General features: G+C 44.4%; 51 protein-coding genes and 1 tRNA gene (1 of these 52 running past the window's edge). 22 read left to right on the top strand and 30 right to left on the bottom strand.

Annotation, left to right across the window (positions count from 1 at the left end; translation table 11 throughout):
* The 7 genes from PseudUWO310_RS22845 to PseudUWO310_RS09665 form a co-directional block, all read left to right on the top strand.
* Positions 1-542: the 3' portion of a general stress protein gene (locus PseudUWO310_RS22845; protein WP_190315968.1), read on the top strand. Its footprint begins 91 nt before the window's first position; 542 of the gene's 633 nt are visible here — the last part of the coding sequence; its start codon lies beyond the left edge, outside the window; it ends in the stop codon at positions 540-542.
* Positions 543-649: 107 nt separating this feature from the next.
* The gene (locus tag PseudUWO310_RS09690; protein WP_142600517.1) at positions 650-1,999 is read left to right on the top strand and encodes a formylglycine-generating enzyme family protein; all 1,350 of its coding nucleotides are present in this window, start codon (positions 650-652) and stop codon (positions 1,997-1,999) included.
* A 52-nt stretch (positions 2,000-2,051) separates the two neighbouring features.
* A complete protein-coding gene (locus PseudUWO310_RS09685) occupies positions 2,052-2,834 on the top strand; it encodes an ABC transporter ATP-binding protein (protein WP_142600514.1) in 783 nt (260 codons plus the stop codon).
* A gap of 164 nt (positions 2,835-2,998) precedes the next feature.
* Positions 2,999-4,516 carry a peptidoglycan-binding domain-containing protein gene (locus PseudUWO310_RS09680; RefSeq protein ID WP_142600512.1) on the top strand — a complete coding sequence of 506 codons (1,518 nt, stop codon included), beginning with the start codon at positions 2,999-3,001 and terminating at the stop codon, positions 4,514-4,516.
* Between the two features lie 54 nt (positions 4,517-4,570).
* On the top strand, positions 4,571-5,344 hold the full coding sequence (locus PseudUWO310_RS09675; RefSeq protein ID WP_142600510.1) for a hypothetical protein: 774 nt from the start codon (positions 4,571-4,573) through the stop codon (positions 5,342-5,344).
* A gap of 249 nt (positions 5,345-5,593) precedes the next feature.
* Positions 5,594-6,532, top strand: a complete 939-nt coding sequence (locus PseudUWO310_RS09670; protein WP_142600508.1) for an alpha/beta fold hydrolase — start codon at positions 5,594-5,596, stop codon at positions 6,530-6,532.
* A gap of 4 nt (positions 6,533-6,536) precedes the next feature.
* Positions 6,537-7,133: a molybdenum cofactor guanylyltransferase gene (locus PseudUWO310_RS09665; RefSeq protein WP_142600505.1), complete on the top strand. Its 597-nt coding sequence runs from the start codon at positions 6,537-6,539 to the stop codon at positions 7,131-7,133.
* Between the two features lie 45 nt (positions 7,134-7,178).
* Here PseudUWO310_RS09665 and PseudUWO310_RS09660 read toward each other — a convergent pair whose 3' ends face one another.
* A complete protein-coding gene (locus PseudUWO310_RS09660) occupies positions 7,179-8,813 on the bottom strand; it encodes an alpha-D-glucose phosphate-specific phosphoglucomutase (protein ID WP_142600503.1) in 1,635 nt (544 codons plus the stop codon).
* A 112-nt stretch (positions 8,814-8,925) separates the two neighbouring features.
* Complete coding sequence (locus PseudUWO310_RS09655) at positions 8,926-10,143, bottom strand: DUF4336 domain-containing protein (protein WP_142600500.1); 1,218 nt, start codon at positions 10,141-10,143, stop codon at positions 8,926-8,928.
* A 481-nt stretch (positions 10,144-10,624) separates the two neighbouring features.
* Here PseudUWO310_RS09655 and PseudUWO310_RS09650 point away from each other — a divergent pair, with 481 nt between their 5' ends.
* The gene (locus PseudUWO310_RS09650; RefSeq protein WP_190315967.1) at positions 10,625-11,437 is read left to right on the top strand and encodes an SIMPL domain-containing protein; all 813 of its coding nucleotides are present in this window, start codon (positions 10,625-10,627) and stop codon (positions 11,435-11,437) included.
* Positions 11,438-11,855: 418 nt separating this feature from the next.
* Here the strand turns inward: PseudUWO310_RS09650 and PseudUWO310_RS22840 are convergent, their stop codons facing one another.
* The 3 genes from PseudUWO310_RS22840 to PseudUWO310_RS09635 all read right to left on the bottom strand — a co-directional run bounded on the left by PseudUWO310_RS22840 (position 11,856) and on the right by PseudUWO310_RS09635 (position 13,269).
* Entirely contained in the window at positions 11,856-12,245 is a 390-nt protein-coding gene (locus tag PseudUWO310_RS22840) for an alr0857 family protein (protein ID WP_055077805.1), read from the bottom strand.
* A 101-nt stretch (positions 12,246-12,346) separates the two neighbouring features.
* Entirely contained in the window at positions 12,347-12,880 is a 534-nt protein-coding gene (locus PseudUWO310_RS09640; protein ID WP_142600494.1) for an HNH endonuclease, read from the bottom strand.
* A gap of 80 nt (positions 12,881-12,960) precedes the next feature.
* Positions 12,961-13,269: a hypothetical protein gene (locus tag PseudUWO310_RS09635; protein WP_142600492.1), complete on the bottom strand. Its 309-nt coding sequence runs from the start codon at positions 13,267-13,269 to the stop codon at positions 12,961-12,963.
* A 92-nt stretch (positions 13,270-13,361) separates the two neighbouring features.
* Here PseudUWO310_RS09635 and PseudUWO310_RS09630 point away from each other — a divergent pair, with 92 nt between their 5' ends.
* Positions 13,362-13,697, top strand: coding sequence for a hypothetical protein (locus PseudUWO310_RS09630; RefSeq protein WP_142600490.1), 336 nt, complete (start codon positions 13,362-13,364; stop codon positions 13,695-13,697).
* Between the two features lie 30 nt (positions 13,698-13,727).
* Here the strand turns inward: PseudUWO310_RS09630 and PseudUWO310_RS09625 are convergent, their stop codons facing one another.
* From PseudUWO310_RS09625 to apcB, 4 genes are all read right to left on the bottom strand, one after another.
* Entirely contained in the window at positions 13,728-14,174 is a 447-nt protein-coding gene (locus PseudUWO310_RS09625; RefSeq protein WP_142600488.1) for an HD domain-containing protein, read from the bottom strand.
* The gene (locus tag PseudUWO310_RS09620; RefSeq protein WP_142600485.1) at positions 14,161-15,072 is read right to left on the bottom strand and encodes a response regulator; all 912 of its coding nucleotides are present in this window, start codon (positions 15,070-15,072) and stop codon (positions 14,161-14,163) included. Before PseudUWO310_RS09620 ends, PseudUWO310_RS09625 begins: the two co-directional genes overlap by 14 nt.
* 267 nt (positions 15,073-15,339) lie before the next feature.
* Positions 15,340-16,419 (bottom strand): class II fructose-bisphosphate aldolase, encoded by a 1,080-nt coding sequence (gene fba / locus PseudUWO310_RS09615; RefSeq protein ID WP_009626945.1) that lies wholly within the window; start codon positions 16,417-16,419, stop codon positions 15,340-15,342.
* 404 nt (positions 16,420-16,823) lie between these two features.
* On the bottom strand, positions 16,824-17,321 hold the full coding sequence (apcB, locus tag PseudUWO310_RS09610) for an allophycocyanin subunit beta (RefSeq protein ID WP_009629500.1): 498 nt from the start codon (positions 17,319-17,321) through the stop codon (positions 16,824-16,826).
* A gap of 683 nt (positions 17,322-18,004) precedes the next feature.
* Here apcB and PseudUWO310_RS09605 point away from each other — a divergent pair.
* The gene (locus tag PseudUWO310_RS09605; RefSeq protein WP_009629501.1) at positions 18,005-19,216 is read left to right on the top strand and encodes an FIST N-terminal domain-containing protein; all 1,212 of its coding nucleotides are present in this window, start codon (positions 18,005-18,007) and stop codon (positions 19,214-19,216) included.
* A gap of 245 nt (positions 19,217-19,461) precedes the next feature.
* Here the strand turns inward: PseudUWO310_RS09605 and PseudUWO310_RS09600 are convergent, their stop codons facing one another.
* From PseudUWO310_RS09600 to rpmB, 9 genes are all read right to left on the bottom strand, one after another.
* Positions 19,462-20,103: a class I SAM-dependent methyltransferase gene (locus tag PseudUWO310_RS09600; protein ID WP_142600483.1), complete on the bottom strand. Its 642-nt coding sequence runs from the start codon at positions 20,101-20,103 to the stop codon at positions 19,462-19,464.
* Between the two features lie 541 nt (positions 20,104-20,644).
* Complete coding sequence (locus tag PseudUWO310_RS09595; protein WP_142600480.1) at positions 20,645-21,772, bottom strand: glycosyltransferase family 4 protein; 1,128 nt, start codon at positions 21,770-21,772, stop codon at positions 20,645-20,647.
* 206 nt (positions 21,773-21,978) lie between these two features.
* Positions 21,979-22,704, bottom strand: coding sequence for a hypothetical protein (locus PseudUWO310_RS09590; RefSeq protein ID WP_142600478.1), 726 nt, complete (start codon positions 22,702-22,704; stop codon positions 21,979-21,981).
* Between the two features lie 11 nt (positions 22,705-22,715).
* Entirely contained in the window at positions 22,716-23,321 is a 606-nt protein-coding gene (locus PseudUWO310_RS09585; RefSeq protein WP_142600476.1) for a class I SAM-dependent methyltransferase, read from the bottom strand.
* The gene (locus PseudUWO310_RS09580) at positions 23,318-24,310 is read right to left on the bottom strand and encodes a hypothetical protein (RefSeq protein ID WP_142600474.1); all 993 of its coding nucleotides are present in this window, start codon (positions 24,308-24,310) and stop codon (positions 23,318-23,320) included. Before PseudUWO310_RS09580 ends, PseudUWO310_RS09585 begins: the two co-directional genes overlap by 4 nt.
* 44 nt (positions 24,311-24,354) lie before the next feature.
* On the bottom strand, positions 24,355-25,062 hold the full coding sequence (locus tag PseudUWO310_RS09575) for a PIG-L deacetylase family protein (protein ID WP_223805596.1): 708 nt from the start codon (positions 25,060-25,062) through the stop codon (positions 24,355-24,357).
* A gap of 103 nt (positions 25,063-25,165) precedes the next feature.
* Positions 25,166-26,137, bottom strand: a complete 972-nt coding sequence (locus PseudUWO310_RS09570) for a glycosyltransferase (protein WP_142600470.1) — start codon at positions 26,135-26,137, stop codon at positions 25,166-25,168.
* Positions 26,138-26,411: 274 nt separating this feature from the next.
* Positions 26,412-27,281 (bottom strand): prephenate/arogenate dehydrogenase, encoded by an 870-nt coding sequence (locus tag PseudUWO310_RS09565; protein ID WP_142600468.1) that lies wholly within the window; start codon positions 27,279-27,281, stop codon positions 26,412-26,414.
* 53 nt (positions 27,282-27,334) lie between these two features.
* On the bottom strand, positions 27,335-27,571 hold the full coding sequence (gene rpmB, locus PseudUWO310_RS09560; RefSeq protein ID WP_009629683.1) for a 50S ribosomal protein L28: 237 nt from the start codon (positions 27,569-27,571) through the stop codon (positions 27,335-27,337).
* 559 nt (positions 27,572-28,130) lie between these two features.
* On the opposite strand from rpmB, the gene dapB reads away from it, so the two are divergent.
* Positions 28,131-28,952 (top strand): 4-hydroxy-tetrahydrodipicolinate reductase, encoded by an 822-nt coding sequence (dapB, locus tag PseudUWO310_RS09555; RefSeq protein WP_055077156.1) that lies wholly within the window; start codon positions 28,131-28,133, stop codon positions 28,950-28,952.
* Positions 28,953-29,206: 254 nt separating this feature from the next.
* Here the strand turns inward: dapB and PseudUWO310_RS09550 are convergent.
* The 3 genes from PseudUWO310_RS09550 to PseudUWO310_RS23590 form a co-directional block, all read right to left on the bottom strand.
* Positions 29,207-29,279, bottom strand: a tRNA-Glu gene (locus PseudUWO310_RS09550).
* 124 nt (positions 29,280-29,403) lie between these two features.
* Positions 29,404-29,841: an NUDIX domain-containing protein gene (locus tag PseudUWO310_RS09545; RefSeq protein WP_142600465.1), complete on the bottom strand. Its 438-nt coding sequence runs from the start codon at positions 29,839-29,841 to the stop codon at positions 29,404-29,406.
* 59 nt (positions 29,842-29,900) lie between these two features.
* Complete coding sequence (locus PseudUWO310_RS23590) at positions 29,901-30,029, bottom strand: hypothetical protein (RefSeq protein ID WP_263363412.1); 129 nt, start codon at positions 30,027-30,029, stop codon at positions 29,901-29,903.
* A 305-nt stretch (positions 30,030-30,334) separates the two neighbouring features.
* Here PseudUWO310_RS23590 and PseudUWO310_RS09540 point away from each other — a divergent pair, with 305 nt between their 5' ends.
* From PseudUWO310_RS09540 to pdhA, 6 genes are all read left to right on the top strand, one after another.
* Positions 30,335-31,168: a response regulator transcription factor gene (locus PseudUWO310_RS09540; protein ID WP_009626843.1), complete on the top strand. Its 834-nt coding sequence runs from the start codon at positions 30,335-30,337 to the stop codon at positions 31,166-31,168.
* 317 nt (positions 31,169-31,485) lie between these two features.
* The gene (locus PseudUWO310_RS09535; protein ID WP_009626842.1) at positions 31,486-31,857 is read left to right on the top strand and encodes a PleD family two-component system response regulator; all 372 of its coding nucleotides are present in this window, start codon (positions 31,486-31,488) and stop codon (positions 31,855-31,857) included.
* A 148-nt stretch (positions 31,858-32,005) separates the two neighbouring features.
* The gene (locus PseudUWO310_RS09530; protein WP_142600463.1) at positions 32,006-32,890 is read left to right on the top strand and encodes a DUF72 domain-containing protein; all 885 of its coding nucleotides are present in this window, start codon (positions 32,006-32,008) and stop codon (positions 32,888-32,890) included.
* A 1-nt stretch (position 32,891) separates the two neighbouring features.
* Complete coding sequence (locus PseudUWO310_RS09525) at positions 32,892-33,299, top strand: DoxX family protein (RefSeq protein ID WP_142600461.1); 408 nt, start codon at positions 32,892-32,894, stop codon at positions 33,297-33,299.
* Between the two features lie 42 nt (positions 33,300-33,341).
* On the top strand, positions 33,342-34,919 hold the full coding sequence (locus PseudUWO310_RS09520) for a mercuric reductase (RefSeq protein ID WP_142600459.1): 1,578 nt from the start codon (positions 33,342-33,344) through the stop codon (positions 34,917-34,919).
* Between the two features lie 476 nt (positions 34,920-35,395).
* Complete coding sequence (gene pdhA / locus PseudUWO310_RS09515; RefSeq protein ID WP_142600456.1) at positions 35,396-36,424, top strand: pyruvate dehydrogenase (acetyl-transferring) E1 component subunit alpha; 1,029 nt, start codon at positions 35,396-35,398, stop codon at positions 36,422-36,424.
* Between the two features lie 197 nt (positions 36,425-36,621).
* Here the strand turns inward: pdhA and PseudUWO310_RS09510 are convergent, their stop codons facing one another.
* The 3 genes from PseudUWO310_RS09510 to PseudUWO310_RS09500 form a co-directional block, all read right to left on the bottom strand.
* Positions 36,622-37,380, bottom strand: coding sequence for a pentapeptide repeat-containing protein (locus tag PseudUWO310_RS09510; RefSeq protein ID WP_142600454.1), 759 nt, complete (start codon positions 37,378-37,380; stop codon positions 36,622-36,624).
* Positions 37,381-37,439: 59 nt separating this feature from the next.
* Positions 37,440-38,357: an NAD(+) kinase gene (locus tag PseudUWO310_RS09505; protein WP_142600537.1), complete on the bottom strand. Its 918-nt coding sequence runs from the start codon at positions 38,355-38,357 to the stop codon at positions 37,440-37,442.
* Between the two features lie 151 nt (positions 38,358-38,508).
* Positions 38,509-40,413 carry an SPFH domain-containing protein gene (locus tag PseudUWO310_RS09500; RefSeq protein ID WP_142600535.1) on the bottom strand — a complete coding sequence of 635 codons (1,905 nt, stop codon included), beginning with the start codon at positions 40,411-40,413 and terminating at the stop codon, positions 38,509-38,511.
* Between the two features lie 1,437 nt (positions 40,414-41,850).
* Between PseudUWO310_RS09500 and PseudUWO310_RS09490 the strand changes: the two genes are divergently transcribed.
* Positions 41,851-43,407 (top strand): radical SAM protein, encoded by a 1,557-nt coding sequence (locus PseudUWO310_RS09490; RefSeq protein ID WP_142600451.1) that lies wholly within the window; start codon positions 41,851-41,853, stop codon positions 43,405-43,407.
* A 286-nt stretch (positions 43,408-43,693) separates the two neighbouring features.
* On the opposite strand, the gene PseudUWO310_RS09485 is transcribed toward PseudUWO310_RS09490, so the two are convergent.
* Positions 43,694-44,977 (bottom strand): ABC transporter substrate-binding protein, encoded by a 1,284-nt coding sequence (locus tag PseudUWO310_RS09485; RefSeq protein ID WP_142600449.1) that lies wholly within the window; start codon positions 44,975-44,977, stop codon positions 43,694-43,696.
* 128 nt (positions 44,978-45,105) lie between these two features.
* Positions 45,106-46,203, bottom strand: coding sequence for a metallophosphoesterase family protein (locus tag PseudUWO310_RS09480; protein WP_142600447.1), 1,098 nt, complete (start codon positions 46,201-46,203; stop codon positions 45,106-45,108).
* A gap of 275 nt (positions 46,204-46,478) precedes the next feature.
* Between PseudUWO310_RS09480 and mutS the strand changes: the two genes are divergently transcribed.
* On the top strand, positions 46,479-49,175 hold the full coding sequence (gene mutS / locus PseudUWO310_RS09475; protein WP_142600444.1) for a DNA mismatch repair protein MutS: 2,697 nt from the start codon (positions 46,479-46,481) through the stop codon (positions 49,173-49,175).
* A gap of 338 nt (positions 49,176-49,513) precedes the next feature.
* Positions 49,514-50,404 carry a bestrophin family protein gene (locus tag PseudUWO310_RS09470; protein WP_142600442.1) on the top strand — a complete coding sequence of 297 codons (891 nt, stop codon included), beginning with the start codon at positions 49,514-49,516 and terminating at the stop codon, positions 50,402-50,404.
* A 172-nt stretch (positions 50,405-50,576) separates the two neighbouring features.
* Here PseudUWO310_RS09470 and PseudUWO310_RS09465 read toward each other — a convergent pair whose 3' ends face one another.
* A complete protein-coding gene (locus PseudUWO310_RS09465; RefSeq protein ID WP_055076761.1) occupies positions 50,577-51,464 on the bottom strand; it encodes a phytoene synthase in 888 nt (295 codons plus the stop codon).
* A 4-nt stretch (positions 51,465-51,468) separates the two neighbouring features.
* Positions 51,469-52,932 (bottom strand): 15-cis-phytoene desaturase, encoded by a 1,464-nt coding sequence (gene pds / locus PseudUWO310_RS09460; protein ID WP_142600439.1) that lies wholly within the window; start codon positions 52,930-52,932, stop codon positions 51,469-51,471.
* A gap of 179 nt (positions 52,933-53,111) precedes the next feature.
* On the opposite strand from pds, the gene menA reads away from it, so the two are divergent.
* Positions 53,112-54,026 carry a 2-carboxy-1,4-naphthoquinone phytyltransferase gene (gene menA / locus PseudUWO310_RS09455; protein WP_142600437.1) on the top strand — a complete coding sequence of 305 codons (915 nt, stop codon included), beginning with the start codon at positions 53,112-53,114 and terminating at the stop codon, positions 54,024-54,026.
* A gap of 354 nt (positions 54,027-54,380) precedes the next feature.
* Positions 54,381-55,643 carry a voltage-gated chloride channel family protein gene (locus PseudUWO310_RS09450; protein ID WP_142600434.1) on the top strand — a complete coding sequence of 421 codons (1,263 nt, stop codon included), beginning with the start codon at positions 54,381-54,383 and terminating at the stop codon, positions 55,641-55,643.
* 85 nt (positions 55,644-55,728) lie between these two features.
* On the opposite strand, the gene pgeF is transcribed toward PseudUWO310_RS09450, so the two are convergent.
* Positions 55,729-56,526 (bottom strand): peptidoglycan editing factor PgeF, encoded by a 798-nt coding sequence (gene pgeF, locus PseudUWO310_RS09445; protein WP_142600432.1) that lies wholly within the window; start codon positions 56,524-56,526, stop codon positions 55,729-55,731.
* Positions 56,527-56,712: 186 nt separating this feature from the next.
* Entirely contained in the window at positions 56,713-57,477 is a 765-nt protein-coding gene (locus tag PseudUWO310_RS09440) for a carbonic anhydrase (protein ID WP_142600429.1), read from the bottom strand.
* Between the last annotated feature and the right edge of the window lie 194 nt (positions 57,478-57,671).

The following is a 57,671-nucleotide window of genomic DNA, read 5'->3' as shown; positions in this document are numbered from 1 at the left end:
CCAGAGCGAGGAAAGAGAGAGAAGGTGCGAACTATAAACATACCCCCCATAATTCCGAAGAGGCTGACAGTCTTCACACCGCTGATGGCTACACAGTTGATACGGAAGGTTTGATTAATAACTACGCGGTCGAACCCCCAATGTATGTTGATAAACTGGGGGATATGGCTCAGGATCTGCCTGTAATTGAGAAGTTCACGATAGTAGACATTTTCACCACCCATACGGAAGCAGAAAGTGCGGTAAAGGAAATTCACGATGCTGGCATCAGCAGGGACAAAATCTCAGTACTGGGAAAAAATTATCACGATGCCGATCATGGTTACGGATCGTTAAACTGGCAAGATATTGAAACGGATGGTGGATTGCCACAGGTTTTAACTTCTTTGGGAATTGCGGAGACGGAAGCGCGTAAATATGAGACAGCGATCGCTACAGGAAAATTTTTGGTAGTGGTTATTGGTGATGATCGAGATGTAAGTACCACTAAAGAACTTCTGATCCATATTGGGCATCGTCTGAGCAAGGAACAGGGCATTTGAGCAAATCAAAATAATTGGCGGCGCACCGCGCCGCCAATTATTTTGATTTGCGCTGTAAATTGGGGAGAAAAATGTAACCATCTTGGGGGGTGCTATACAATTTCCCTATGGATTTAGATAGCATTCTCAGTAATCGTTACCGTATTAGGCAAGTTCTGGATCGCGAGCAAATTGATGCGATCGCTTTGTCATTGTATCTTGCCGAAAATTTAGAAATGCCGATCGTTCCCAAGCCTCTATGTGCGATCTATTGCTGGCAAGTTTTACAAGAGGATATGGAAGAGGATAGTTGTGCGCCCGCAGCGATCGCTAAAAGGCTCTATGAAATAGGGCAAAACTATACCCTAGCGCCCAAAGTGCAGGCTTTTTTTGATGAGGATGGCTACTACTGTTTGGTACGGGAATATTTAGAGGGCTATGCCTACATTGCCGAATTTCGCACCGAGTATCTAGATATTCGAGATCGGGCTAATGATGATGAGCGCAGGGAAAAGCCTCAAACAGATTCCGAAGTTTCTACGCTGAAAGTGTTACTGATTGCCCAATCTTTGGCACAATCCCTAACGCGAGTACCGCTCAATCGGCGGCAATTATTGGTCAATGCTAGTGCAGCGATCGCAGGATTTAGTTTGGCGCAATTTCTAGAGAACCTCAAACCCAAACCCAAGCCGATCGTCACCGTGATATCGGCTCCGATTATCGAACCTCCCATCGATCCGATTAAGAGAGGTGATAAAGCATTTCGTGATGATTTGGGAAATGGAATTTATATGGAAATGGTACGCATTCCCGCAGGCAAATTCACCATTGGTTCGCCCACCAATGAAAAAGATCGCCGCGAGAATGAATCGCCGCTGATCGAAGTTAAGGTTCCTTCCTTTTATATGGCAAAATTTGCGGTTACCCAAGAACAATGGCTAGAGATTATGGGCAACAATATCGCTACGTTTCGCGACAATTTACAAGCACCAATGGAAAGCATTTCATGGTTGGATGCTCAGGAGTTTTGCCGCAGATTGGCAACAAAAACCCAGCATCTCTATCGCCTGCCCAGCGAATCAGAATGGGAATATGCCTGTCGGGCTGGCACAAATACGGCTTACCACTTTGGTGATGATTCCACTCAACTTTCAGATTATGCTTGGTTTGCCGCTAATGCTGACAAGCGATCGCATCCAATCGGACAGAAAGTACCTAATCCTTGGGGGCTATACGAAATGCATGGGGGTGTATGGGAATGGTGTGAAGATACTTGGCACGATACTTGGCACGATAATTTTTATGGCGCACCAGCGGATGGCAAGGCTTGGATAGAAGGCAATGTTGGACGCAGGGTACGCAAGGGGGGATCGTGGAGCAACGAGGCAAAATTATGCCGCTCCGCAAGCCGTGAGTGGCATTGGCAAGGCGATCGCTACAACGACATTGGCTTTCGCGTAGTTATTTCCGCAATGTAGATTAAGCTTAATGTAGCCTAAAATTAAGCTTAGAGCCTATTCCATCCCCCCTATGAATCCCAGTCAATCTACCGAACCCATCGATCGCCAAATTTCAGGAAAACCCATACTCGAAGCCAGAAATATTGTGGCGGGATATGTGGATGGCGTAGATATTTTGCAAGGGGCGAATTTATCGGTCTATACAGGTGAACTCGTGACCGTGATCGGCTCCAATGGGGCAGGGAAATCGACCTTAGCCAAAACCATATTTGGTCTAGTGCCAGTGCGATCGGGGGAAATATTATTTGGCGATCGCTCGTTGATTGGGCTTAAACCCGAACAAATCGTGCGCTACGGGATTAGCTATGTTCCCCAAATTGCCAATGTGTTTCCATCCTTGAGCATCTCCGACAATTTGGATATGGGGGCTTACACGCGCAATGGCAATATTAAGGAGTTAAAAGATAAAATTTACGAGACTTTTCCCGTACTAGCGAAACGCCGCACCCAGAGGGCTGGAACCCTTTCGGGTGGAGAACGACAAATGCTCGCGATGGGGAGAGCCCTGATGCTAGAGCCCAAATTATTGATCCTAGATGAACCTTCAGCGGCTCTATCACCGATTTTGGTACAGGATATTTTTAATTTAATTCAAACTATTAATCAGTCGGGAACATCGATTATTTTAGTGGAACAAAATGCTCGCAAGGCTCTAGCGATCGCCGATCGCGGCTATGTCATGCATTTGGGTAAGGATGAATTTACAGGCAAAGGGACGGATTTATTGAGCGATCCTGAAGTTGCTGAGTTGTATTTAGGTATGGGCAATTTTGGCAAACTACCGCCCAGCTAAGGCTCAAATAAAGATGAGTGGCGGTGCTTCGCGCCGCCACTCATCTTTGGCATTAAGCAAAACTTACGCTGCTATACATAGCGATCGCCATGCTTGTCGATAGAATATTGGTAGTTCTTATTTCATAGTGCTTAAATTCAAGGCTTTTTATTTAGAGGGATTCAATGGCAGGGACTGAGGTAAAGCTTTCATTTGAGGAATTGACCAAAGCACAGACATATTTGCAGCAATTGGGTCTATACGATGGTGAAATTGATGGCATCTATGGCAAGTTGTCCGAGGCAGCCTTTGTGCAGTTTGCCAATGCCCTGAGCATCGATACGATTTTGGATGCCAATTCGCAAGCGATTACCAATAACCTCCTCCAGATGCCTGCGGTGGTCAGATATTTACTCGAAATCATGGGTAATGGCGATCGCCTCTGGCAAAAGTTTATCAACTCCCAAAATATTTGTGTCAACATGGGGCAGGTAGACTCAAATTTATTAGGATTTCTCGATCGGGGGGTGAACGGTTGTGTAGCTGGCTCGAAAAGAAGCCTGCCAAATCGCAGCTTTGCCCCATCGCCGCTACTCAAAGATATTGCGCTTTATCCTGATCGCCTTGCCAGTTTACCCGATGGCGTAAACGTGGTTTCCTATGGTGAAGTCGCTATGCTGGCAAAGTCGCAGGTGCGCGTTCGGTTTCGCCCCTATCCCGCGCTCGATCAAGTTCCCAACATTGAAAATATTGGTTTAGAGTTTCTCCATAGCAGCATTCAGCAAGCCTGCATTTGTATCGGTAGTATCGTTAACGGACAAATGTTAACGCGCTGGATCGGACTAAATCCCCTAGCGAATGTTCAGTTTTGGAGTTCCACCAAAATCTTGCCTTTGCTCTATACCCTTTGTGCAGCCAATCAAGCCCAACCCAATCAAGCGATCGCCAACTGTGCGATCGCTGATGTACAGGGGAAAATCACCCCACGTACCTACGCAGAACTAGCCCAGCGCATTTGTAATTACGATGAGTCCAATGGCATTACCTCCAATGCCTTAGCGGCTATGTTTAAGCAGTTTACGAATCCGATCACCTTACAAAATTGGCTGATCCAAATTACTGGCAACAAAAAACTCTCCTTTCAAGGACGTTATGGCGAAGTCCCCTATATCGATCAACCCACGCTGCGTGATACTTCAGGGCAGGTGGTACTGAGTGGAGTCAAAGATCCCCATCGTGGAGACAACTTAATATCTGCCTATGACTTGACCCGTATCGTTTCTCAGATCGCGTGGCATCGGCATATTCCGCCAACCAATCGATTACCTGCGGCGCAATGGCATAGCTTAAGTACCCTGATTAATGCCATGGGGCAGGACACGGCAAGATATGTCGATGCGGCGATCGCCGCCCTAGGATTGACCTATTTCATCGGCGAACCAGTAGTGTTCTCGAAAATGGGATTTGGCTATAGCGATCAACGCAGGCAAACGGAGCTTACCTATACCGCCAGTATCCAGTTTGTCGATCGGCTTGCTCAGTCCCACGATCTACCTTTGCCAAAACTCCGTTCGGTAAACATGACTTTACGGGCTGTCCTCAATCTTCAAGATCCCGTGCGCGAGTCGTTAGAAATTGATGCGAGAATGGCTACTACAGTGGCGGAGATTTTACGTAGGATCGTCACTGAAGAGCTAATCTAGAAAATTATTAGGCGATCGCGCTCTTCGAGTTCGAGCGATTTATTCAAACACACAATGCAAACACAACGCGCTTTATCTGCTGTAGGTCTATGGTGGCGGTGGGTACTTACTACCTTAGTAGGTACTCTCATGGGCAGTATGTTTGGAATCGCTGCTTGTTTGGCGGGCGTGCATTTTTTAAGCGTTCATCTCATCCAGAGGGGTATTTGTCATACGGGTTTTGGTAGTCTCAACTGTTCTGTAGCCACGGGTATCGTATGTGGTGCAATTGCTGAAAGTACCTTTGTAGGATTAATGCAATATGTTGTTTTGCGGCGGTTCCTCAAGTCTCCCGCTTGGTGGATTTTGGCGAGTACCTTTAGTTGGACTTGGATTGCTTTCGCCGCCACGAGCTTAGCCTATACAGCCCAATTTGGGTTTGCGATCAATGCTGATGGAGGCTTTGTCGAAAGTAATATCTTTGATCGCATTCCGATATTGGCGGCTAATTCTCTGTGGGTGGTATTAGCAGGAATTATTCTCGGAATATTGCAATGGCTTGTACTGTGGAACGGTCGGTTTCGTAGCCCATCTCACGTTCAGTTTCTAAAGAGTCGATCATTACTATGGATCGTGGTGAACTTTGTGTTGATTGCATTTCTCCCGATCGCGATTATCCCAATTTTTCGGGGTCAAGGCACTTTGTATGGGATTTTGTTATTCTTTCTTGGCTTCTCTCCTCTCTATGCCACGATTACCGCAGCCACCCTTGTAAAAATGCAACTCCATAAATTAAATAAGCTAGATGTAAGTCTTCCCCTATCAACAAGTAATGAAATAAGTAGCTAGGCGCAATTAAATATAAAGCCCCAAGGCCTGTAGCTCACGCTGCGCGTTAGCTACAGGCTTTGATTCTGGGTTTAGTTTTTAATTCACAAATGTTAGGAAAAACATAAGCCCAATAGAGAGTTGCGGCGCGAAGCGCCGCAACTCTCTATTGGGCTTATGTCCTGACTTAAGTTGCTATAGCTATAGAATAGATGGAATAGATGGAATTAGACCAATCCATAATGATGAAGCTTTCTAATTAGAGAATTAATGTCAAATTTACCACCTGAAATTAGTAACCTGCGATCGCGACTTACCGAAACTGCTTCGATATCTCTGGTCGATAAAATCCAGTTTTGCTTAGTATCAAGCTCATTTACCAGTGAAATAATTTTAACTAGTTATGTTTGTGCGGATCGAGTCAAAAATGCTCACAGTCCCGATCAAGAGCCGCCAATTTTACTGTTGCATGGGTTTGATAGCTCCCTCCTTGAATTTCGCAGACTGCTCCCCAAGCTTGCCCATAGTCATCAAACTTGGGCGATGGATTTATTTGGGTTTGGGCTAACAGAACGTCTTGCCGATACTCAAGTTAGCCCTGAAGCGATCAAAGATCATCTCTATTATTTTTGGAAAACCATGATCGCGAAACCGATCATTCTCGTGGGGGCATCGATGGGAGGAGCGGCGGCAATTGACTTCACCCTGACCTATCCTGAAGTTGTGAAGAAATTGATTCTCATTGGTAGTGCGGGAATGCGTAAAGGTTCGCTGGCAGGTAAATTTCTAGTGCCACCATTGGATCGGATGGCAACGGATTTTCTACGCAGTCCCAAAGTTCGCCGTGAAGTAAGCCTCAAAGCCTATGTCGATCCTAGTTTGGTCACCACCGATGCGGAAGTTTGTGCATCCTTACACCTCGCCATGCCTCGATGGAGCGAATCGCTGATCTCCTTTACCAAAAGTGGTGGCTATGGTTCCTTTGCTGAGCAGTTACGGTTCTTAAAACAGGAGACTCTCATTCTCTGGGGCGATCGCGATCGCATTCTTGGCACAAAAGATGCCGCAAAATTCCAATCAATCCTTCCCCACAATAAACTCGTTTGGATCGATCGCAGCGGACATGTTCCCCATCTCGAACGTCCTGAAATTACGGCCCAAGAAATTCTTCAGTTTATCGCATCTGACTCCATGAATTATCCACATTAACTCTATGAATATCGTGGCGATCGTCCTCGCGGGTGGGAAAAGTTTGAGGATGGGGAGGGATAAAGCTCTATTAGAAGTTGATGGCGAAACTCTCTTGTTCAGAACCTGTCGCATCGCTTTACAGGTAGCCCACTCAGGTTATGTCGTGGCAAGGAGTCGGGAGCAATACCAAAAAGCGATCGCCACAGATTTGCCCCAATTATCAGTGGTACTAGATCGCCAATTGGACGGAGCCCTAGTTGGCTTTTGGCAAGGGACAGAAGCGATCGCCGTTCCTGTAGATTGGTATTTATTGCTTGCCTGCGATCTGCCGCGACTTCAGGGGGATATTCTCCAGATCTGGGCGAATCAATTAGAACATTTGCCCCCCAATGCGATCGCCTATCTACCTCGCTATGCCGATGAGAATGGTCGCAAACAATGGGAACCCCTATGTGGCTTCTATCGGCGGGAAAGCCAAGATTCGCTCCGACAGTTTATCGCCGCAGGTGGGCGATCGTTTCAACAATGGTTGAGAGATCAAGAAGTAATCGAGATTGCCAGTCCACCCGTATCGATGTTATTTAACTGCAATAGTCCCAAGGATTTTCGCTCCCTATAGCAGCAATATCGATAAGTGGCGGCGCAAAGCGCCGCCACTTATCTTTTAGGTAATGACCGTGGGGCGATCGCGTCCAGTTAAGTTCTTGATCTGGGCAATTTGATCAGCGATCTCAATCAACTCCTTCAGCGCTTCTTGGGTATCGAGGGAATGTTTAGCAATATTTGGTTCGTAGCTCTCGACATAGAGGCGAAGGGTTGCGCCTTGAGTCCCCGTCCCCGACAGACGAAATACAATGCGAGAACCATCGGTAAATCCGATCCGAATTCCCTGCTTACTGCTGATACTGCCATCGACGGGATCGGTATAGCTGAAGTCATCGCAGAAAGCGACTTCATAATTACCAAATTTTTGGCTGGGTAAATCGGTAAACTGGTGGCGGAGATTGTCAATCAGGGTATTAGCGCGATCGCTATCGACCCCCTCATAATCATGACGAGAATAGAAGTTCCGTCCATAGAGTTGCCAATGTTCCTTAACGATCGCTTCTACAGATTGCTGGCGGGCTGCCAACACATTTAACCAAAAGAGCACGGCCCAAAGTCCGTCCTTTTCGCGTACGTGATTGGAACCCGTGCCGAAGCTTTCCTCGCCGCAAAGGGTTGCTTTACCCGCATCTAGTAAGTTCCCAAAAAATTTCCAGCCTGTGGGTGTTTCGTAGCATTCGATGCCTAAACGTGCGGCAACCCGATCGGGCGCTTGACTGGTGGGCATCGAACGGGCAAGGCCGGCCAAACCGCCTTTATACGCGGGAACATGATGGGCATTGGCGGCGAGGATCGCCAAGCTATCGCTAGGAGTGACAAAGAATTTACGTCCGAGGATCATATTGCGATCGCCATCGCCATCGGAAGCCGCACCAAAATCAGGAGCATCTTCGCCATAGAGAACTTCGACTAAATCATGGGCATAGACGAGATTGGGATCGGGATGTCCATCACCAAAGTCTTCAAGGGGAATGCAACTTTGTAGAGAACTGGCGGGTGCACCTAAGCGATTGACGAGAATTTCTTGCGCGTAGGGACCAGTGACCGCGTGCATTCCATCAAAGCACATGCGGAATGTGGGGGAGGCGAGTAATAACTTAATGCGATCGAAATCAAATAGCTCGCCCATGAGTTCGGCATAATCGGCAACGGAATCGATAACGGCGATCGTGGTGCTACCGAGTTGGGTTTCACCAATGCGATCCAGATCGAGATCGTCAGCTTCTAAAATTTTGTACTCAGCAATGGTTTTGCTGATGTTGTAAATGGCATCGGTGATTTTCTCAGGAGCGGGTCCCCCGTTGCTAGTGTTGTACTTAATGCCAAAATCACCATCTTTACCTGCGGGATTATGGCTTGCGGAGAGAATGATGCCACCAAAAGCACTGTACTTACGGATCACACAGGAGGCCGCAGGTGTCGATAAAATACCACCACGTCCGACGAGAATCTTGCCAAAACCATTAGCTGCTGCCATTTTAAGGATTACTTGGATCGCATGGCGGTTGTAATAGCGTCCATCGCCGCCAACTACAAGAGTTTGTCCTTGAAATCCTTCAAGGCTATCAAATATTGATTGAACGAAATTTTCGAGATAATTAGCTGTTTGAAAAACGGTAACTTTTTTTCGGAGTCCAGAAGTACCGGGCTTCTGATCGGAAAATGGAGAGGTGGAAACGACTTTTATGCTCATTAAACTTACAAGCTACAAATTATCTAAAAATTATCTGAAAACACTGAAAATGCCCATACCTTTAGGCTTGCTTTAATTTTACGGGGCATTGGTTAGCATTGATGTTAGTTTTTTAGATCTTATCCTTGGCTCCGATAATAATGCGATTGCCCTGCAAGATATTATTGATTTGCTGTAGAACCGCAAAATCCTCTTCAGGCAAGCTCGCAGAAACTGCATATTGGGGATTCTTTTCCAAAAAACTAAAGGCTTGGCGAAACTCGTGTGGCGTAGCGGCGATCGCATTATCAAAATGACAGGGAACAATCCTGACAAAATTCCAGCTAGCCACCTTATCGGCCCAGTCAATTACGGCTTGGGGATCGCGATTGAGAATGAGGGTTTGCAAAATTGGGGCAACAAAAATACGTCCATTCCCGCGCAGCTTCTCAAAAGCTTGCCGCCAATTTTCTCGCCATCGAAAAGGAAACAGTCCAAACAAAGCTTGTCGCGATCGCTCTGGCGCTTTGGTAATATCCAGCAATGATTGCCAAAAGGATACCGTTTCTAACACCTGCGGACGAAAGTAGAATAGGAATAGAGCCGTACGTTGCCACCCCCGCATCCGATTGATGGGTGTATCGGTGATGGATTCAGCTGCATTATCACGCGCATGGAATAGCAATGGATAGGGATCGAGTTGGAGGATTTCGGGAGGTTGTTCGGGAATCGATACAATTGTGTCGGTGAGCATTAAAGTCTGCGATCGCTTATCAAACAAAGCAACCTCCGCAAATTTCCCTAATCCCAAGTTAATCGAACCGAGGACTGCATAATCAAATTGCTTGGCAAAGGGACTCTGCGTAATATCTTCTGGCAAAATTGAGGTGCGGTTTCTCGGTAACCCCAGCCAACTTAGGGGCAGGTTTAGCGGAAAACTCCATTGATGCGGTGATACGTAAACCTGAGCCTGAGGAAAATAGCGGGCAAAGGGACCAACAAAAACCTTATGCTCGATTCCTGAAACCGTTGGCAAAATGATGTATTTGACATCGCCATGATTGGTTACCAGTTCGTTAACGAGGCGAATGCATTCGGGTGTGGGAGCAACGGGTGCATATACTAATAATCCTCCCGTTTCTAGCTTTACCACCGTCATACGAATCGGCACGACTACATAAAAAATCCCCTGTATCTGATCGAAGGTCCAGATCGAATCTTTGACTATTTCTTGGCGAAGAGTACGCCTTCTTCCGTAGGGATACAGCGGCACGACCTGCCAAAATTTCCACGACCAGTCCTTACTGTTGGGAATATTCTCAGATTCGCTATGTATTTCTTTGGCAGTCATCAAACTCTTGCTCAGTCATAACTTCTAACGTAAATATCATAATGCGATCGCCAGCACCAATCAAATTTTCGTTAAATTATTGCGCTTCTCCGATATCAAGATTGATGCTTTTCGTTGATGTTTTTCTGTAGCAATGCAAGTGCTGCTTAAGACATAAAATCCAAGATATGAATAGCGGCGCTATTCATATCTTGGATTTTTAGTAGCAAATATCTATCGTTCTTTTTCCATACTAAGTAGCTAGGCATAAGTAAACTTAAAACCCAGAAGAGCATACCGCCCGCGCAGCGGGCGGTATGCTCTCTGGTTTTGGTTTTTAATTATGCCTAGCTACTTAGTAGAAAAGCAATGGAGATATAGCAATCCTAAATGAATTGTAAGAGGCTTCGACTTTTCGCAAACAACTTAAGTCTCAACAAAGTGAGACAATAAAAATAGCAAGTAATTTTAGACAGTGGCTAAAAGCTCTAGGAAATTAACTGTGATTAGACAATCCAAACTAAAACTTCTGGTTGCAATTGGAGTAATTTCAATTGGAGCGATCCTCCCTTCTCAGTCTATCGCTGCACCAAGCACCGTTTCTAATAAAAGTTCAACCGTCGCACAGCTATTCTATCCACCAGCCAACGATCAACAAATAATTGCAGTTGTGGGACAGGGTCATGCTTCAGTTCCAGCAGACTTAGCGCGTATTGCTGTAGCCTTGTCCAATTACACAAAGGAAAATTACGAGCGAGATCCCCAAAAACCGCATAAAGAAGAGCCAGAGCCAGAGCCAATTACGGAATCTGCTCTGAACGATATCCTCAAAAGCCTTAAAGCTACTGGTATTCCCAATGACAAAATTAAAGTGACTATCGAGCCCCTCAAAGGACGCAATGCAATGATCGAGATCGAAATTGCAAAGCCTACTAAAGAGCAAGTAGCTCGGATTGTCAAATCAGTAAACAGTGCAGTTCCACAAAAGACTGAGCGCAATAAGATCCAACTTGAAAATGTATATGTGCAATATACAGTAAATAATTGTGAAACCGTGGAAACAGCAGCATATCTAGCAGCCGTGAAAGATGCTAAATTGCGAGCTAATGCGCTGGCGAAATCAATGGGAGTAAATCTTGCTGATGTGCCATCGATCGCCGAACTACCATTCTTAGGTCGTTTCTGGACTGCCTGTAGCCAAGACCCAGATATCACTGCCTCAATTTTTCCCCGTCGCGCTCTACCCTACAATCCTGACGCTTTGTCTGAAGTTGAGCTATACCGCGAAATTGCTGTGACTTATCGTATTCGCTAATTTCCGCAGTTTCTAATCCAACTACTTCCTTCTCAAGAAATAACGTGAGCTCAGGATAATTGGCAACGAACTTTGAGAAAGGGTTTGCGTAGCAAACCCTTTCTCAAAGCCCAAACGTAAAAGCCTTGCTTAGCAAGGCTTTTACGTTTGGGCTTTGAGAATTTTTCAGCTTAACCCGAACTGACTTTAAATAATAAGCGTACCGCCTGCTTCGCAGGCGGTACGCTCTTCTAGGTTTTAAGTTTACTTATGCTTAGCTACTTAATACCAATTTACGAAAGTGCGACAACACTTTTGTGAATTAAAAACCAAACCCAGTAAGGGTTTTCAAAGCACAAAATGGCGTAGCCATTTTGTGCTTTGGTATAAATTATTTATTAGTCTGTTGATTAGAAAGGAAGCGCTTTGCGCTTCCTTTCTAGAAGTTAGCGAACGTTAGCGAAGACTCGCTGAGTTTCCAGAGCTTATGTAAGTAGAACTCCACGCGATCGCCTAAGGCTGTCACTAGAGTTCCTTCTTCCGCCGAGAGATCGCTAGAAATCCAAGTGCCGCTAAAGCAGACTTCAACATAGCGATCGTCAACTCTATCTACGCTAATCTTGCTAGCAAGGTGATCTGCCATCACCGATTTTAAGAATAGAAGGTCAACGACATCGGCGGTAAGAAGAAAGGCCGCCCGACTGGACTCGATATGGATGGACAAGCCCGATCGCAGACTGAGCAATGTTCGATTTGTGACAAACGTCTCTAAAGAGACATCCAATCTCTCTAAATGCAATCCAGCTTCAGTGTAAGTGAGTTTCAACATTGGGATTGACTCTCCAGAATATACCGCTCTAAATAGGAGGCAATTTTCAAGTTGACATGGACAACTTGAAAATTGCTATTTGAAAATTGCTATGGGGATCGCTATCCACTGTTGTTTTCTTGTTGCGATCGCCAGAATTTTTCTGCAAAAGCGACGGTGGGATGCATGGGCGCTTTGGGCTTAATACGCAGAGGCATATTGGCTTCTTGAGGAGTGCGGTTTCCCTTGCGATGATTGCAACTTTCGCAGGCAATAACCACGTTTTCCCAAGTATTCAGTCCACCCTTGGCGCGAGGGATTACATGATCGATCGTCAGTTTTTTGTTGCTGCCGCAGTATTGGCAAGTGTGGTTGTCACGGCGCAAAACCTCTCTACGAGCCACGGGTGGGACTCGCCAAAATCTTTCCGATTTAGTCAAGGTCAGGCGAATATGTTCTGGCACTTGGAGAACCAATTGCGGTGAAATGATTTGCCAAGTTTGTTGGCTGAGCATGTCAAGGGGTTCGGCACGACCAGTGATTAACAAAGCGATCGCCCGCTTGATATCGATCTGACCGACTGGCAGGTAGTTCTGCGAAAATACAACTACCGATTGCCTTAATACTTCTGGTTCGTATTGGCTGATGGGCTTCATTGGCTTCTCCTCACAGGTAAAAAAATGCCCCCGCTTTCCTAGGGGTGAAAGCGGGGGCGAAAGACTTGAGCATCTACTCGTTATGTTGGTACAGCAATATTTCTGTACCTCCCGCTTGGGTATGTCTCTGGATGAATTGCATTAATGACTCGGCTGGAGCTGGTAAATCTGCTGGAGCTGGCGAGAAATTCTCTCAGTGAGCTGCCTTGTTTTGCCGAACGTTCGCAAGGTTCTAAATTGTCGTGATCGCCAAAAATATCGTCGCCGATTTCCATCCTATCCTCACCCAAAATGGTCGTGGCAAATCCAGATATGACCAAAGCATTGGCGCAATGCCCAACTTGGGGATATCCGATCTGATGCTGACTGATGGGCGAATAGGGCTTCATGGAAATGTACTTTGAATTATTGAGAAAGTCATACTACACTTGTAGTATAAACATGGATTCCCCACTTTGTAAACTAACTAGGAGAAAAAAATATGCAGACACTACACCAAATGCCTGCGACCACAGACATGGAAGTTACTAGCATTCGCCTAGAGCGAGAGCTAAAGGAAAAGCTCAAAGAGCTGGCGGGAGGACAAGGTTATCAGGCTCTCATCCGAGGCGTTCTTTGGGATTATATTGATAATAAACAAATTGCACCCATGCAGAAAAGGATCTCACCTGAACAGATCCGCGCCAGCGTTACGGCTACAGCTCAGAGAAATGAGTCCTGCGCTCTTACTGGCAAAACTATTAGATCGCAAGAGTCGATGTTTTTAGGATTGACGACCAGTGGTGATTGGGTTCCCCTGAGTGTGGGCAGTCTTTAAAAACTAAGAAGGGACGCAAAGCGTCCCTTCTTAGTTGCTCGTTAATTCTTGGAGAACTTTTTTATATTTTTCTAAACGTTGGAAATCTTTTTCTGTGGGGTGAGGAATCCGACTAATGTCCATATTATGGGTGAGATCGGCGATCTTTACTTTGCGGGCGATCGCATTAGATTTCACGCGGACAACATAATCGTCATAACTCTCGCCATCCAGCTTAGTAATAGCGGCAATCGCATCGGTAATAAATTCAGGGAAGCCCTGCTGCACTAGATCGGCAATGGTCAGCGCTGAGTCCTCGACGGCATCATGCAAAACTGCCACAATTTTACTTTCAATCCTGTCCATCTGCGACATCAAGGTTAGCGGATGCGAAATGTAAGGCTTGCCAGCTTTATCAAGTTGTCCAGCATGAGCCTGATTGGCGATCGCGATCGCCAGAGCTAAAAGCTTTTCAAAGTCTGGTTCAAAGTTTGGCATAGAAACGAATACAGGTTAATGCGATCGCCACTTCATCAGCACATTGCTGAATCGCCGCAATATCTCCCAAGCTTACCGCATTGGCATCTTGCCAGCCCAAGGCTAAAATCCCTAACACCTCATCACGAAAAGTAATCGCGATCACCACGCTGGTTTTGCAAGGTTGGGCGGCATTAGTTTTGCCATCAGCATCTAGGGAGATCTGGGATTTTCCCGTAGATATCGCTTGCTGGACTACAGGATCGCTGGCTAAATCCCAAATGTAATGACCACATTTAGCATGGGTACTGCTCAAAGCCCCCTGTTCGACCAACTGCATAATCACGCCATCGGCTCCGAAATTCTGGCAGAAGGCATCAGCTAGGGGCATTACGCAGCTATCGAGCCGATCGGACTGCTGAGCAATTTGGACAATGACTGACAATAGGGCATTCTGAGCCTGCGATCGAATTAGTTCCTCGGAGCGCTGCTTAAGCACATCGTAGGTTTGCGTGGCTTCCGAGACAACTAATTTAAGTTGGTCTGGTTCCCAAGGCTTAGTAATATATTTATGAACTTGACCCGAATTAATCGCATCGATCAGGTCAGTAATATCGGTATATCCCGTCAAGACAATTCGCATTGTGTCAGGGAAATCAGAGACAGTGCGGCTGAGAAACTCAGTCCCGTTCATCTCAGGCATCCGTTGGTCAGAGATGATCGCTGCCATCTCACCTTCTTTTGCCAGAATTTCCAGCGCTTTAATGCCCCCATCGGCGCGGAACACGGTAAACTCTCTACGGAACGTACGATATAGCAAATCTAGGTTATCTTGCTCATCATCAACCACCAAGAGCTTGGGCTTTTTGGCTGGATTTACTTTATTTGACTCGACTGTGGAAAATAAAGAAGAGGTCATGAGCAGAATTTATTTGAATCAGTGACTGCAACTATAGCAATGCTAGCTAAATAAAAACATACAAAATATGTAGTAATTTTAAATCCTTTAAAAGATTTTAGATAGTTGCGTGAGTAAAAGCGAAGTTAGCACTCCCTCGTAACTATATTAACTAATAGCTGCAATCAATAGTTGCGATATTATGCTTGCAATATTAAGAGGCGCAAAGCGCCCCTTAATATATTAATTAAAAAAGCTTCACTTGTGATGATTATCGCTTTTTAATATTTAAGCTTTAACCGCTTGACGGCTAACTTGGGTCAATTCACCTTTAGCATACTTAGCCGCAAATTCATCAAGCCCAATTTGCTTGATCTTGCTAGCTTGCCCAGCAGCTTCAAATTGAATATAGCGATCGGCACATACTTTTTGCATGTATTTGATCGAAGGCTTCAAGAAGTGACGGGGATCGAACTCCTTAGGAGCCTTTGCCAAAGCTTCACGTACTGCCGCAGTAATGGCAAGACGACAGTCAGTGTCGATATTAACTTTGCGAACGCCACATTTGATTCCCTTTTGAATTTCTTCAACAGGTACACCATAAGTTTCAGGAATTGCGCCACCATACTCGTTGATTAGGGCAAGAAGATCTTCAGGAACTGAAGAAGAGCCATGCATAACGAGGTGGGTATTAGGTAGGCGGTTATGAATTTCTTCGATGCGGCTGATGGCAAGAATTTCACCAGTAGGCTTGCGAGTAAACTTGTAAGCACCGTGGCTGGTACCGATCGCTACAGCAAGCGCGTCAACTTGGGTACGCTCAACAAAGTCCGCAGCTTCATCGGGATCGGTCAATAGTTGCGAGTGATCTAATGCACCTTCAAATCCATGACCATCTTCGGCTTCACCCTTACCTGTTTCGAGGGAGCCTAGACATCCGAGTTCACCTTCAACGCTAGCACCAATTGCGTGAGCAACCTTAACAACTTCAGCTGTAACAGCTACGTTGTAATCATAGCTAGCAGGGGTTTTTGCATCAGATTCTAGCGAGCCGTCCATCATAACGCTAGTAAAGCCATTTTTGATGGCTGAGTAGCAAGTTGCGGGGGCATTACCGTGATCTTGGTGCATCACGATGGGGAGATGGGGATAGGTTTCGGCAGCAGCCAAAATTAAGTGACGCAAGAAATTTTCGCCAGCATAGGAGCGAGCACCACGAGAAGCTTGAAGGATCACAGGGCTGTTGGTCTCATCAGCAGCTCTCATGATCGACTGGATCTGCTCCATGTTGTTTACGTTAAATGCAGGGATGCCATATCCGTTTTCAGCCGCATGATCGAGCAGCAGGCGCATTGGTACTAAAGCCATATTTAAAATCTCTCTTAGATTAGATCGAGCTTATTCGATTATGAACAATCTTAAATCATTTTGAAGACTTAAATAAATCAAAAAAATATGGATGCTAGCCTGCGATCGCAAAATTTATCGCTATAGCCAAGTAAGTGCAGGTATCACCGCAACTCTATTGCCGCTCTACAAAATGGGGATGACTAGGGTTGGAGTTTTTCTTCTATAGCGATCGCCAAATGTACTAGGACATAAAACCCAAAGATGAGTGGCGGCGCTCTGCGCCGCCACTCATCTTTGGGTTTTCTTACGTTGCTATAACATCCCTGACTACCGCACCAATGCAATCAGATACCAAGAAGAAAGGTGGTACTTTGTACCACCTTTCTTTACCGCTTTTCTTTTTTGATGTCAGAAATCAAACTTTAAATATTTTTCTCGCTCAATTCGCGGGTCATGTAGTCAAAGGGAGCAGCTAACCAGTCAGCATTTTCGCCCACTAAATCAAAAACAAGTTGCTTGAGGATTTGAATACCTTGGACGGTTGGGCCAATGGGTACACCTAGAGAGCTGTAGGTATCTCGTAAACCTTGCAGTACTCTTTCGTCTAAAACATCATTGTTGCCTGCAACTAAGGCATAGGAAGCGTAGCGCAAATAATAATCTAGATCGCGTAAGCAAGCTGCAAAACGGCGTGTTGTGTAAGCATTGCCACCTGGACGGATGAGATCGGGAACCTCTTCAAATAACTGAGAACCAGCTTTACGTACCAATGATGCTGCATTAGCTGTTATCGCCGAAGACGCAGCTAAACGAGCGCTGCCTGTGGCAAAGTAGGATTTGAGGGTATCCAAGGCATCGCGATCAAAATATTTACCAGTTGCATCATAGGCACCGATCAGGCTGGTAATGGCATCCTGCATGTTGTTTTCTCCGTTGACTTAATTAGATTTAATAAATGTATCGGTAACGTATTTGTAAAGTTTGTAAAGTATATATAACTTAAACTTGATAGCCTTGATTTGATGAGGTTATCGAAATAATTCTACTGTGCTTTCAGCGTCTTACCAAGTCTTGCTCTATATATTTGCGAGATATTTGCGGGAAGGGCTCAACAACAAAGCGGCAAATTTTAGACCGTTGGTGATTGGTGATTGGTGATTGGTGATTGGCTATTGGTGATTGCTCACTGGTGATTGGAGTCATAGCTACAGTCACTTGAATTAGGAAAAATCAAACCCCAAGAATTAATTGGCGGTGCTTCGCGCCGCCAGTCAATTCTTGGGTTTTATGTCCTAGTACACTTGGCGACAGCTATAACCTTCGGTAAATCGCTGGGCATAATTAAAAATGGAGTCAATGGTGGGAGTGCGCTATAGGTTCTGATGCTGGGTTTTAATTATGACAAGCTACTTATAGGAGAATTGCTGACATATTTATAGACAATGTCGGAAATAGGTCGCTGCAAGGTAAGCTTAGATACTATGCTTAGATATTAAGCAAAAAAAGCTTAAATATAGAGATCGAATATTTGGGTTTGTCAGAAGCCCTTGTCAGCAATTTATAAAGAAATGTCTGGAAGTGAAATCAGTGTAGGGCTAGGTATATGAAGTGGGTTACTAGTCTTTCGACAAAAATATCTTTAGAGGCTGCGGTGCAGGATCTGTCGCAACAGATACTGGCGCTACTCGGCGATCGATCGCTAGATTTAGGTTTTTTGTTTGTTTCTACTGCCTTTGCCAGTGACTATCCTCGCTTGTTACCTTTGCTTGCCGAAAAGTTACCCATCAAAAAATTAATTGGTTGTTCTGGGGGTGGGATTGTTGGAAACGGTCGTGAATTTGAGGATAAACCTGCGATCGCTTTATTGGTCGGACATTTGCCCGATGCTGCGTGCAAGGTATTTCATCTGGATGATAACCAGTTGCCCGATCTCGACAGTCCTCCCGATCGCTGGGAAAACTTAACCAATGTCGATCCAGCCGTTTCTCCCAGCTTTGTATTAGTTGGCGATCCCTTTTCATTCCCGATTAATGACTTAATTCAAGGTTTAGATTTTGCCTATCCCAATGCTGTTAAAGTTGGTGGATTAGCGAGTAGTGGCGGTATGGGAGCAAACGCTTTGTTTTGTTTCCATGAAGAAGACAAATATAAACTTTATCGGACAGGACTGCTTGGCGTAGCTCTCTGGGGGAATATCACGATCGATCCAGTGGTTGCTCAGGGTTGCCGACCCATTGGCAAGATTTTGCAGGTATCTGAATGCGAACGAAATTTGATTTTAGGCTTAGAGGGCAAACCCCCTCTCAGTTTATTACAGGATACGGTGGGGGATTTAAATCAAAGCGATCGCGAACTAGCGCAGCATTCACTATTCATTGGTGTGGTGATGAACGAATTTAAAGCAAATCCATCCCAAGGCGATTTTTTGATTCGGAATATCATCGGAGTCGATCCGCGATCGGGTGCGATCGCAGTAGGCGATCGGATGCGTCCAGGGCAAAGAATTCAACTACATTTACGGGATAGTAAAGCCTCGGCGGAAGATTTGGAAGAAGCTTTGATTAATTACACCAATCAGTTGAGCTTAGCCGCTCCCAATGTATCTCCCACGGCAGCATTGATGTTTTCTTGTATGGGACGAGGTGAAAGACTATATGGTAAGCCCAACTTTGATTCGGAAATGTTACAAAAACATCTTGGCTTAATTCCGTTCGGGGGCTTTTTCTGTTCGGGAGAAATTGGTCCCGTTGGCGGTACAACGTTTCTCCATGGCTATACCTCTGTTTTTGGTATTGTGAGAACCAAAAATCCTTAGCAAATACTAAAGAATACCAAAGCTCAAAATGGCTACGCCATTTTGAGCTTTGAAAATCCTTACTGGATTTGGTTTGTAATTCACAAAAGTGTGACAACACTTTCGTGAATTGGTAATATAGCTGTCGCCAACTGTATCAGGACATAAAAACCCAAAGAGAGTTGCCGCGCTCCGCGCGGCAACTCTCTTTGGGTTTTTGGTTTTGTCCTAACAAAACTGGCGGCAGCCATCTCTTATAGCTGCTATTAGCCTTTTTTACAATGAATACCGAGTTCCATTGTCCAACGGTTGGGGTCTTCAACATCTCTAAAAGCTTCAATATTGGAATCGCCAAACCTAGCCCTACGTATGTTTTGAAAACCTGCTTTAGCCAATTCCATTGATAGCGAATTATAGTCATACATCCATAAATGATTGTTTCCCGCCAACCAGTCTTTAACAAAACTAAGTAAATTTCTTCGACGTTGTTCTTTACCAAGCAAAGTTATTCTCATAAATTCATGGGCAGCTTCAGGCTCTGTTGACTGAATATACAATTTAACCATTGCTTCTAAATCTGGAACTACCAATCGAAAAATTCCTCCTACTTTAAGATGCCTGTAACAATTTCTCAAAGCACAACGCAACTCTTCCAGACTCATATGTTCCAGTACGTGAGAACAATATAATAACTCTACACTTCCATCAGGAATAGGTAGAGATTTTACAATATCACCATATATCACATTAGCTGGATATCTCCCAAAAGCACCAGAGGGGATTAGCTTGCCAATAATTGGTAAGCTTTGCAACCGCATCGCTGGACTAACATCAAAATTCAACCATCGAGAAGGAGCGCAAAGTCCACAACCAAATTGAGTAAAGCGAGCTTCATCTGTTGACAACATAATCTTTCTTACTTAATTTAATGCAGACGATTGTTATACCAAGTTAAGAAATGGCTACGCCATTTCTTAACTTGAAAACCCTTAGTAGGTTTAGTTTTTAATTCACGAAAGTGTGACAACACTTTTGTGAATTGGTATAACTCCCCTATGCAAGCAAGCCTCTCTATCTACATGTCAGTCTGTAGATCCCCCATCAATCCCTTTTAAACAAGGAAGATTTTCTTCTTCCCCTTTTTTAAGGGGAATTGATGGGGGATTATTAGCAACTAACGATAGAGCTGATAACTTGTGTGTCATTGTAGCTCCCATTAAGATTTGGGCTTGCCAACTTCCACGTAACACCAGTATATAAGTAAACTTAAGTAGCTACTCCCTTCCCAGTGAAAAATTAGACGTTGCAACGCGAAGCGCCGCAACGCTAATTCTTGGTTTTGTATGTCTATTTCTTTGGTGGGAAGGGAGTAAGAAACTAGAAGAGCGTATCGCTCGCTTAGCGGGCGATATGCTCTTCTAGTTTTGTTTTTTAATTATGCTGAACTACTTAAATATATTCATAAAAGGCTTTCCGAACAACGTCAACACAGCGAGCCCAAGTGTAATATTGTGAATGTTGATATCCTCGGCGAATGTAGTCTTCGCGCAGATGCGAATTTTCTTGAAGTTGGATAAGGATATCGACAACGGATTTTATTTGTTCTGGTTCGACGATGATTCCTGCCGTACCCACGATTTCAGGTAATGAAGCCCGATTACTAACGATCGCAGGAGTACCAACTGCCATCGCCTCGATCGCAGGAATGCCAAAGCCTTCGTAGTGGGAAAGAAATAGGAAGGAAGATGCGCATCGCAATAGTCTTGGTAAATCCTGATCTGGGACAATTCCAAGTAGCTTTAAATTTGGCAACTCTTGCTCAATACCAAGATATTTTGACTCAGAATCGCCAGCAACCAAAATCTGTAAATCGCTCTTATGTAATTTTAACTCTCTTGCCACAGACAAGACATAATCTGCTCCTTTTTTGAATTTTAGCCCTCCTATAACCAAAATATAGGGCTCAGCAATAGGTCGGATTAAGGTATTCGGATCGACGGTAGAAATATCAAAAAATTGCGGTTCGACTCCATTACCAACCACAATAATTTTTTGAGGATCGACATTTAGAAGTTCTACGATCCGATGTTTAGAGAATTCTGAAACCGTAAAAATAATTCGGCTATCAGATAACGCCCGATTGACCCATCCTGACCACTTAAAACGGAAGAGTTTATGTTGCCATGTATGCGACCAAGGTAAGTCAGTCTCAAAGGCTTGGATGTCGTGGAGAGTAATGGCAACAGGGCATTTAGAAATAGGGATATAGGTTTGCATGGGTGCATAGAGCCAATCCGTATCCTTTGAAACGTAACGATCCATTTGTGGAAATCCCAATAATTTCCATGTTCTCTCTGTAGCATTTTCAGTAGAGGGAAAAGTAGTAAAAGGAATTGAAGATAATGGAGAACGCTCGTCCAGTTTGTGGTGAGCAGATAGCCACTGCGCTGAAAACAGTAATTGTAAGCTTATCTCTTGACAGGCTTCTAGTCCCAATAGCATTTGATTAATATGTCTCCCAATTCCTGTACATGGAAGATACGTACTTTTAGGATGGATATAGGAAACTATTTTCATTAGTCATTGAAACCTATAGTTGTGTTTAATACCAATTCCCAAAATTTTACACCAAGTTAAGAAATGGCTTAGCCATTTCTTAACTTGGTGTAAAACCCTAAAACCTGCGGTGCACGCTGCGCGTGCGCCGCAGGTTTTAGATCTGAATTTTAAAATCTAGGTGGCGGCGTAAAGCGCTGCCACCTAGATTTTTGGGTTTGAGCTACTTAAAATTGATATTCCAGCTCATAAAAACGCAACAGTTTTTTAAGTAAGAAGTAGCGCGAGCCTTGCGTAAGTCTGGATAATAATGCTTGAGTGAAAGTCATGGTTTTACCTTGAGATCGGGGCTTATCTAACCACATCCCCCTACCATGTAAGATATATTCTTTCTCGTTTTCTTCCAGCAAAGTATTGTAGTTGTAATTCCACTTGGGACTTATGATTTGTACGATGGACGATCTCTTGGCAAGGTTAATTACATGACCATTCTCATACAGGTTTCTTTCAGATCTGGGCAACATAAAGTTAGGAATATCAGCCCTTAATAAAAGACTTGCAAAAAAACTTTGCGATCGCTGATCGTTGGCAATAAAAATAACTCCTGAATTAAAATTTCCAGAGGATTCAATACTCATATAAATAAATTTATGTGGAGTGAGAACCGATTCAATGGATGGAGCAAAATCGTGAATTAAGGCATCGGCATCAACAAAAAAAACATTGCGATATCCTTTTTTTAAAGCTCTCAGAATAATTGCCACTTTTAACCATGCAGAATTAGTCCCAGAGATACCATCGACTGGAGATTTAGTAAAAGCTATATATTTATATCCATGTTTCAAAGCATAGTTTTGGTGACTATCAAGACAATGCTTAAAAATCATGTCGTAGCCATTGGTGGCAATACTAAACATAAATGTTTGTTCGTGAAATTCGGATGATTGAGTCATGGTTGATCTAGTTAGTTTCTTTGAATTATCGTTAGAGTATCTATTGATTCAATAAATGTAAATCTCCGATCTTTTAAAATAACTTCTTGAGTAAATATCTCCGATCCAATACGAGGCTCTTTGCCATTAAAACTATCATGCAAAGCAACAATCCCTCCAGATTCAATTAGATCGCTCCAAGCTTCCCAATCTCCCTTGATGCCTTCATAGGAGTGATCGCCATCAATAAACAGAAAGTCCACAGGTAGATGGGACATAATGCGCTCTTCCTTTGGCGCTAATTTACCCAAATTCTCCACCCAAATAACCTTGCCTCTGTTGACTTTCCCAACTTCTGTATGGGCAATTCGTCTAATCCAAGCAAACCCAAGTAGATTGAAGAAGCTTCTGGGATAAGGATCTACAGCTATGATTGTTCCTTCGGCATTCATTACACTTCTAAACTGTCTGGTATTCACTCCTTCAAAAACACCAATTTCAACTAGTGTTTTTTTGCCCGTAGCATACTTTTGTAAACATTTGCGCTCGGATTCAGACGTTTGGGTATAGGCGGGAGCGAGTCCTATTTTGTACTTCACATAATGGCGGAAATTGACTGGATAATATCTCAAATTCATTGCTTAATACGATCCTTTATATTGTGATAGGCAAAATTTATATGTTGCTGCGAGATCAGTTTTTTAAGTAATAGATGAGGAGTTTTTACAATCAATCTCCCAATATATTCGAGCCAATATAACATCTTGCTATTTCCCATAAATGAAATTAATATCCAATTGTGGGGAAGGAAATCATCCCATTTATATCCAGCCCAGTGGACTAACACGACTTGCTTTTTGTGATCTAATCCACCGTAATCCCATCGATAATATTTATTGTTTTCTCGATAGATATGCCCCGATTGTCTTGCCCATGCATTTTGGCAAATTCCACCTAAAACTTCGGCAAAGTGTCCATAGATAACAGGTTTCATATCACAGCAGTAGTTAATAAATGCCTGATCGGTATTGCGTGGATTTAAGCGATCGCGAATTTCTAATGCTTGAGCTGCTAGTTCTTCAAATTCTTTGAGGGAAAAAAGTCCTTTTTTGGATGCCCACAATCCCGATAGAAACCCCCTTGCCTTCGATTTTAATAATAAATTTTGACGGAACTTTCCTGCTTGATATACCTGATCGATCGCACAATCGTAATGCAAAAAATCAAACTCAAATTCATCTAGGGCGGTAATTAAGGGCATGAGATCGGCTAAAACCACCTGTCGCGCATCTAAATATAGGAAGCGGTCTAATTTACCCCAAAAAGCAGCATAGCGCCGAAACCAATAACGACCTGTCGGGGTATGTCCTAGTTCGAGGGCTTGACCGATCGCTTCTAACTGTGAGAATGAAGGATCGATATACAATTCAAAATTATATTGAGTTTGCAATGCGAATAGGCGATCGCAGGTTTCGTTAAAGGGAATTAAAACCAATCGCAAATCAGGGTTGAAAGTTCTAAAACTATTCAGAAAAGCGATCGCCCAATCATAAACATGATCGTTGGCTGAAAAATATACGCCAATATTCGGTTTTAGTAGTAAAGGCTCCATTGTGTTTTGCGACATGGCTGAATCGGTTACACTCCAAACCAATCTTTCCCTTCGATGATCTAATTACGAAAGAATATCTCGCAGTCAGCGGAAAAACGGAATAAAAACTCAGGATTTGCAGAGATAATTTGGGATTGATAGCAAGCGATCGCTTGCTGCTTTTTCTGGTGGACGGACTTGATCGAAATATGATAGCAGTTGAGCAGGCTTTGTAAGTTAATTTGAGGATTTAAGGGATTTTGCCATAGCATCCACACTGGATATTGCCACAAATCCACTTTTAATCCCGATAGAGCGATCGCTTGAACGACCAGTTGATAAGAAGCCTCATGATCGGGATGGCAGTCGTGGCGATGGGGCACGTATATTTCTTCTGCATTAAAAGAGGCTATAAAGCCTACTAATTGATTCACTAACTGTTGCTGTTGTTGTGGACATAATTCCTGAAGAGAGCCATCCTTTTGATTGATGAAATAAATATCTGATGGTGCAATCCCCAATATATTCAATGCTTCTAAAGCTTCTTTTTTGCGTATATTAACTACATCTTTTACTTCCATATTACCGCTACCACTCAACTGTCCATCAGTTATAAAAATAACTTTGACAGGGATTCTCCTTTCTCGTTTCAGCGCAATTAAACCACCACAGCCTAAGGTTTCATCATCTTGATGCGGGGCAAAGATTATTACAGGTTTTTGGCTAATGGCGAGAGTTTTGCTACTAATTTGTAAACCTAGCTGGAGGATACAAGATAACATTTGCATGATCTTATAACCTATCAATCGGCGAATTTTCTTAACACGAAGATCTTGCATCACAGGCCAATAAATCGGTAGTATGAGATTTGCCTTTGAAGATTGTGAAAATTTATCCTGTTGCTATTAGTTTTAATAGGGATTTAAATTTAGTAATTAATATTTCTGTCCGATAAAACCCCAAAACTTTTACTAATAGTATGTAGATCGTATTTCCCGCCATAAAATTTTTGGAATCAAGGCTCTGCGCAGCATCAAAATAAGCCCTCGCTTCATTTATATAGCCCTCTCGTAGAATACTACGTCCAAATATCCAAAAACGTCTAGCCAGAATTGCGCGGACTTGCGGCTGCAATGGTTTATTCGTTTGCGTTTCGATCAGTTGCCAATGCCTTTGCAGAGTTTGAAACTGAAACATCGCTCCTTTAATACTGTAGGGCTTTTGACTGATCCGCCGATCGCTTATATATTCGCGATATTTGTAAACTGGATGCGGGTCGTATCGAAATTCCACTCCCGACAATACCAAACGGAGATGGAGATCATATTCTTGTCCTCGCGGTAGGGATGGATCGAAACCACTAATTGCTAAAAGATATTGACGTTTGTGCAGTGGGCAAGAAGTGAGAGGGCTATGGGCAAGGATATGGGCGATCGCATCTTCATCTTCTTGGCGCGGACGTAGTGGAAAACTGGGGATAGTTTGACCATGAAGATCCACCCAAATTGCCTCCCCATAGGTAATTGCCTTACTTGCGGCATCAATTTGTTCAGCAAGTGCTACCTGTCTCGATAGACAGGCGGGTAATAACACATCATCGGCATCTAAAAATTTGATATATTCACCTCGAGCAAGTTCAATTCCTCTATTTCTTGCCTTTGGTGCGCCAAGGTTTTCGCCTGTCTCCCAATAGATGCGATCGCCAAAGCCCTTGATAATCTCTATACTGCGATCGCTTGAACCATCGTCAATTACGATGATTTCTATGGGGTTATAGTCTTGTGCGATCACGCTAGCGATCGCCTCTCCTACAAAAGACTCATTGTTATAGCAAGGAATAATAATTGATACTAATGGTGGCATAGGGAAACAACCATAACTCTATTTCTAATTCCTTGACGGGATATATAGTATTGCGGTTTTTTGCCTTAGGCAAAATGAAAACTCAAAATCCTTATTAGGATTGTTTTTTGTTTTCAAATGAGTACGCACTCATTTGAAAACCGTAATAATACCAAATTAAGAAATGGCTACGCCATTTCTTAATTTAGTATTATTACGGTTTGTTTTTTAATTCATTGAAGTGTTGGCTCACTTCAATGGGAAGGGAGTATATCAAAAATTAGATTATCAACAATTAATTCATGTAAAGTTCCCGATCGCGTTGAGTGGTCGCTAAAAAATTTTCGAGTTCTTGCCATTGCTCGGTTTCAATCAAAGCGATTACCTGTTGCAAAGATTTCTGATAGGCTTGCAGCGATCCCAGCAAAGCCTTTTGATTGTACTCAGCCATCAATCGCCCAAGTTCGGGATTGCCACCCCCAACACGACTGGTATCGCGAAATCCCGAACTAGCCAAATTTTGAGCTAATTGTAAAACTTGGCGATCGCTCTGTTGACCACAAGCGGCAATCAAACTCGCAGAGATCATTACGGGGGCATGGCTAATCATGGCTACGGCTCGATCGTGCTCCTCAGGACTGCATTCGTAGATATTCATGCCCACCGATTGCCAGAGCGATCGCACCTTTGCCACCGCCACAGGATCGGCATCAGGTACGACTACACAGGGGCGATTTTGAAATAGATTGCGTTCGGCAGCAAGTATTCCCTGAAAAGCAGTACCAGCCATGGGGTGGCTACCGATAAATATCTGCCCAAACTGCTGACAGATTTCTGAAGCTGGTTTGACGATCGCGGATTTGACCGAACCCACATCGGTAAAAATAACGTTAGGAGGCAGTTTTGGCGCGAGTGATCTAATCGTGGGCACAATCGTGGCGATCGGCGTGCAAACAACGACGATATCTGTCTGCTTGATCGCCTGATCGGGGATTTCGGCAATATCGGTACTGGCAATATTTACTGCGGCGATCGCTTCAGCTTGTTTGCAGGTATTGGCATTACGACTGATCCCCCAGACATAGTTACGATCTGGCGATGAAGCGAGCAGATCTAACCCTAGGGAACCACCGATTAATCCTAAACCTACAATCCCAATATTCATAAAAATCTCCAAAATACCAAAATCATAAAGGGGTGCATTGCACCCCTTTATGATTAGAACTTGCGAAGGTCAAGACCTGCTTCCTTTGCAAATGCAGCGAGTCCTTTCTTTTGCAAGGTCTTGATGGCTTTTGTAGAAATTTGTAATTTTACAAATCGCTTTCCTTCTTCCCACCAAATTCTTTTGTCTTGTAAGTTTACTTGTTGTAAGTGCTTATGACGTTTGTGAGAGAAAGAAATCGATACAGCATTATTGGCTTTTTTGCCTGTTAGTTGGCATACGCGACTCATGGTACTAGTCTCCTATTTTTTCAGTCCAGCTAACCATATTACAACCTATAACCATCCTTAAGCAATCAATAAGTAATTAATTTTTCAAATTTTTCTAAGTAATACCAAAACACAAAATGGCGTAGCCATTTTGTGTTTTTAAAACCCTTACTGGGTTTGGTTTTCAATTCCCAAAAGTGCAGCCACACTTTTGGGAATTGGTATCATGTCAGTCCGGATTAAGCTGGCAAATTTTAAAAGCCCAAAAGCAAAAGCCTTGCTACGCAAGGCTTTTGCTTTTGGGCTTAGAGAAAGGGTTTGCTATGCAAACCCTTTCTCTAAGCCCGTTTGAAAAACTAAAAATGGCTTAGCCATTTTTATAGCTGCCGCCAGTTTTGTTAGGACAAAATCAAAACCCCAAAGAGAGTTGCTGCGCGGAGCGCAGCAACTCTCTTTGGGGTTTTATGTCCTGATACAGTTGGCGGCAGCTATAGTTTTGGTATTACAGTTTTTGGGTTTCAGGACAAATCACTGTAAGCTCGTAGAAATCTTCTAAACATACGTTTTCCAGTTTTAATCCATGACTAATAATGCCAAAATCCCTGTAGTTGTTTCTGGGGCAACGGGAAAAATGGGGCGCGAAATTATCAAAGCGATCGCCAAGTCCCCAGATATGTCGCTTGTCGGGGCGATCGGTCGCCAATACCTCGGTGAAGATATCGGCGAAGTTGTTGGGATTGGGGAATTAGAAATACCCGTAACTGACAATCTTGAAGTTGTCTTGGCTCAAGCTGCCCAAGAGTCCCAATTGCCAGTAATGGTTGATGTCACCCACCCCAGCATCATCTACGACAATATTCGATCAGCGATCGCCTATGGAGTGCGTCCCGTCGTCGGTACGACAGGCTTAAGCGAGCAGCAGATTGCCGAGCTTGCCATCTTTGCCGATAAAGCCAGTACGGGCTGCATTATTGCTCCAAATTTTTCAGTGGGAGTGATTTTGATGCAGCAGGCGGCGATCGCTGCTGCTAAGTATTTTCAGCATGTCGAGATTATCGAGTTGCATCACAATCAAAAAGCTGATGCCCCAAGTGGAACCGCGATTAAAACAGCACAAATGCTCTCCGAATTAGGACAATCCTTTAATCCCCCCCTCGTCGAAGAAAAGGAACATCTGACAGGGGCTAGGGGGGCAACCTACGGCGAAAATATCCGTATTCATAGCTTGCGCGTGCCAGGAATAGTCGCTCGTCAAGAAGTGATTTTTGGCGCACTCGGAGAAACTCTCAAGATCGAACATAACGCTAGCGATCGCACTTGCTACATGTCAGGGGTATTGCTCTGCGTTCGTAAAGTGCTAGCGCTTAAGTCCCTTGTTTATGGCTTAGAGAAATTATTGTAAAAAGCTATTGTATAGCTAGAAAAAAGATGAGTGATGGCGCTCTGCGCCGCCACTCATCTTTTTTCTAGCTATAAAGCCCAAAATAGTGTTGCCGCGCTCCGCGCGGCAACACTATTTTGGGCTTTATGTCCTCACAAGACTGGCGGCAGCTATATAAAAATGTAGGGTTGCCCTTCCTATTGCTTTTGCTTTAAAGGAATTATTAAGCAACAAAAAAGCCCTTGCAATGCAAGGGCTTTTTTGTCTTTCAAGAATACCCCCAGGGGAATTCGAATCCCCGTCGCCTCCGTGAAAGGGAGGTGTCCTAGGCCTCTAGACGATGGGGGCGTGTTCTTGACCTTTATTAATATACACAAGGAATAGAAATATTGTCAACACCTTCAGCAAACTTTTTTTGATCACGTAAAAACTGCCGTAGCGCAAAGCGCGGTAAGTAAGGCGGCGCGAAGCGCTACTTACCGAATAGGGGGGGGCGGATGCCATAGGTACGATAGCGCCAGTAATCCTCTAGGATTTGAGCGTGATCGAAACATAGCTGCTTTGGCATTTGCCAAGCAGCAAAAACACCAACCGATTTAGCATCGTCATGGGCTTGGGGTTCGCCTTCTGCCTCAGCCATATACACCGCACTGACCGTATGTAAGCGCTCATCACGACTGGGGTCAGAATAGATCCCTAGCAAATCGATTAACTCCACTTTTAAGCTCGTCTCCTCCTCTGCTTCCCTTCTGGCGGCATCTTCAAGGCGTTCGCCATAATCCACAAATCCCCCAGCGATCGCCCAGCCATGGGGTGGATTGAGCCGCTCGATTAACACAATAGGTCGATCGGGGCGATCGCGCAGGGCAATGATGATATCAACCGTCGGTACAGGATTTCGGTAAGTCACTGGATTTGTAATCGGATTTCTAAGTTTTTATAGCTTTTGCCAGTCATCTTAAAACAAAATCAAAACCGAAAAGAGAGATGTGGTACTTCGCGCCACAATTCTGATTTGGGATTTATTTCCTGATAAGTAGCTGTTGCATAATTAAAAATCAGATCCAAAACCTGTGGCGATCGCTTCGCGATCGCCACAGGTTTTGGGCTTTTATATCTAATACCAATTCACGTGTGAATTGGTATTAGTGTGACAACACTTTTGTGAATTAAACACCAAACCCAGTAAGGTTTTGAGATTCCCAAAATGGCAACGCCATTTTGGGAATTGGTATAATTGTGTTTAGCTGCTTATATTTGACAACTATTTGACGATAGCTAAATAATGAAGATCGATAATGAAGACAGAACTGCTCTAGGGTATTGGGAGTATAGGGTGGGGCGTTGAATCGGTATAGAGAGAGTAATTACAGCTACAAAATCCAGCTTGCCTGTGGGTTATTATGCAGACTCATAATCCGAGAGCTATAGGCATTACTCGGCAGGAGAGTATTTCTTTGATCCCGATCAGTATAGAAATTGTAGAAGGTAATCCGAATCTTGCCTCTCTCTTGGGTTGGCATTTGCAGCAGATAGGCTATTCGGTATTTCAGGCTGTGAGTTGTCAGCAAGCTAAGCTGGTATTTCAAAAACAACAGCCCAGCTTGGTAATTTTGAGTACTGATTTGCCTGACGGGGATGGTGTGGAACTATGCCGTTGGTTACATAAGCAAAGAAGTTCTTTGATATTTATCATTTCATCGCGTACCAATGAATCTGACATCGTCGAAGGTTTAAAAGCTGGCGCTGATGACTATTTGACAAAACCCTTTGGAATGCAGGAGTTTTTGGCAAGGGTAGAAGCTTTAACCCGCAGATTACGCACATCTGCGCCACCCGCTTGTTTGGATTATGGAGTCCTCAAAATTGATCTTGTCCAAAGACAAGTCAGGCTCAAGGGTAATGCGATCGATTTAACGCCACAGGAATTTAGTTTGCTCTATGTGCTTGCCCAATCTGAAGGGCTAGCCTTAAGTCGCGCGGAGCTTTTGCAAAAGGCTTGGCCCGATGAAATTAACAATCCGCGTACCGTAGATACCCATGTTTTATCATTGCGAAAAAAATTAGAGGTCGATCCGCAACAACCAAATTTGATTCAAACCGTGCGTAATATTGGTTATCGTTTTAATCCAGAGGCTTTGTCCCGATTGCCCCTTAGACCACAGCCTCCAACTAATAATAGCGATCGCCCACCCCAATTTACCGCCCCTCCCAGTCGCTCCTTTGCAAAGTATTAACTTGCATTAACTTGCTAAGGATTAACCTACTTAACCCTTGTCATCCCGCTCTAACCAAGATTCATTCTGGTATACTGTCAACTACATCAATATTTTCATTGATTAGCTAGACTTGAATCAATAATTCTGTAAAGACGCGATCGAAAAACAGATAATGTTGATTAGGTAATATTCATGACCTTATCGCATGTTTAGGGTTTTGAAAATTTTATGATTGCTGTAGCGATTTATCTCTCTAAATTATTCCAATTTTCTAAAGGGTTGGATGTTGACGAAGATTTACGCTAAGGCACAACAGGAAAAGCAGGAAGGCAGTTATGGTAAAAGTCCTCGTAGTGGACGATAGTTCAATGGTGTTGGAGATGGTTTCGGCACATTTAAAACAAAATGGCATAGAAGTTATAGAAGCTAATGACGGTGCTGAAGCAGTCGAAAGACTAAAAGCAGTAACTCCCGATTTAGTTGTCACCGACGTAGTTATGCCGAAAATGAATGGCTATGAGCTATGCCGATGGATCAAAAATAATGCCTCTACGAAGGATGTACCCGTAATTATGTGTACAACCAAAAGTGAGGAATTTGATAAGTACTGGGGTATGAAGCAGGGGGCTGATGCTTACCTAACCAAGCCTTATCACCCACCTGAATTAATCAAAACGATTAAACAGCTACTCAGTCAAATTAAGTAAAAGTAAGCGGAAGCGCCTTGCGTTTTCCTATCTCATTTTTGGATAATTTTGGATAATTAAAGAGGCGGCACATAGTGCCGCCTCTTTATGTGTGCTATGCCATGTATGCCATGTATGCCTCGAATTCTGGCGAGACGCTTTAAAAAATATGAACTCTCAATTTTATTTAGGTTGTGCAGTTTGGGCTTATAAGGGATGGGTTGGTGATTTTTACCCCCAAGGGAGCCGTTCTGAGAAGTTGCTGCAACTTTATAGCGATCGCCTGATAACGGTGGAGGTAAACTCGACTTTTTATTCGCTACCCGATCGCCAAACGCTCGAACGATGGGCAAAGGATACCCCTCCCAATTTCCGATTTTGTCCGAAATTTCCGAAGCATCTCACCCACAATGGTTTATTAGTGCCATTTATTGAGCAGTCATACCAATTTTTAGATTTAATTTCTAGCTTGGGCAATCGCTTGGGCGTGGTATTCGTGCAGTTACCTCCTAGCTATAGTCCCGCTAACTTTACGGATTTAGAAAATTTCCTCCAAGCTTTGCCCCGCGATCGATATCAAATAGCGTTAGAGGTAAGGCATGGTGATTGGTTTAAAGGGTTGGCTGGCGATCGCTTAAATAGGCTGTTAAGAAAACTGGGTATGGGACGAGTACTCCTCGATTCGCGTCCTATCTACGATCTGCCCTTGGGGGAGGCGATCGATCCCGCTCTAGCTGCCCCAGTGAAACAGGAACGCCGCAAACCCAAATTACCTTTACAGCCCGTAGTAACTGCGCCCTTTAGTATCGTTCGCTTTATCAGTCATCCCGAACGCAATTTCAATATCCGCTTTTGGCAAGAATGGCTAACCTACTTGCAAGAATGGCTAGCCCAAGACACCCAAATTTATTTCTTCATGCATTGTCCGCTCGAAGAGCGATCGCCGCACAATGCTAAATATTTTCAGGAAATGTTAGAAAAAGCCAATGTGTCCGTCCCCGCCTTACCTTGGGATCGTCTGGCTCCACCCCCTCAACAACTAAAACTATTTTGAAATGCTCGTAATTAAATTCGTAATTAAATCGGTTAAACCAGTTAAATTATTCCTACGAGTGGTCTTATCCCTATTCTTGATTGCCGCAGGCACTCTCCATTGGTTAATGCCCAATCCCTTTGTCAAGATCGTTCCGTCATTTTTACCCTATCCCTTGGCACTGGTTTACATTAGTGGTGTATTTGAAATTTTAGGGGGGATTGGTTTGCTCTTACCCTCGGTCAGTATTGCTGCCGCTTGGGGTGCGATCGCATTATTTGTGGCGGTATTTCCAGCAAATATCAATATGGCAGTTAACCGTATTTCCCTTGATGGTATTCCTGATTCAGATTTCCTGCGTTGGGGACGCTTACCACTACAGGCGGTATTGATTGCATGGGCATGGTGGTACACCCGTGAAGATTCCTAAAATTTTAATCTCCTAACTACCTAGCTAATTAATAACCCAGTCATGAGCCAATTCTCTCCTTCTCCAGATGTCGATCGCTATGCCGAATTCATGCAGCCAGTGGATCGATATAATCGTGATTTGATTGATAAAGTGCGCCCGCTGGACTGGGTTAATCCCGAACCTGCGGCGAGCTACGATCTAGTCGTCATAGGAGCAGGGACAGCAGGCTTAGTGGTGGCGGCTGGAGCCGCAGGATTGGGACTGGGCTTAAAAGTAGCCCTAATTGAAAAAAACTTGATGGGCGGAGATTGCTTGAATGTGGGCTGTGTCCCCTCTAAATGCCTCATCCGCTCGTCGCGGGCGGTGGCGGATATCCTTGCGGCAGCTCCCTTGGGGATTAACTCGGCTGCTGGTATCGACATCGATTTTGCGGCGGTGATGGCAAGAATGCGGAAAATTCGGTCGAAAATTAGCGTCCATGACTCGGCCGATCGCTTTCGCCAGCTTGGTGTGGATGTATTTTTTGGAGAAGCGAGATTTATTAACTCCCCAGCCAATGATCGGGCGATCGCCGTTGGCGAGCGACAGCTCCGCTTTAAAAAAGCTGTCATTGCCACTGGGGCAAGGGCAACGACACCAAAAATCTCAGGACTGGCGGAAGTCGGCTACCTAACGAACGAAACAATTTTTACAATTAGCGATCGCCCCAAACGACTGGCCGTAATTGGTGGCGGCGCGATCGGTTGTGAATTAGCACAGGCTTTTAAGCGCTTAGGCTGTGAAGTGACTTTATTACATAAAAATTCACGTTTATTAGATCGCGAAGATCCCGATGCGTCGGAAATTTTGCAGCAGAAATTTACGGAAGAGGGATTAAATGTCGTTTTGGACTGTGCGATCGAGCGAGTTGCCAAAACGCCTACGGGCAAAATCATTAGTTATCAGCAAAGCGGAACCCTGCGAGACATAGAAGTTGATGAAATTCTGATTGGGGTGGGGCGATCGCCCAATGTGGAAGGACTAAATCTCGAAGCTGTAGGCGTGAAATATGATCAACGGCGAGGGGTTTTCATTGATGACTATCTCCAAACCAGCAACCCCCATATCTACGCCGCAGGCGATATCTGTATGGATTGGAAATTTACCCATGCTGCGGATGCGGCGGCAAGAATTGTTATTAAGAATACGCTGTTCTCTCCCTTTGGTTTGGGGAGAAGCAAACTGAGCGATTTGGTAATGCCTTGGGTCACCTTTACGGATCCAGAGATTGCCCATGTCGGTTTGTCTGTCAGTGAAGCCGATAAACTGGGTTTAGAAACCGAACAGATTAAAATTCCCTTTAGTGGGGTCGATCGCGCTATTTACGATGGCGAAACCGATGGCTTTGTCAAAATTTTGCATCAGCGTGGCTCCGATCGCATTTTAGGCGCAACCATCGTAGCCCGTCATGCGGGCGAGATGATTAGTGAAATTACCTTAGCGATCGTCGCCAAAAAAGGGCTGAATCAACTTTCGAGCGTGATTCATGCCTATCCAACCCAAGCGGATGCCATCAAAAAAGCTGCCGAGGCCTATCGAAAAAAATTACTCACCCCAAGGACACAGGCTTTTTTGAAGTTTTTAGCCAAACTTAGTTAACTAACGTCAGTTCGGGTTAAGCTGGCAAATTTTAAAAGCCCAAAAGTAAAAGCCTTGCTACGCAAGGCTTTTACTTTTGGGCTTCGAGAAAGGGTTTGCTACGCAAACCCTTTCTCGAAGCCCGTTTTAAATTATCCCGAACTCATGTTATACCAATTCCCAAAAGTGTGGCTACACTTTTGGGAATTGAAAACCAAACTCAGTAAGGGTTTTACAATTACAAAATGGCTACGCCATTTTGTAATTTGGTATTAGTAGCTGGGTACAATTAAATATAAACCCCAAAAGCTGTAGCGCACGCGCAGCGTGCGCTACAGCTTTTGGGGGTTTATACCAATTCCCAAAAGTGTTGTCACACTTTTGGGAATTAAAAACTACACCTAATTGTCTTGCCCCGACTATCCCTATGTTGCCGTCGTCAATCGCTGCTAGACTAGCAAAAGAAAAATTTAACGATTAGCCCACTTACTGAATCGATGCCTCAAGACACTGTTGCGACTGTTTCGACTTCTAAACCCAATATCACCACAGGCGAAGCCCTAACCATTTACGAAGATATGGTATTGGGACGCACTTTTGAGGACAAGTGCGCTGAAATGTATTATCGCGGAAGAATGTTCGGGTTTGTGCATTTGTACAATGGTCAAGAAGCGGTAGCTTCTGGCGTAATCAAAGCCATGCGTCCCGATGACTATGTATGCAGTACCTACCGCGACCACGTTCACGCCCTCAGTGCGGGTGTCACGGCAAATGAGGTAATGGCAGAGCTTTTTGGGAAGGAAACAGGATGCAGTAAGGGTCGTGGTGGCTCTATGCATATCTTCTCCGCTAAGAATAACTTTTTGGGTGGCTATGCTTTTGTGGCTGAAGGCATTCCCGTAGCTTCGGGTGCAGCGTTTCAGTCAAAATATCGCCGTGAGGTAATGGGCGATCCGAATGCCGACCAAGTTACCGCTTGTTTCTTTGGCGATGGCGCAAGTAATAACGGGCAGTTCTACGAAACCCTCAATATGGCGGCTCTGTGGAAATTACCAATTATTTTTGTCATTGAAAATAATGATTGGGCGATCGGGATGAAGCATCATCGAGCTACTTCCGATGTGCGGATTCATAAAAAAGCCGAAGCCTTTGGAATGCCAGGATTTGAGGTGGATGGTATGGATGTGCTATCCGTACGCGAATATGCTCAAGAAGCCGTCCGTCGCGCCCGTGCTGGCGAAGGTCCTACGGTTTTAGAATGTATGACCTATCGTTTTAGAGGACATTCTCTAGCCGACCCCGACGAACTACGCAGTAAAGAAGACAAGGATAAATGGTTCGGACGCGATCCGATTAAAATCTTCGCTAGTCGTGTGCTTGAGCATGGTTTAGTAACTGAAAGCCAGTTGAAAGACATTGATAAAAAGATTCGCGATGTAGTTGAGGAATGTGTCCGCTTTGCGGAAACTTCTCCCGAACCAGATCCTAAGGATCTTTTCCGATATCAGTTTGCGGAAGACGAATAAATCGCAAACAGGAAGTTGCCAAGCAACTTCCTTGCAAAACCTAAAAGATAGGTGGCGCTTAGTGCCATCTATCTTTTAGGTTTTATAGCTATAGTCAGTAATGTTAGGACAAAAAACAAATCCAATAGAGAGTTGCGGCGCTTCGCGCCGCAACTCTCTATTGGGTTTGAGTGTAAAGCGCTGTAACTTGGTATTATTTATAACTTGCAACGGGAGATCTGTGCTTGTTCCCAATCGACATCGTTGACGATCGCTTTGGAGAAATCGCAATTAACCAAGGTCGCGCTATGAAAGGAGGCTTTAGTGAGATCGGCATACTGAAACTTAGTGCCTGTGGTAGTGCGCCATGTATTAATTGCCAAACGAAACAAGTAAAGACTCCCAAAAATCTGTAATGGCTCGATCGCTAAAAATATTAATATTGCCGTAAACGGATTAAACCGTAGTGAACCTGCGATCGCGTTAAAAGCACCAGAAACCAATATTTTGGTGAAGGTGGAGCCAAAGAAACCTGATCCAAAAGCCACAACAAGGGAAATAGGAATTGCTATGACCGTGCCCTTGGAGCTAGAGATCGCAAAGCTAGCCGTAAAACTAACCGCAAAGCTAACCGCAAATACGACGATCGCCACGATTGCCACCCAATAAACTGTGGCTTGATTGATAATCGTTGCCCCAAAAATGAAAGAAAGGGAGAAGGCAACCAGCAAAATAGTAGAGATCGTCGCCGTACCCGCAAACATCAACGCCATTACAAACGAGACTACGCTGGCGATCGCCGCTTGCCGCTGACTTTTGCCCGCTCGCACATTTGCAAAATTAGCTGCTTTGAGTTGAGAGCGGCAAAAATTACACCCACGAATATCAGCACCGCTAAAATTAGCACCGACTAGATTTTTGCCCTTGAAGGAGCGATCGCGTAAATCTTGGTTTGCAAAGTTGAGACTTTGGCTCATAGCGACCTGTTACTAAGCTTATAAAGCTAGCAAGGCGTACCTCTCTAGCTTTATGAATTTTAAGCTAATTCGCCCAGATTTGGCTTAGAAATATGTGGCAGTCCCCAACCTAACTTTTCGCGTAATACCTTGAAAAATTCACCTTTCTGTAAGCGAATAAACCTCGCAGGATATTGCGATCGTTCGACTTCAACCCGATAGTCAGGATAGACGTAACATCCCGCATTACCATCAACAACCAACACCAACCGATGTCGATTAGCAGGGGTAACAATTACCTTCTCCGTATTGGCAAAGACTAAAGCTCGTGATGCCATGGAATGGGCACAGATGGGGATAAGTTGAAATACGGGAATTCCTGGCTCAATGACGGGACCTCCTGCTGAAAGCGCATAGGCGGTTGAGCCTGTAGGTGTAGAAATAATCACGCCATCCGCCGCAATATCAACGGGTAAATGGCGACCAATCTGCACTTCAAAGTGACACATACTGGTCAAGGGTTCGCGATGCAATACCATTTCGTTTAACGATAGGGCTTCCCAGAGCAGTCCTTTGTTATCGTAAACGCGCACCGTCATCATCGATCGCTGTTCGACAACGTAGTTACCTTCCACGATTTGCGAAACTGCTTCTTCCCAATCGGTTAGGTAGGTTTCGGTCAAAAATCCCATATGCCCTGTATTTACATTTAAGACGGGTAAACCGAGGGGGGCGATCTGACGGCAGGCGGAGAGTACAGTACCGTCACCTCCAAGGGCAACCACAAACATTAAGTCGCGATCGAAGCCGATGGGGACTAAACTTTCGATTAAGGTATGACAAACGGGAGCATCGGGTTTGCCATAGCCCAAAATACCGCCATTTCCAGTCGCCATCACTGTCTGGATCCCACGCTTTTCTAGCCACGACTTCATATCCAAACCTACACGTTCAGCGACAGGCTTTGCGTCGTTATATATAATCCCGACTTTTGGCACGCTCAATGACTACCTAGACTATTCAAAAATTTGTCAGTTTGGTAATTATAGCAATTAGCTTTTGGCTTTTGGCTTTTGGCAATTAGCTTTTGGCTTTTAGCTTTTGGCAATTAGCAATTAGCAATTAGCTTTTGGCTTTCTGTTCGTGAACTTAGGGTAGCCTCGTTAAGCGATCGCTTTTTTCCTCCTTGGCTTCTTTGTTTTGATTCCAGAGCAGCATACCTAATACGCCATCGAGTAAGCCTCCACCCCGATCGCTACCATTGACGGCAACATCGGGGACAACGCGCACATTGCGATCGCCGATAGTTTGCATTAATTGCAAGGCAACGTAGGAACTGCCGCCGAGGGCATCGACTCCAGCTCGATAGGCATCGGCTTTTGCTTCACCTGTGACGCGGATAGATTCGGCTTCACCAGCCGCTTCTTTGACCTTGGCGCTAGCTTGCAGCTCGGCAATGCGTACCCCTTGTTCGGCGGTAACTACTTCTCTTTGAATATCCGCAAGGGATGTCTCGCGAACGAGTTCTTGGCGTTGCGTTTGGGAGATGCGCTGCACTTCGTAGGTCTTGCGTTGTTCTTCGGCAATTTTGCGATCGGTGAGGGTTTGCATCAGAGTTTCGGGTGGTTCGATCTGTCCGAGAAGAGTATCTACTGCTTGGACATCATAGGCTTGCATGGCGGTACGAATAAAATCGGCTGCTTCTGCTTGGCGATCGCTACGGGCGATCAAGAAATCCAACACCGTATAGGCCTGTGCGGAATTGCGGAAGTAGTTACCTACGGTTGGACGGAGTACATGATCGACGAGGTTTTGCATCGAACCCACACGCGAAATCACCCTAGGGGCATCTAAGGCTCCTACGTGAATGATCTGTGCGACCTCTAAATTAAAGGCAAAGCCATCGTTAGAACGGACATTTAAGGCTCTCAGCTTGGAGTCATAGCCATGTTCTTCGGTGCGATCGCTGAAGTTTAGAACAATATTGGTAGTGGGCACGAGTTCCACTTTCATAATATGGGTATTTAATGGATGTTTACCAGGATAAAGCGGTTCGATCCATACCCCTTTATCGCCGACATTCACCAAATGTCCGTGGGTAAATAAAGCGCCACTAACATCATCTTGAGCGCCGCCAACAAAGGAAATCACCACGCCGACATATCCAATGGGAATATCGGTCATTTTTACCTGTTCGATCTGAACGAACCAAGGATTGAGGTTCCATGAACCCGATAGAATAACCTGCTCCTGCAAGCCGCGCCGACCGCCGCCATTGATGAATAGTTGCGCGTTTTGAAAGTTGTCATGTTCGGGAATAATCGCTCCTGCGATCGCCCCTGTCTCAATCGGCGTTCCATCTAATGTGGTGACAATGCCGACTTTTTCGGTGGCGACGGAATAGAGTTTTAGTTCCGATGGAGACATCCCATTGGCAGCCGCATTAGCAGAAGTAATAATTGTAAATAGCGCCGTATTGACTCGATAGGTTCCTGCGGTGAGGATTCCTAACTGTCTTCCCTTTTCCCCACCCGCAAGGAGAAATTCGCGCGCGTTTTGGAAATTGTCGCAGGGGACAGTTTTACCTAAAATGCGATCAGGAGGAATCGATTTACCATCGTTGGCAATAATTAAGCCGATTTCGCCTTGGGGGATCACCACTACGGATTCTTTGCGAACGCTATATTGCCAAGGATAAAAGCCAAAATGCCAACCAGGAGCGAGGGTGTCGGCTTGATATCCAGCTTCACCATTGAGGGCGACGAGTTGTCCTGGAGGTAAATCGCCACGCAATGAGAATTTCTTAACCACGATGCCGACTTCTCTTTCACCGACAACGATGAGCCCTAAAATCCATCCCATCTGGGGCAGAAATATAAATACAATCACGACACCGCCAATCACCCATACCCACAGTGGAAAGCTAAGCTCGCCTGCTTGCATCAGTTGGAGCGGTTGCGATCGCGTATTGGCGGCGTTATCTTTCTGGGAAATTGATTGGGCGATCGCTGCATCGTGGGTGAGGATTGTTGGCAACCCCAAGATACCCAGCATGGCGATCGCTGCACCTGAAATAAGCGATCGTTGCCAAAATTTCTGACCTAAGCTTGGGCAAACATCCTGAATCCTAAATAGCTTTTTCACGGGTAAGATACCACTTTCAGAACTGATGCTAATCTAGCGCAGTTGTTAGGAAATCCTCAAAATCTACTAAGAAAATTAACAAGCTCAATTCTTTGTTCCATACTTTATACCAAAGCTCAAAATGGCTACACCATTTTGAGCTTTGAAAACCCTTACTGGTTTTGGTTTTTAATCCACAAATTTTAATCCACAAAAGAGTTGTCACACTTTTGTGAATTCGTAAGTAGTTAAGAAAGCATTTAAGAATTGACAGCCGTAAGATTTCTAAGCATTTTGCGGATCAAAGCTATATAGATAAACGCCCCTGAGGTATTCTCGTAAAATCCATAATCCTTGCTCAGTCTGCGATATTTACCTGTAGGACTTATGCAAAGCTAACGAGTTTACTGGATTTTGGATAGGTGTGGCGCGGGCTTTGCCCGCGCCACACCTATCCAATGCGAAAGTCCTATATAGAATAAAATATAGTTATTGACGACTAGTGTTACTTCTGTTTGTTTTATTCTATTAACTTTAGTTTTAGGTAACAATTCAGATATAGCAGTCCTAAATCATTTGTAGATTTTTTGGTTTGTGGAAGCGCACCCCTTCGGGGTGCGCTTCCACAAACCCTTTAGGATTGCTATATATGGTTGTCGAAATCAACTCTGTATCTCAACTGAATATATAGTGCAAGACTTATTTAAGTATGAGAAAAATCCTTAATTTTCTAACTGAAATTAAGTTCTTTATCAAGGTTGTAGCTATATGTATTTTACTCCAACAGCTTTTTTATTTATTCCTGAAAGATATTGAAATACTTTTTGAGTTTCAGGCATTACTGCACTATATGGTAGGTTCCATTTCTTTTTTGGGATAGGATTTCTAATTAAAAATCGCTCAAAAAGAATAAGAATTGGAGAGATAAATTTAATGTTAGGGTAATTAAGGTTAAGGAACAAAATTTTCCTGATTTTACTTTAAGAGAAATTATTTTAGGAGAATTTAAATCTTGAATTGCCGTATTTATAATACTTTTACTAGTACCAGAAGCCCATGGTGGAAGTAGCTTATCTCTCAACTTTATATAGTTTTTAATGAGAATATTTACTTCTAGTCTCTGTTTCTATATTAGTCATTTGGTTTTGCATAAATATTTTTTTAAAATACATCTCAAGCATCACGAGTTTTAAGATTTGTATAGTTTTGTTAGTACAAGATGTGGATTCTATCCGATTATCTGACTAGACTCATGATTTCTAAATAATTACTAAGAATTAACTTTTCTTACAATTTAAATCATTTAATACAAATTTAGATTAGAGAATACAATAAGGTAAACCTACAAGTAAAGTTAGTACGAATTTTATGATAGATAAAAAACAGCCGACAATTGGATTAATAGAAGTTCCAGCAACAGGACTATACGATGCAGAAGGTAAAAATTGGACTTCGTTATATAGACATCGTTCTTTAATTAGTAAACAAGTTTTGATTTCTGACTTGCGAGCGGGAGGATTTGATGCTCAATTAGTCAACCTCAGAGATGGGGACTATAGCGAAGAATTTGGCCAGATCTTTTGGAAAGGGATGACTCTACGGAAAACATTTGTAGGGGGTAATATTTTTGCTCTCGATCCACAGTCATTTGATGCTTGGGGCATTACAGTGAATTTCTCCCAAGATCGTCAAGTCAGTTGTTTACTGATTGAACATTTAGCTAAGGGAAAACGCCCAATTGTTGTTGGTGGTTCCGATGCAGTAGCGGAACCTCATCACTACTTACAGGCTGGTGCAGCCGCAGTAGTTTTAGATAAATCTGGAGCTGCTAATTGGGCAATTTTTGACTATGTATTGGGAAAAACTCCACGAGAAGACCTCACGGGGGTAGTGTTGGCAGATGGCAAACAATATGCAAGGAAAACTAAAGCCAAAAGTCCTGAAGAATGGGCATTACCCTCGGTGGAAGTGGCACGAGAATGTTTAGGGATACTCCCTAATGTTCAAGGACTAGTGCCAATCGGTTCTTTAGTGGCTGATATTGGTTGCGATCGCACCTGTGATTTTTGTATGACACCGACCTATGGTACTGGCTATCGAAGAATGACTCCCAAAACAGCGCTCAAATGGTTAGAAATTCAAAAAGAAGCGGGAGCTGTTTCCATTAATATCGGTTCTGATCAGTTCCTTGCGCGAACATTATTTCCAGGGGGACGAGATGAGATCCTCGAAATTACCAACGGAGCGCGGGAGATGGGAATTTCGCTCATGTGGCCGAATGGTTTAGAACTTAGGAAAACAACTTTAGGTGCTGGTCGTAACTATGAAAGTACTGATCTCAGCCCTGATGAAGAATTGATTGAAGCACTATTTGGTTGGAATGGAAAAGTTGGTTGTCCTTTAGCCTATATTCCTGCTGAACGTCCCGTTTTTGGACGAGAATCATATAAGAAACTCCTACCTTGGCAAGAGCATTGTACATTGATGAAATCGGTTGTCAGAACTGGAGTACCTGTCATCGCTTATGGCATCATTATTGGACTACCTGATGATGATATTGATGATTTGTTGCGTCTTGAGGAAGCGATCTCTGAGCTTGTGGATGAACTAGTAGCGATCAACCCTAAAGTTGAGTTTCAGATTGCTTGCTATAGTATTGCACCCTTACCTGGAACTCCTCAATCCCATAACTTACGTAAGCTAGGTTTGCTGCAATTTGAAGATTCCTGCGTGTGGGGAGGTCTATGGACACCAACTTGCAATACTCATCACCTCAGCTATGCCCAGATTTCCGATTGGCAAATTCGTCTATCGAAGATTCGTAGATCAGCATCTGAATTTACTAACTATAGTGGTGAATATTCGGGACTGGTTAGCACGGCTTCCTCCAATGACTCAAAAATTGCATTGGCAAATGTGAGCTAGCTCTAGTAAAACATTTCATTCTAAAATGCCTTCTAAGTATAAGTAATACCAAATCACAAAATGGCTATGCCATTTTGTGATTTTAAAACCCTTACTGGATTTGGGTTTTAATTCCCAAAAGTGTTGCCACACTTTTGGGAATTGGTATAAAACCTAGACGAGCGTAACGCTCGTCTAGGTTTTAGTTTTTAATCATGCTGAACTGGTTATTACTGATATAGCAACACCAGAGATAGCTAAACCCAAGAAGAGAAGGACAGCGCTTTGCACCGCCCTTCTCTTGACTTTACAGTGAATTCCAACGTTCCGCAGCAGTGGCGATCGCTTTATCACTGGTTTTTTCCTTGAGCATGGCAAGTTGTAACTCTTCGTAAATAATTTTCCGCAGTTTCTCAATATCCTTCGCAGGTGGAATTAATACTTCTGATTGAGACAGTTGTGAGGCACTAATAACTCTAGCGCGATCGCTTAGCGGTGCATCTTTAGCGACCTCGGTGAAATAGGGATCGCCAGCGCTCTTAGTCGTTGAAGGTAATGAATTCTCAACCTTAGAAAAAGCAAGCTGATTTCCCGCATTGGTTATATAGAGGGCAAATTTGACGGCTAGAGCTTGATTGGTGGAGGTTGTGGGCACGGAGACATTCATCACCGCCGCACTCTTTTTACCCGTTGAGCCAGTAATTTGAGCGCCCACATCGGTGACTTTAGCGATAGCTGGGGCATTGAGGGTAACCGTTTGCAAGAACTGGGGACCCGACAATAAAATTGCTAATTCTCCCGACTGATAGAGTTCTACTGCTTTCCGATGCCCTTCAGTCAAGATTTCGCGAGGGATTAATTGCTTCTCAAAGAGATTTACCCAATAGTCAAAGGCAGCCTTGCCCGCCGCATCGTTAAATGCAGCTTTACCATTAGGATCGAGCAACTTCATTCCCATCTGTACCATCGCTTCTAAGACTTGCCCACCATCCATAGTCAGCATAAATGCATATTTCCCAGTTTTTGCCTTAATCTGTTCCGCAACCTTGGTAAGTTCTTCAAAGGTTTTAGGAGGCTTGGCAGGATCTAAACCAGCCTTTTCAAATAGAGCCCGATTGTAAATGGTGATATCCGTTGCCACGTACCAAGGCAAGCCAAAGGTGGTATTATCCAGTTGATTTGCCTTCCAGATATTCGGGAAATAGGTGGCTTTATCGGCTGCTGATATGGCTTTCTCCATATCCACCAATGCTTTTTTTTCTGCTAGTTTAGAGGCGAACTGCGGATTTAGATTCACGACATCGGGAGCCGTTTTTGCCGCTACAGAACTCAAAATTTTAGTTTCCATTTCTCCCCAAGGAATATCCACCCACTCCACTTCCGCCGTCGGATTTTCCTTGAGAAATCCTGCAATCAAATCCGCCATGTATTTATCAAATTGTGGTTTTAATTGCATCGTCCAAAATACGACTTTGTTTTTACCTGAAGAGTTAGATGACGTTGTTTGGGCTCCACAGGCTCCGAGCAAAAACAGAGTAGAAAGTCCGATAAACTTGCGGCGACTGAGGTTGTCAAAGAGATTAGATGGCATGGCAAAAATAGTAAATTTGAGTAGATTTGAGTAGATTCGAGTAAATTCGGTTTGATTATATAGCTATAGTCACTTAAGTTAGGACATCAAACTGAATAGAGAGTTGCGGCGCTTCGCGCCGCAACTCTCTATTCGGTTTGATTATGGCTTCTCAGCGCGAGGGTAATATTATTATCCTTGGGCGGAACATCGCTGAAGGCTTCAAAGTATTTTTTGGCGATCGGTGGAAAGTTGGGGAACTCAAATTTGGCATCGCCATCGGCAATGTAAGCCCAGAAATATCGCAGCTCGGGCGTGAGGGTTTCGGCAATTTCGATCGGGAGATGGAGAGGGGCATGGGTGAGTAATCTCAGGACGAAGGGGTGCGATCGATCGCCCATCCATTCCCGCGAAAAATGTAGAAGATCGGGTTGTTCGGGAATGGATTTGACGCGAAATGATTCGATCTCTAGGCGATCGCCTGAATCATCGGAGCTATAGCTAAGAATCCGATAGGGATGGGGAAAACTAACTAGAGAGCCAGTAGTAATGTCATAGAGATCATAGCGATCGCTATAGGCAATATCCTGTACATGGAGATGCCCCGTAAAGATCAACTGTACCTTTGCCCGTAAAATTTGACATAGGCGATCGGCATTACCGAGCATGTAGCGCTGTCCGAGCGCATTACAGGACTGGTCATGCATATGTTCCAGTACATTATGATGAATCGTTACTAAATTCAGTTCGTAATCCTGATTTTCGAGAATGGATTCCAACCAGATTAATTGCTCATCATCAATCCAGCCAATCTGCTGACCTTCAGCATCAAACTGATTGGAATTTAATCCTATTAAACGCACCTTGGGCAATACTTCGCATTCATAGTAGAGCTTGCGGGGTTCGCTCTTGCCAGACTTAAAACCAAAATTAGTATAGTGAGGAGTAAATTGATCGAAGGTTTCGGGTCTGGGTACATCATGATTGCCCGCGATCACATAGACAGGATAGGGAAGTTGCGCCAGTCTTTCCGATAGCCATTGATGGTTTTCTGGTTCCCCATGCTGGGTCAGATCCCCCGGTAACAGAAGAAAGTCTATATCTAGGTGAGCGATTTGCGACAGCACTTCTTCAAAAGCTGGGATGCTGTACTCCACAAGGTGAAATCGCGAGGGGTGATGCCAAATAGTGTGGGGCAATGCGATGTGCAAATCGGAGGCGATCGCAAATTTAAACTTAAGTGCCACCTAGATCCAAGCCATGAATAATTACCCTCTGATTATAGGGTATAGCTAGATATAAGTAGTTCAGCGCAGTCAAAAAACAGCATATGGCGATCGCTAGATGGACGATGGGGCATCACGAGGACGCATCAAACCCGAAAGATGAGTGGCGGCGCGAAGCGCCGCCACTCATCTTTCGGGTTTGATATGGGATTGCTATAGACCGCAATGAAGATACAGAGAAGATACAAAATGGCGTTTACAATAGGTTGGATACATTGTTTAAGACCAAAATTTGAATGGCTGAATTAGTTCTGTCGTCGGCTCAAGTCAATCGCACAGCCCTCACCCCCATGATGCTGCACTATATCGAAATGAAAGAGCAATATCCCCATGCGGTGATGTTGTATCGGTTGGGGGATTTTTTTGAGGCGTTTTTTGAAGATGCAGAACTAATTTCGCGGGAATTGGAATTGGTATTAACTGGACGCGATGGCGGTAAGGCGATTGGACGAATTGCGATGGCGGGTATCCCCCACCATGCCCTCGATCGCTATGCCAATCAATTGGTTGAGAAAGGCTATTCGATCGCTGTGTGCGACCAGATGGAGGCAGCCTCGGAGGCGCAGGGGCTAGTCCGCCGCGAAGTTACCAGAGTCATTACCCCTGGAACCGTGATCGAAGAGGGGATGCTGGCAGTAAAACAAAATAATTTTTTAGTAGCGATCGCCAATGGGGGCGAAAACTGGGGTCTGGCATATACCGATATTTCGACGGGTGAATTTTCCGTAACCCAGCTAAATAGTACGGAACATTTAATTCAGGAACTATTGCGGTTACAACCTGCGGAAGTTCTCATTCCCATTGATGTCCCCAATCCCCAATTATTTCGTGGTTCGCGATCGGATAAGCCCAGCATCTTTTGGGAAGGGATTGCCCCCAAGGAAAAATCTGCCCTGCCCGAACCCTATAGCACCTTGCCCGATAGCTTTTGTTATACGCCGCGATCGCAAGCTCCTTTTGCCCTAGCCGAGGCAAAACAGCGCATTCTCAATACCTTCAGAGTGCGATCGCTGGAGGGATTTGGCTGTCAATCCTTGCCCTTAGCCATTAGAGCCGCAGGGGGGATTTTAGAATATCTTGAATCCACCCAAAAAAGCATCAAAATGCCATTGCAGGGAATATCCACCTATGCGATCGCTGATTACCTAATCCTCGATAACCAAACGCGCCGCAATTTAGAAATTACCCAAACCGTTCGGGATGGTACTTTTTATAGTTCCTTGCTCTGGGCTTTAGATAAGACGACGACAGGCATGGGTAGCCGTGCTTTGCGCCGTTGGCTATTGCAACCACTAAAGGATATCGAGGCTATTAATGAACGCCTAGATACGATTGCCGAGCTATACAAGCAGCATTCTTTACGCAAGAACCTGCGAAGTTGCCTCAGTCAAATCTATGATATCGAACGTCTGTGCAGTCGCATCGGCGCGGGCACGGCAAATGGGCGCGATTTAATTGCTGTGGCAATGTCGTTAGAAAAAATGCGCGATGTTGCCGATGTAGTTGCTAGAAGCAATTCGCGCTATCTAAAAGCTTTACAGTCCGTACCATCGGTACTATTGCAACTGGGCGATCAGTTACAAAAGACTCTCGTGGAAGAACCCCCAATTTATATTACGGAGGGTAATATCATTCGTTCTGGGGTGAACGAACAATTAGACCGCCTGCGCCAGCAGAGTCGCGATGATGTGGAATGGCTATCTGCCTTTGAGAAGCAGGAAAAGGAACGCACAGGCATTAATACGCTCAAAGTTGGCTTTAACAAAGCCTTTGGCTATTACATTAGTATCTCGCGCGGTAAGAGCGAGCAAGCCCCTACGGATTACATTCGCAAGCAAACCTTAACCAATGAAGAGCGGTATATCACGCCCGAACTGAAGGAACGCGAGACAAGGATTCTCAATGCCGATAGTGAATTAAAACAATTGGAATACGATCTGTTTGTCGAGTTAAGATTACTTGCCGCGCAACAGATCGAACCCATGCGCACCTTAGCGACAGCTCTCGCTGCGGCAGATGTGCTATGCAGTCTGGCGGAAGTTGCCGTTACTTACAATTATTGCCGTCCCCAAATTACTAACGATCGCGCGATCGCCATCCACAATGGTCGCCATCCCGTTGTCGAGCAGTCTCTACCCGCAGGCTTTTTCATTCCCAATTCCACCTATTTAGGTAGCGATCGCCAATCGGTATGCCCCGATTTAATTGTTTTAACGGGTCCCAATATGAGTGGCAAAAGTATTTACTTGCGTCAGGTGGGCTTAATTCAACTCATGGCTCAGGTGGGGAGCTTTGTCCCTGCGGAGGCAGCCACCTTGGGGATCTGCGATCGCATTTTTACCCGTGTGGGCGCAGTTGACGATCTCGCCACAGGACAATCGACATTTATGGTGGAAATGAATGAAACGGCAAATATCCTCAATCATGCGAAGGAGCATTCCTTAGTTTTGCTGGATGAAATCGGACGGGGCACTTCTACCTTTGACGGTATGGCGATCGCTTGGTCGGTAGCCGAATATATTGCCAATAAAATCAAAGCTCGCGGGATTTTTGCAACCCACTATCACGAACTGAACGAACTCGCCAGCCTACTTCCAAATGTGGCAAATTTTCAAGTCACGGTCAAGGAATTAGAAGATGAGATTATTTTCTTACATCAGGTTCAAGAGGGTGGTGCGGATCGTTCCTATGGGATCGAAGTGGGACGCTTAGCAGGCTTGCCTGCCACCGTAATCAGTCGTGCTAAGGAGGTTTTAGAACAAATCGCTAAAAACAGCCATATCGCTACGGGATTGCGTAAGGGGGGCTCGCCGCATCGCGATCGACAATCCAGCGATCGCTCCCCAAAATCACCACCAAAAGCCCAAAAAAAATCTTCTAATGATTTTCCTGATGATTCGCAAATGACTATTTTTGACACCACTGCGCCTTAATAAGTGGCTAGGCGCTAAACCTAGAATCTGTAGCGCACGCTGCGCGTGCGCTACAGATTCTAGCTCTGGTTAATTATGCCGAACTACTTTCGTGAATTGGTAAGTAGTTCGGCATAATTAAAAACCAAAACCAGAGAGCATACCGCCCGCGCAGCGGGCGGTATGCTCTTCTAGGTTTTAAGTTTATACCAATTCACTGAAGTGAGCCAACACTTCAGTGAATTAAAAAACAAACTCAGTAAGGTTTTGAGCTTCCCAAAATGGCGTTGCCATTTTGGGAATTGGTATTACTTATGCCTAGCTACTTATAACCAAAAGATAAACTTCGATAAACTTTAATGAAAAAAAAAGATGATTGGTTTCGGATTGCGTTGCGCTGGAGAGGCTCCGTAGTTCCAGAAGTTTTACCGCGATCGCTATTGTGTGGCTTATTTGGTGTTTTCATTTATATCCTCCATATCTCTAATATCAGAGTTTCCTTGCCAATTCTAGGCAGTATCATTCCCAATATCGTGCTGGGGCTATTGCTTGTATTTCGGACAAATACCGCCTATGAGCGATTCTGGGAAGGTCGCAAGGCTTGGGGAATGCTTGTAAATACAGTAAGGAATTTATCGCGCCAAATTCTAGTGGCGATTTTAGAAAAGGAACCCCGCGATCGCCAAGCGAAAATTGCAGCGGTGAAAATGTTACCAGCCTTTGCGATCGCCTTAAAACTACATTTGCGATCGGAGTCAATTAACTCTGAACTGGCGGCAAATCTCTCTCCTGAGCAATTTGAGCGCTTGAGAACAATGAACCATCCCCCGCTGGAAATTGCATTTTGGCTCAGTAGCTACTTACAAGAACAAACTCAGCAAGGAAAATTGGATCGCTATCAGCTAAACGATATGATTCAGCTTTTACATCAAATCGTTGATGTTGTGGGTATTTGTGAGCGCATTCTCAGGACTCCGATCCCTCTAGCCTATGCCATTCACCTCAAACAGTTATTAATGATTTATTGCTTATCTCTTCCATTCCAAATGGTCGATCAACTGGAATGGATGACCGCCCCCATCGTCACTTTGATTAGTTTTACCCTATTAGGAATAGAAGAAATTGGCATTCAAATTGAAGACCCCTTTGGTCACGATACTAATGACTTACCCCTAGATAATATTTGTAACGCCATGCAACGAAATATTGACGATTTGATTTTTATCAGTTCTGAACCCCAAAAAATCTAAACTTATACCAAGTAAAGAAATGGCTACGCCATTTCTTTACTTGGTATAGCTATAGCTGGGCATAATTAATTACAAACCAAAGCCCGTAAAGTTGCGCCCCTAAGGGGCGCAACTTTACGGGCTTTGGTAATTTTGCACAAGTACTTATGGCAAGGCAATAATTTCTTGCGGGTTAAGAAGTTTGAGCCTTCAGCCATGCCCAAGGCAGAGCCAGCATTTTGTTTGAACGGGGTACAAAGGCACGGCGCATAAATACTTCGTAATTATTTTTTTCGATCGCCTTTAAAATATTGCGATACAAAATTAACGAAGACCATACTGGCCATCGCGCATCACGACATAAAGCCGAAATGCCATCTTCCGCGTGTTGATAAAACTCTCTAGCCCGTTGGATCTGGAAGCGCATTAACTCAACCCAGCGATCGTCAACAGTACCGCTTAATAAATCTTTTTCGGTATAGTCGAAATAATGTAAATCCTCAAGGGGCAGATAAATACGACCTCGTTGAGCATCTTCACCAATATCTCGCAAAATATTAGTTAATTGCATGGCGATACCCAACGCGATCGCTGCTTCAGTTGCGGTCGCAATTACCGATGGATCTTTCGTCTCAAAGCCCATAATTGCCGCTGACATTAAACCGACTGTTCCCGCAACGCGATAGCAGTATAAATGCAGATCGTCAAAGGTTTGGTAGCGATCGTATTTAAGATCCATGCGCATTCCTGAGATCATATCTTTGAAAGGCTGGATCGGCATTGGATAATGCTTGACCGTATCGGCTAAGGCAATATCTGAGGCATGAATCGGCTCACCACGGAATGTCGCCTCCAACTGTTTCTCCCAGTTAAAGAGCGTTTCGGCATCTGTGGTATCTGCTTGCATACCATCAACGAGTTCGTCGGTGCGACGACACCAAGCATAAATAGCCCAAGTAGCGCGTCGTTTTGCTTCTGACATCAGCATCGTGCCAAGATAAAAAGTCTTAGCGTACTTTGCGGTGATGCAACGACAAATCTCGTAGGCTTCATCCAGACTGACTGGCTGACGCATTCCCATTGGCTTAGGCAGTGACGACAGATGGATTTGACTGGTTTTCGTTAGAGGTTCGACCAAGGACTTTACTTCCAGAAGATTGACTTGCTTTTTGATTTGCGCTTTGACTTGCTTTATGGATTTCCTGTGCTGTTAGCTTACCAGAAAGTACCGCCCCTTCCATACTCCCAAAAAAGGGTTGAGCTGTATAGCTACCTGACAAAAAGAAATTAGCGATCGGGGTGGCTTGATGAGGACGGAATTGCTCACGTCCAGGGGTTGCCGTATAAATCGATCGCGGAGTCTTAACGACATGGGACTTTAAGACTTTGGCAGGGCTAGGGAGATGCTGCGGAAAGAGTTTGGCAAGTTCGTTAAGGGTGGCTTCTACGATTTCGCTATTGGGGCGATCGATCCAATCCGCCGCAGGGGCAAAGACTAGCTCTAGCATTGATTTGTCAGGATCGGCATATTCCTTGCAGGAGTTGCTCATATCGGAGTAAACACTCAGCAGGGGCGATCGCGAAAATAGGGTGTGATCAATATCGGTAAGCTTGCGATCAAACCAGATCTGCACGCTAATTACGGGTACGCCTTCAAGGTTGTCTAGTTGCTGAAAATAGGGCAAGCCTTGCCAAGTGTCGGGAATATAGTTTTTAAATGCGTCCACTGACATCGCCGAAACGTAAGCATCGGCAAAAATTTCGCGACTGGGGGAGCCGTCTGTACCTTGGACGATTAACTTTTGCACATTGCCATCTTGATCGGTGACGATTTCCTTGAGAGCCACGCCTGTATGCACTTCGCCACCTCTTGCCACGACATGATCCACGATGGGCTGACAGAGACGTTCAGGGGGTGCGCCATCGAGATAGGCAATTTTCGAGCCATCCTTTTGTTGGAGAAACTTATTGAGGGCGCGGAGGGGGATTGTTGCCGAAATCACATCAGGGTCGATAAATTTGAGGGATTTACAAACGGCAATAAAAATATCGGTGGTAATGTCCTTACCGATGCCACGCATTGCTAGCCATTCCTCGAAGGTGTATTTGTCCATGGAGACAACGTAGTCATCGCCACGCACGATCGCGGGAATTAGCCCGATCGCAAACCGAATCTTTTGATTCCAAGTCAGCATATCGTTGTTGCGAAGAATCGAGACAATGATATTAAAGGGTGAAGGAATATCGGGTACATCAAACCATGACAATACCCCAGGCTTTTCAGGTTGATTAAAAATTAAAGCATGGCGTTTCCATTGCAGGCGATCAAGGATATTTAGCTCGCCCATCAGTTGCAACATATTGGGATAAGCACCAAAAAAGTTATGCAGCCCCGTTTCGATCCAGTCGCCATCCGCATCTTTCCATGCTGCTACTAATCCGCCGAGAACGTTACTGCGCTCTAGCAGAATCGGCTGATGTCCCAAATCCACCAAATACTTGGCACAGGATAATCCTGCTAACCCTCCTCCAGCGATCGCCACGCGCATATTTTTTCGATACCTGTACTTTTAAATTTTTATGCTTAATAATCTCCATCTTACTTTGCAAAGCTTAATAATTTACTAATTTTTATGGGCATTTATGGGCAAAAATCGTAGAGGAGCCCATTTTTGTTTTAAGTTAAGATGGCGATTGCAAATTCATCTGCAAATTCATCTTAGCTAGTATGGTAAAAAGCCTCGTTGATACCCCTCAGATATCGCCTACGCCCTCGCGCAAATTATGGATGGCAGCGATTAAATTACCGATGTATAGCGTGGCGATCGTCCCGATTGCGACGGGGACTGCGGTTGCTTATCGTGATACTGGGGCAATCAACTGGGCGGTATTTGCAACCTTTTTAGCCGCAGCCATTGTCATCTTAGTTTGGGAAAACCTTTGCAATGATGTATTTGATGCCGAAACTGGCATTGATATTAACAAGGCGCATTCCGTTGTTAATCTTACTGGCAAGAAAAATTTAGTCTTGGCGATCGCGAATATCTGCTTGCTACTGGGCATTGGTGGCGTATTGACAATTTCATGGCTACAGCAAGATGCGGTGGTGGTGAGTCTGGTGGCGCTCTGTTGCGTTCTTGGCTATATGTACCAAGGACCTCCCTTTCGACTGGGATATCAAGGATGGGGCGAAATTTTATGTTTCTTTGCCTTTGGTCCCTTAGGCGTTTCCGCAGCCTATTACAGTCAAACCCAATCTTGGTCGATTGGCTCCCTTGCCGCCGCAGTCGTTGTGGGCATCATCACCAGCTTGATTCTCTTCTGTTCCCATTTCAATCAAGTAGAGGATGATCTTGCCGCAGGGAAGCGATCGCCTGTGGTGAGGTTGGGAACCAAGAGAGCTTCCCAGCTTTTGCCTTGGGTCTGTGCGGTAATTTATGCAGTGACAATTGCGGCGATCGCCTTGCAATTTTTCCCAGTCTGGACAGCGATCGTGCTAATTAGTCTGCCTATTGCTTGGAAACTATGCACATTCATTGGCGATCACCATGAGCAATCGGAAATGTTGCTCAACTGTCGATTTATTGCCGTAGCTTTGCACTTTGTTGTTGGTTCATGTCTGAGTGTCAGCCTGATTTTCTAGAATTTTCTTATATAGCTATATTCACTTAAGTCAGGACATCAAACCCAATAGAGAGTTGCGGCGCGAAGCGCCGCAACTCTCTATTGGGTTTGATTTTTGTCCTAACATTGCTGACTATAGCTATATAAGTAGTTCGGCATAATTTAAAAAAAACCTAGAAGAGCATACCGACCGCTGCGCGGTCGGTATGCTCTTCTAGGTTTTAAGTTTACCTTTAGCTAGTTACTTGACATAACCGCAAGAATTGATTGGCGGTGCGAAGCGCCGCCAGTCAATTCTTGCGGTTAATGTCCTAGTCCCCTTGGCGACAGCTATAGGCGACAGCTATATTTGATTCACTTTCTACGAGACATTATGAAAAGTCTTCGTCAATTTAAGTCGTTTGCCGTTATTTCTCAAATAATTTCCCAAATTATTAAGTGGTTCGTGATTGCATCCGTGGTTGGGCTCCTCTCAGGTTTGGGATCGGCGGCTCTCCTAATTTCTTTGGAATGGGCGACTGATTGGCGAGAAACCCATATATGGATCATTGCTTTACTTCCCTTGGGGGGATTTCTGAGTGGTTGGCTTTACGATCGCTACGGGAAGCCCATCGAAGCAGGCAACAACCTTTTACTTGAGGAGATTCATAACTCTCAAAAGATTATTCCGTTAAGAATGGCTCCGATGGTGCTATTGGGAACCACCTTAACCCATCTATTTGGTGGTTCTGCTGGTCGAGAAGGAACGGCTCTGCAAATTGCGGCTTCTCTCGCCGATCGCTTGACAAAAATATGTAGCCTCCAACCTAGCGATCGCCGAATTTTGCTAATGTCAGGGCTTAGTGGGGGATTTGCTTCGGTTTTTGGGACTCCTTTAGCAGGAACGATTTTTGGTTTAGAAGTTTTAGCCATTGGCAATATTAACCACAATGCCTTATTTCCCTGTTTAGTTGCCGCAATTGTGGGCGATCGCCTTACCTTGAGTTTGGGATTACACCATACAGCCTATCTTCATGCTCCATCGATTCCCGCGATCAATTTAATTCAGTTGATCGCCGCGATCGGTGCTGGGGTATCGTTTGGGTTGACAGCAAAGATCTTTGCGAAACTCACGCATAAATTTAATCACTTTTTTAAATCGAAAATATCCTACCCTCCCCTACGTCCTGCGATCGGTGGGGTGATGGTTGCTTTGCTCGTGGGGGCGATCGGCTCTACTAAATATATTGGGCTAGGGATTCCCACAATTGTGAAGGCTTTTGAAACCCAGTTACCACCTTGGGATTTTGCTGCCAAAATTGGTTTAACCGCCTTAACCTTGGGGGCTGGTTTTAAGGGAGGTGAAGTGACTCCATTGTTTTTTATTGGTGCAACCTTAGGAAGCTCTTTGTCATTAGTCCTGCCATTATCTGCGCCTTTACTGGCGGGAATGGGATTTGTCGCCGTTTTTGGGGGAGCCGCTAACACCCCGATCGCCGCAACATTAATGGGGATTGAGCTTTTTGGTATAGAATCGGGCACATTTATCGCGATCGCCTGTGTGATGAGTTACCTTGCCTCTGGTCATACTGGTATTTATAGCGCCCAGCGTATTGGTAATGGGAAATATCATTTCATGCCCAAAAAAGAAGAATGAAATTACACCAAATCTCAAAATGGCTACGCCATTTTGAGATTTGAAAACCCTTACTGGGTTTGGCTTTTAATTTGCAAAAGTATTGTCATACTTTCGGTGATTTGGTATAAGCAAGCCGATCGCTTTTAGAAGTCGCAATACCAGACCACTGTACCTGCGGAGCTCTCGGCTGGGGATGGGGATTATTGAGAAAATAACGCCGATAGGAAAAAAATAGTTCCTCATTTTCGAGGGTGCAATAAGGCGCGATCGCCACATGTTCAGGGAACATTCCCAATTCCTGAAGTTGTTGTAATTGGACTTGGCGTAAATCTAATTTAACTCTCTCAGGATCTGCGTCGGGGTATAAACCAACGGGTTCCCTAATCGTTGCTGTCACCTGTTGGGCAACATCTTGAGATACCTGATAGACTTTGCCCGAAATCGCAGGTCCTAGAGCAACGCGCAGATCCTTGAGCGAGCTACCGCGATCGCATAGGGTGGCGATCGCCTTCGGGACAATGCCCGCAACAGTCCCCCGCCAACCAGCATGAACAGCCGCCACCGAACCTAACTTGCGATCGCCGATCAATACTGGAACACAGTCAGCCGTACAAACCCATACCGAGCGATTCTCCAGAGGGCGATCGCTCTCTGGAGTTACCCAAACTCCATCAGCTTCAGGTAAAGGGCGATCGGGTGATGGGGCAATTTCATCGGCATGAATTAAGCAATTACCATGAACTTGTTTGGCACGATAGGCTTGCCCCGATGGGACAAGATAATTATGTAAATCGTTGGGAAGTTTAGGAGCGTGCGATCGCGTAAAAAATCCATGTTGCCATTCGGCAAGTAAATCGCAAGTTAGTCTGCCATCTCGCCATTGCCATTGATTTGCGTTCATTGGTTTAGATTCAAACTTTTAACAATAATCATGCTTGGTCGCATTTATCCTAACCCAAAAATGAGAAGGGGAGCCTTTTTAGGAATCTCAAAACTTAGAAGAGCATACCGCCTGCTACGCAGGCGGTATGCTCTTCTAAGTTTTGGTTTTTAATTATGCCCAATTAAAGACAAGTGGCGGCTCATTCTAACGATGGAGTTGAATCACTCTACCATTGCTAGGCTGAATAGGACGGGCATCAACTTGATAAAGTTTCTCAAAAGCTTCAATTTGCTCTTCCGAAACTGTCACTGTCTCCACGAAGACATTCCACTTAACACCTTCGCTACAGGGAGGGGTGGTGAGAGAACCATCGTAGCTATAGTAGGATTTACCCTTCGGCAAAAGATCGGTAGCGTTAATATTACTGCTAACGGTATTAGTTTTCCCAGCAGAAGGAATGTTTTTCCAAATAGTATCGATCAGAGGGTTGGCTGTTCCTTTAGTGAGCATAACTCCCACTACTGCTAGTTTTCCTGCTTCATTACGATGGACTAAATGGAGTTCCATTGCCAAAGCCTTGCTATTGATTTCATGTTCGCTAGGTGTATGGAAATGGAATTGAACGAGGGAGTATTTTTCACCATTAATCGTCACACTACTACCTGCCGCATAATTCACTTGAATAGTATGCCCGTTATTTACTACGACTAAGGGAGAAGATTTATAATCAAAATCGATTTTAGCGGGAGTACTTTCTACGGCATTTTTGAGATCAATCGGCGATTGATCCCGTCCTGACTCACATAAAGCAAACTCTTTCTTAATTTGTCCCCATTGCGTAGGGTTGGCAGCACCTCCATATCCCCAGTGTGAAGGAGATTCTTCTGCAAAGACATTTGCCGATAAAGGGAACAAGGTTCCAAGGGTAAGCACCAATGCGAGCAGAGAGGTCTTATTGAACTTTTTCATTGTGTTGTTAGTTTCATTCCCTAAACTTGGAGCTAAGTATAACTGACCTAGTTGGAAGATCGATAACTTTCCACAAGTCTTTACAGAAACGATTAGCGCTCATATCCCTTCCCAGTGAATAAATTATTCACTGGGAAGGGAAGTAAAAAACAAAAAGCTGTGGCGCACGCGCAGCGTGCGCCACAGCTTTTTGT

The organism is Pseudanabaena sp. UWO310 (assembly GCF_006861605.1).
Classification (GTDB): Bacteria; Cyanobacteriota; Cyanobacteriia; order Pseudanabaenales; family Pseudanabaenaceae; genus Pseudanabaena.
The sequence above is the reverse complement of the archived record's forward strand: the minus strand, read 5'-3'. Positions and strand labels throughout refer to the sequence as shown.

Bases quoted from the DNA above. Each gene is read 5' to 3' on its own strand.
- PseudUWO310_RS09690 (WP_142600517.1), top strand. From the start codon at position 650: ATGGATTTAGATAGCATTCTCAGTAATCGTTACCGTATTAGGCAAGTT.
- PseudUWO310_RS09685 (WP_142600514.1), top strand. From the start codon at position 2,052: ATGAATCCCAGTCAATCTACCGAACCCATCGATCGCCAAATTTCAGGA.
- PseudUWO310_RS09680 (WP_142600512.1), top strand. From the start codon at position 2,999: ATGGCAGGGACTGAGGTAAAGCTTTCATTTGAGGAATTGACCAAAGCA.
- PseudUWO310_RS09675 (WP_142600510.1), top strand. From the start codon at position 4,571: ATGCAAACACAACGCGCTTTATCTGCTGTAGGTCTATGGTGGCGGTGG.
- PseudUWO310_RS09670 (WP_142600508.1), top strand. From the start codon at position 5,594: ATGTCAAATTTACCACCTGAAATTAGTAACCTGCGATCGCGACTTACC.
- PseudUWO310_RS09665 (WP_142600505.1), top strand. From the start codon at position 6,537: ATGAATATCGTGGCGATCGTCCTCGCGGGTGGGAAAAGTTTGAGGATG.
- PseudUWO310_RS09660 (WP_142600503.1), bottom strand. From the start codon at position 8,813: ATGAGCATAAAAGTCGTTTCCACCTCTCCATTTTCCGATCAGAAGCCC.
- PseudUWO310_RS09655 (WP_142600500.1), bottom strand. From the start codon at position 10,143: ATGACTGCCAAAGAAATACATAGCGAATCTGAGAATATTCCCAACAGT.
- PseudUWO310_RS22840 (WP_055077805.1), bottom strand. From the start codon at position 12,245: ATGTTGAAACTCACTTACACTGAAGCTGGATTGCATTTAGAGAGATTG.
- PseudUWO310_RS09640 (WP_142600494.1), bottom strand. From the start codon at position 12,880: ATGAAGCCCATCAGCCAATACGAACCAGAAGTATTAAGGCAATCGGTA.
- PseudUWO310_RS09635 (WP_142600492.1), bottom strand. From the start codon at position 13,269: ATGAAGCCCTATTCGCCCATCAGTCAGCATCAGATCGGATATCCCCAA.
- PseudUWO310_RS09630 (WP_142600490.1), top strand. From the start codon at position 13,362: ATGCAGACACTACACCAAATGCCTGCGACCACAGACATGGAAGTTACT.
- PseudUWO310_RS09625 (WP_142600488.1), bottom strand. From the start codon at position 14,174: ATGCCAAACTTTGAACCAGACTTTGAAAAGCTTTTAGCTCTGGCGATC.
- PseudUWO310_RS09620 (WP_142600485.1), bottom strand. From the start codon at position 15,072: ATGACCTCTTCTTTATTTTCCACAGTCGAGTCAAATAAAGTAAATCCA.
- fba (WP_009626945.1), bottom strand. From the start codon at position 16,419: ATGGCTTTAGTACCAATGCGCCTGCTGCTCGATCATGCGGCTGAAAAC.
- apcB (WP_009629500.1), bottom strand. From the start codon at position 17,321: ATGCAGGATGCCATTACCAGCCTGATCGGTGCCTATGATGCAACTGGT.
- PseudUWO310_RS09605 (WP_009629501.1), top strand. From the start codon at position 18,005: ATGAAGTGGGTTACTAGTCTTTCGACAAAAATATCTTTAGAGGCTGCG.
- PseudUWO310_RS09600 (WP_142600483.1), bottom strand. From the start codon at position 20,103: ATGTTGTCAACAGATGAAGCTCGCTTTACTCAATTTGGTTGTGGACTT.
- PseudUWO310_RS09595 (WP_142600480.1), bottom strand. From the start codon at position 21,772: ATGAAAATAGTTTCCTATATCCATCCTAAAAGTACGTATCTTCCATGT.
- PseudUWO310_RS09590 (WP_142600478.1), bottom strand. From the start codon at position 22,704: ATGACTCAATCATCCGAATTTCACGAACAAACATTTATGTTTAGTATT.
- PseudUWO310_RS09585 (WP_142600476.1), bottom strand. From the start codon at position 23,321: ATGAATTTGAGATATTATCCAGTCAATTTCCGCCATTATGTGAAGTAC.
- PseudUWO310_RS09580 (WP_142600474.1), bottom strand. From the start codon at position 24,310: ATGTCGCAAAACACAATGGAGCCTTTACTACTAAAACCGAATATTGGC.
- PseudUWO310_RS09575 (WP_223805596.1), bottom strand. From the start codon at position 25,062: ATGCAAATGTTATCTTGTATCCTCCAGCTAGGTTTACAAATTAGTAGC.
- PseudUWO310_RS09570 (WP_142600470.1), bottom strand. From the start codon at position 26,137: ATGCCACCATTAGTATCAATTATTATTCCTTGCTATAACAATGAGTCT.
- PseudUWO310_RS09565 (WP_142600468.1), bottom strand. From the start codon at position 27,281: ATGAATATTGGGATTGTAGGTTTAGGATTAATCGGTGGTTCCCTAGGG.
- rpmB (WP_009629683.1), bottom strand. From the start codon at position 27,571: ATGAGTCGCGTATGCCAACTAACAGGCAAAAAAGCCAATAATGCTGTA.
- dapB (WP_055077156.1), top strand. From the start codon at position 28,131: ATGACTAATAATGCCAAAATCCCTGTAGTTGTTTCTGGGGCAACGGGA.
- PseudUWO310_RS09540 (WP_009626843.1), top strand. From the start codon at position 30,335: ATGCAGACTCATAATCCGAGAGCTATAGGCATTACTCGGCAGGAGAGT.
- PseudUWO310_RS09535 (WP_009626842.1), top strand. From the start codon at position 31,486: ATGGTAAAAGTCCTCGTAGTGGACGATAGTTCAATGGTGTTGGAGATG.
- PseudUWO310_RS09530 (WP_142600463.1), top strand. From the start codon at position 32,006: ATGAACTCTCAATTTTATTTAGGTTGTGCAGTTTGGGCTTATAAGGGA.
- PseudUWO310_RS09525 (WP_142600461.1), top strand. From the start codon at position 32,892: ATGCTCGTAATTAAATTCGTAATTAAATCGGTTAAACCAGTTAAATTA.
- PseudUWO310_RS09520 (WP_142600459.1), top strand. From the start codon at position 33,342: ATGAGCCAATTCTCTCCTTCTCCAGATGTCGATCGCTATGCCGAATTC.
- pdhA (WP_142600456.1), top strand. From the start codon at position 35,396: ATGCCTCAAGACACTGTTGCGACTGTTTCGACTTCTAAACCCAATATC.
- PseudUWO310_RS09510 (WP_142600454.1), bottom strand. From the start codon at position 37,380: ATGAGCCAAAGTCTCAACTTTGCAAACCAAGATTTACGCGATCGCTCC.
- PseudUWO310_RS09500 (WP_142600535.1), bottom strand. From the start codon at position 40,413: ATGCTGGGTATCTTGGGGTTGCCAACAATCCTCACCCACGATGCAGCG.
- PseudUWO310_RS09490 (WP_142600451.1), top strand. From the start codon at position 41,851: ATGATAGATAAAAAACAGCCGACAATTGGATTAATAGAAGTTCCAGCA.
- PseudUWO310_RS09485 (WP_142600449.1), bottom strand. From the start codon at position 44,977: ATGCCATCTAATCTCTTTGACAACCTCAGTCGCCGCAAGTTTATCGGA.
- mutS (WP_142600444.1), top strand. From the start codon at position 46,479: ATGGCTGAATTAGTTCTGTCGTCGGCTCAAGTCAATCGCACAGCCCTC.
- PseudUWO310_RS09470 (WP_142600442.1), top strand. From the start codon at position 49,514: ATGAAAAAAAAAGATGATTGGTTTCGGATTGCGTTGCGCTGGAGAGGC.
- PseudUWO310_RS09465 (WP_055076761.1), bottom strand. From the start codon at position 51,464: ATGGGAATGCGTCAGCCAGTCAGTCTGGATGAAGCCTACGAGATTTGT.
- pds (WP_142600439.1), bottom strand. From the start codon at position 52,932: ATGCGCGTGGCGATCGCTGGAGGAGGGTTAGCAGGATTATCCTGTGCC.
- menA (WP_142600437.1), top strand. From the start codon at position 53,112: ATGGTAAAAAGCCTCGTTGATACCCCTCAGATATCGCCTACGCCCTCG.
- PseudUWO310_RS09450 (WP_142600434.1), top strand. From the start codon at position 54,381: ATGAAAAGTCTTCGTCAATTTAAGTCGTTTGCCGTTATTTCTCAAATA.
- pgeF (WP_142600432.1), bottom strand. From the start codon at position 56,526: ATGAACGCAAATCAATGGCAATGGCGAGATGGCAGACTAACTTGCGAT.
- PseudUWO310_RS09440 (WP_142600429.1), bottom strand. From the start codon at position 57,477: ATGAAAAAGTTCAATAAGACCTCTCTGCTCGCATTGGTGCTTACCCTT.